A 51,726-nucleotide genomic window follows, 5' to 3' on the forward strand; every position below is an offset into this window, starting at 1 on the left:
TCTCGAAGCATCGGGCCGCCTTCGTTACGCCCCCTCCGTCAGGCCCGCTCGGCCCCCGGCCTGCCGGCCTCCACGGCGAAGCTGGCGAGGCGGGAGACGGCGCCGTCCGGCGTGTCCACCTGGTCGACAGCCTCCAGCCCGAACAGTGCCTGCTTCGGCGTCAGTTCCAGGCTGGCGTAGCCGCGCTTGTCACCACGGCCATAGCGGATATGCGGGTTGTCCTGGCGGCCGGCCTCCATGGTCGCCGCGCTCGGCCCCTGCGAGCTGACCGAGGTGCAGACCACCTCCGTCGCCAGGGTCGGCGAGGCGGGGTCGGCGAAATCCTTCTTCAGGTCGGCGACCCAGAAGGCATGCACATCGCCGCCCAGCACCAGCGGATTGGCCGGCTTGTGGGTCTCGATGGAGGCGAGCAGCCGGTTCCGGCTGGCGACATAGCCGTCCCATCCGTCCAGGTTGTAGGCTTTCTCCGGCCCGCTCTTGCGGTCCAGTTCGGCCATCAGCGTCTGTTGGGCGATCACTGTCCAGCGGCCGGACGCATCTTTTAACGCGCCGTCCAGCCAGGCTTCCTGGTCCCGGCCCAGCAGGCTGCGCGCCTCGGCGAAGCGTTCCGCGCAGTCGGCGGCGCCGGAGCGGTTCTGCCCACAGGGATGCGGCGCGCGGTATTGCCGGTCGTCCAGCAGCGACAGATCCAGCAGGTCGCCGAAACGATAGCGATCATAGATTCGCAGATTCGGCCCGGTCGGCGCCATCGAGGACGGCACCGGCATATGCTCGTACCAGGCCTGATAAGCGGCCGCGCGGATATCCAGGAACTGGCCGACATCCTTGGTCTTGGGCGAATGATCGTCGGCATAATTGTTGGCGACCTCATGATCGTCCCAGATCGCCAGCCAGGGGGCCGAGGCGTGTGCTGCCTGCAAATCCGGATCGGCCTTGTAGAGCGCGTAGCGGTCGCGATATTCCCAAAGCTGCGTCGGGATGCCGGTGCCGTGCTGGCGGATATAGCGCTTGCCCCAGGACATCTCGTAGATGTAGTCGCCCAGATGCAGCACCAGGTCGAAATCCTGCGCCGCCAGATGGCGCAGCGCGGTGAAATAGCCATGCTCATATTGCTGGCAGGAGGCGAAGGCGAGGCGCAACCGGTCCAGCCTGGTCCCCAGCGCCGGGGCGGTGGCGGTGCGGCCGACCGGGCTTTGCGCGTTGCCCGCCTGGAAGCGGTAGAAATAGCGCCGGCCCGGCTCCAGCCCCTTGGCCTCGACATGGACGGAGTGGGCGAAATGCGGCTCCGCCTGGGCCGTGCCCTCGGCGGCGATGCGCCGGAAGGCTTCGTCATGCGCAATTTGCCAGCGCACCTCGACTGGCTGGTCCGGCAACGCCGGGGTCGCGAACAGATCGCCTCCCTTCGCCGGCGGGGCCAGCCTTGTCCACAGCACCACGCCATCCGGCCGGGGACAGCCCGAGGCGACGCCGAGAGTGAAAGGGTCGTCCGCGAAATCGATGCCCGCCGCGCACAGGATGCCGGGTGCGGCCAGCAGCCCCGCGCTAGCGAGGGAGCCGGCGACGAAGCCACGGCGGGTGATCCTCATTGCGTCGTCCTCAGGCGGGCCCGTCGGCGATCAGCCCGCGCACGAAATCGCCCACCCCGACCTGGCGCTCGCGCTTCAGCCGTTCGGCCCACAAGATTGCCGTGACCTGGCTGACGCAGGTCTCCAAGTCATGGTTGACGATGACATAATCATATTCCGGCCAATGGCTCATTTCGTCGGCGGCCTTCTTCATCCGGCCGATGACGACCTCCTCGCTATCCTGGGCGCGGCTGCGCAGCCGGCGCTCCAGCTCCAGATGAGAAGGCGGCAGGATGAACACGCCGACCACATCGTCCGGCATCTTCTCGTTCAGCTGCTGCGTGCCCTGCCAATCGACGTCGAACAAAATGTCGTTCCCGGCGGCCAGCGCCGCCTCGACCGGGCCGCGCGGCGTGCCGTAATAATTGCCGAACACCCGCGCATGTTCCAGCAACTGGCCGTCTTCCACCATTTCCTCGAAGCGCGGCACGTCGATAAAATGATAGTCGCGGCCATCGACCTCGCCCGAACGCGGCGCGCGGGTGGTGACCGAGACCGACATGGTCAGGCGGCGATCCTCCTGCAGCAGCCGGCGCGAAATGCTGGTCTTACCGGCGCCGGAGGGCGAGGAGAGCACCAGCATCAGGCCGCGCCGGCTGATCTCCGGCGGCTGGGCGGCGGCCTTACTCGACATTCTGAACCTGCTCCTTCAACTGGTCGATCACTGCCTTCAGCTCAAGGCCGATGCGGGTCAACTCGACATCGGAGGATTTCGAGCACAGCGTATTGGCCTCTCGGTTGAATTCCTGGCACAGGAAATCGAAACGCCGGCCGATCAGCGCGCCTTCCTTCATCAGGTCGCCGGCGGCGGCGACATGGGCGGCCAGCCGGTCCAGCTCCTCGCGGATATCGGCGCGGGCGGCCAGCAGCGCCGCCTCCTGCGCCAGCTTCTCCTCCGGCAGGGCGGGCGATGCTTCGAGCAGCTCCGTCACCTGCTGGCGCAGCCGGGCCTTCAGCGCCTCGGGCTGGGCGGCGGCGATCGTGCCCGCCTGGACGGTCAGCGCGGCGATCCGCTCCAGATGGCCGGTCAGGATGGCGGCCAGCCGTCCGCCCTCCTCCAGCCGTGCGGCGGCCAGCTTGGCGACGGCCTCATGCAGGCCCTTGGCGAGAGCCGCCTCGCGCGCGGCGCGGGCCTCCTGCGTATCCGCCTCCTCCTCGCCGGCTTCCACGATGCCGCGCACCGACAGCAGCGCCTCCAGGCGCGGTGGGGCGGAATCGACCTTGCCGGCCAGATCCGCCTGCAATGCCAGAACCTGATCGAGCACGGCGCGGTTGATGCGGATGCCCGTGTCGGTCGCCTTGCGCTCGATGGTCAGGTTCACGCTGACATTGCCGCGCTTCAGCGCCTCGCCCAGCTTCTGGCGCACCAGCGCCTCCAGCCCGTCGAAGCCCTGCGGCAGGCGGGTGCGGATATCCAGCCCCCGACCGTTCACCGATTTCAGCTCCCACGCCCAGGCCAGCCCGTCATGCTGGCCTTCGGTGCGCGCGAAGCCGGTCATGCTGGCAATAGTCACGGGCGTAACCTCTGTATTTTGTGGGTATGATCCAAGCGGCGGCACTATATCCCCCCAATACCGCAGCCACAACCGAGCAGGCCCATGGAGAACCCGAAAACCATCCTGATCACCGGCGGTTCCAGCGGCCTTGGCGCCGCCCTGGCGCGGGGCTACGCCGCCCCCGGCATCCATCTGGCGCTCACCGGCCGGGACGCCGCCCGGCTGGAAGCGGTGGCCGCCGATTGCCGGGCCAAGGGCGCAACGGTGGAAAGCGCCCTGCTGGACGTCACCGACGCCGCCGCGCTGAGTGCCTGGATCGAGGCGCTGGATACGCGCCATCCGGTCGATCTGGCGATCGCCAATGCCGGCATCTCGGCCGGCACCGGCGGCAATGTCGAGCCGGCTGACCAGGCGCGACGCATCTTCGCGGTGAATGTAGACGGGGTGCTGAACACCATAGCGCCGCTCATCCCGCGCCTGCAGGCGCGGGGACGCGGGCAGATCGCGCTGATGAGTTCGCTGGCCGGGTTTCGCGGCTTCCCCGGCGCGCCCGCCTATTGCGGCAGCAAGGCCGCCGTCAGGGTCTATGGCGAGGCCCTGCGCGGCGCGGTGGCGGCAAGCGGCATCTGGGTCAGCGTAATCTGCCCCGGCTATGTCCGCACGCCGATGACCGACCGGAACCGCTTTCCCATGCCGTTCCTGATGGAAGCGGACAGGGCCGCCGCCTTGATCCGCCGCCGGCTGTCCCGCAATGCGGCGCGGATTGCCTTTCCCTGGCCGATGATGGCGGCCGTATGGTTGCTGCAGGCGCTGCCCCCCGCCCTGGTCGACCCACTCATGCGCCGGCTGCCGGCGAAAGGCGTCGACGCGGATTGAAACGCGGGTCTAGGCTGGCGGCCGCTTCCTCGCCATCGGATATTCCGCCTTGGACCTTCTGCCTGCCGACATCACGCCGATCCCGTTCGCGCTGTCCTTTCTGCTGATCCTGGTCGCCGCCTTCGTGCGCGCCTTCAGCGGCTTCGGCTTCGCGCTGCTGGCCGTACCGGGGCTGGTGATGATCATGGAGCCGGTGCAGGCGGTGCCGATCTGCCTGCTGCTGCAACTGGGGGCCGGCATCGGCATGATTCCGTCGACCTGGAAACAGATGGATATGGGGTCGCTGAAGCTGCTGCTGCCCGGCGGAATCCTGCTGACGCCGGTTGGCGCGCTGCTGCTGGCCTTCGTCGATCCCGTGGCATTGAAACTGCTGATCTGCGCCATCGTCATGGCCATCGCCCTGCTGCTGTGGCGCGGCTTCGCGCTGAAGCGGCGACCGGGAGCGCTGGGCAGCCTGCTGGCCGGCGGCTCGGCCGGGTTGCTGGGTGGGCTGGCGGCGATACCGGGGCCGCCGGTGGTGCTGTTCTACCTGTCCGCGCCCGGCGACCATACCGCCAGCCGAGCCTCGCTGAACGGTTTCTTCCTAGCGGTGAATGCGCTGGCGGTGGCGACATTGCTGCTGAACGGGGCGTTCGGCGTGCACGCCATCTTCTGGTCCGCGCTGCTGGCCCCGGCGATGCTGCTGGGCAGCCTGCTCGGTCATCACGGCTTCAATCGGGCCGATCCGGCGCTGTTCCGCCGCGTGGCCATCGGATTGCTGTTCGTCACCGGCGCGCTCGGCTTCGCGACCGCCTTGTAGAGCCGCGCCATGCTGTCCCTGCTGCCCGCCACGCTGGACCCGCTGACATTTGCCGGCGTCTTTCTGGTCGTCACCTGCGCCGCCATCGTGCGCGCCTTCACCGGCTTCGGCTTCGCGCTGCTGGCAATCCCGATCCTGGTGTTCTTCCTGCCGCCGGCGCAGGTGGTGCCGTTCATCTTCATTCTGGAAATCGCGATATCGCTGACCCTGCTGCCGAAGCTGTGGCGCGAGGTCGATCTGCGCGGCCTGCGCTGGCTGCTGCCCGGCGCGGTTATCGCCACGCCCTTCGGGGGCATCCTGCTGCTGGCCCTGTCGGCGGAGTCGCTGCGCCTCGCCATCGGGCTGGTGGTGCTGGCCGCCGCCCTGCTGATGTGGCGCGGCCTGTCGTTCAAAAGCACCCCTGGGCCGGGCGCGGCGCTGGCGACGGGGGCTTTCTCCGGCCTGCTGAACGGGGCCGCTGGCATACCGGGGCCGCCGGTGGTGCTGTTCTATCTCTCCACCCCGGCCGGCGCGGCGGTCAGCCGTGCCTCGCTGATCGCCTATTTCTTCGTCACCGATGCGATGGGGCTTGCGGTCGCCGGCTATAACGGGCTGGTCGACGGAGAGACGCTGCGCTGGACGCTGTGGCTGACGCCGGCGATGCTGCTCGGCTCCGTCATCGGCCAAGCCGCCTTCAGCCGGGCCGACCCGGCGCTGTTCCGCCGCATTGTGCTGCTGGTGCTGCTGCTCACCGGCCTTGCCGGCGCCATCAAGGCGGCCGTGGACCTGATGGCCTAGTTTCGCTGCTCCTGCTGCACCTGACGCCAGCGGCGGACATTGGCGTTGTGCTCGTCCAGCGTCTTGGCGAAGGCGTGACCGCCGGTGCCGTCGGCGACGAAGTAATATTCATCGGTGCTGATCGGGTTCAGCACCGCTTCCAGCGACTGCCGGCCGGGATTGCAGATCGGCCCCTCGGGCAGGCCGTCGCGGGTATAGGTGTTGTAGGGGTGGTCCTGCTGTAGATCGGCGCGCAGCAGCGGCCGGTCGATCACGCCCAGCCGGTCCGACATGCCGTAGATCACGGTCGGGTCGGATTGCAGGCGCATGCCCTTGCGCAGCCGGTTGATGAAGACGGCGGCGACGCGGGGACGCTCCGCCGGTATGGCGGTCTCGCGCTCGACCACGGAGGCGAGAATCACCGCCTCCTCCTTGGTCTTGACCGGCAGGTTGGCGGCGCGCTTTTCCCACAGCCGGTCGACCATCTCGCGCATGCTGCCCTGCATCCGGGCGATCACCTGCTGGCGATTGTCGCCGTAGGAGAAATGGTAGGTCTCCGGCATCAGCGTACCGTCGGGCGGGATATCGCCCACCGTGCCGACCAGCCCTTCGACGATGTCAAGCTGCGCGACGACCTGACGGCTGGTCAACCCTTCGGCAACAGTCAGGCGGCGCACCACGGTCTCGCCGCTTTGCAGCAGCTCCATCACTTCGCGCGGGCTTACCCCTGGCGTAAAGGCATATTCGCCGGCTTTCAGCGAGCCTTGCTCGGCATGCAGCCGGACCGCCAGCATGAAAATCTGCGGATAATGCACCACATCGGCCTCGGCCAGCCGATTGGCGATGCCCTCCACACCAGCGCCGCGCGGAATCACCAGCGTCTTCGGCGCCTTCAGCGGGCCGGGCCGGGTGAATTGCGCATAGCCCCAGGCGAACACGCCGCCCGCGGCGATACCGAGCATGATCAGGAAGACGAGCAGGCGGGAAAGGAAGCGTCCCATCGGACGCCTCCTCAGGAAGCCGCGGTGAAAATCAGCGAGGCATTGGTGCCGCCGAATCCGAAGGAGTTGGAGAGGGCGACGCGCACCTTCTTCTCCTTCGCCTTGATCGGCACGAGATCGACGCCCGCGCAGGTGGGCGACGGATTCTCCAGGTTCAATGTCGGCGGCACGATGCCGTCGCGCATCGCCATGATGCAGAAGATGGCCTCGACGCTGCCAGCCGCCCCCAAGAGATGGCCGATGGCCGATTTGGTGGAGGACATGGCGATCTTTCCGGCATGGTCGCCGAAGAGACGCTTCACCGCGCCAAGCTCGATCTCGTCGCCGAGCGGGGTGGAAGTGCCGTGCGCGTTCACATAATCGATCTGGTCGACCGAAATCTTGGCGTTGCGCAGCGCGTTGCGCATGGCGCGGAAACCGCCATTGCCATCCTCCGCCGGGGCGGTGATGTGATAGGCGTCGCCCGACATGCCATAGCCGATCAACTCGGCATAGATGGTCGCGCCGCGCTGCTTGGCGTGCTCATACTCCTCCAGCACAACGATGCCCGCGCCCTCGCCCATGACGAAGCCGTCGCGGCCTTCGTCCCACGGGCGGGAGCCGCGCTCCGGCGTGTCGTTGTAGCCGGTGGACAGCGCCCGGGCCGCGGAGAAGCCGGCAATGCCGATACGGCTGACCGCCGCCTCGGCGCCGCCCGCGACCATCACGTCGGCATCGCCGAACATGATCAGCCGGGCGGCATCGCCAATGGCGTGCGCGCCGGTCGAGCAGGCTGTCACCGGGGCATGGTTGGGGCCCTTGAAGCCGTATTTGATCGAGACATGACCGGAAGCCAGGTTGATCAGCGCCGCCGGAATGAAGAACGGCGTGATACGGCGCGGCCCCTGTTCCTTCAGCGTGATCGAGCCGTGATAGATCGTCTCCAGTCCGCCAATGCCCGAGCCGATCATGACGCCGATCCGCTCGCGCTCCTCATCGCTCTGGGGCGATACGCCGGAATTCTCCACCGCCTGCGTCGCCGCCGCTATGGCGTATAGGATGAAGCGATCCATTTTGCGCTGGTCCTTGGTCGACACCCACTCGTCGGCGGTGAAGCCGCCTTCGGAGGACGGACCCTGCGGGACCACGCCAGCGATTTTCGCCGGCAGATCGGAAACATCAAAATGCTCGATGCCGACAATGCCGGACTGGCCAGCGATCAGACGCTGCCATGTCCGTTCGACACCACTTCCGAGCGGGGTTACGAGCCCCATCCCGGTTACGACGACACGTCTCATCCGTTTACCGCTGATCGTTTGCGAGGGGATTGTCCGCCAGGCGGGAAGCACCGGCGGACATCAGCAACTTACGCGGCGCTCTTCTGGATGAAGTCGATCGCGTCCTTGACGGTCTGGATCTTTTCAGCGGCGTCATCGGGGATTTCGCAGCCGAACTCTTCCTCGAACGCCATCACCAGTTCGACCGTATCCAGGCTGTCGGCACCCAGGTCGTCGATGAAGCTGGCTTCCTCGGTAACCTTCGCCTCGTCGACACCAAGATGCTCGACGACGATCTTCTTCACGCGGTCGGCGACATCGCTCATTTCAGCAATCCCTTGATTTGTTTGCTTAAGTTCCGTTGAACGAAAGGAAATTCCCAGGCAGGCAACCGTCCTCCGAACGACAGGGTGGCGTTCTCTAACACAGTTTATTTTTCCAGGCCAGCATTCGACAATCGTAAATGATGTCCGGGAGACCGTCTTAGAGCATGGCCATCCCGCCATTCACATGCAAGGTGTGGCCTGTCACATAGGCCGCTTCCTCGCTGGCGAGATAGAGCACGGCGGCGGCCACATCCTCCGGCGCGCCCAGCCGGCCGGCCGGAATGCGGCTGGAGATGGCGGCGCGCTGCTCCTCGTTCAAGGCATCGGTCATCGGCGTGGCGATGAAGCCGGGGGCCACGGCGTTCACCGTGACGTTGCGGCTGGCCACCTCGGCCGCCAGCGCCTTGGTGAAGCCGATCATGCCGGCCTTCGAGGCGGCGTAGTTCGCCTGCCCCGGATTGCCGGTCGCGCCGACGACGGAGGAAATGCCGACGATGCGGCCCCAGCGCTTCTTCATCATGCCGCGCATGGCCGCGCGCGTGAGGCGGAAGCCGGCGGTCAGGTTCACCTCCAGCACGGTGTCCCAATCCTCGTCCTTCATGCGCATCAGCAGGCCGTCGCGGGTGAGGCCGGCATTGTTGATGAGGATATCGACCCCACCTGCCTTTTCCTCGACCGTCTTTATCAGCGCCTCGGTGGCGGCCGCGTCGGACAGGTTGGCCGGGGCCACCACCGCGCGCTCGCCCAGATCAGCGGCCAGCGCCGTCAGCGGCTCGACGCGCGTGCCGCTCAGCGCCACGGTAGCGCCCCGGGCATGCAGCATGCGGGCGATCGCCCCGCCGATGGCGCCAGAGGCGCCGGTCACCAGCGCGGTCTTTCCGGTCAGATCGAACATCGGCCGTCTCCTTCTTGTAAATCTTACTCAGCCAGGGTGGCGGCGGCCGCCTCGATAGCGGCGACGGTGCCGATGGCGGTCGCTTCCAGCCGCGCGTCGATGCGCTTGGCCAGGCCGGTCAGCACCTTGCCCGCGCCCAGCTCGCCAACCCAGGTCACGCCCTGGTCGGCGGCGTATTTCATGCTTTCGCGCCAGCGCACCATGCCGGTCACCTGCTGCACCAGCAACTGGCGGATCGCCGACGGGTCGCTCTCCGCCTCGGCGGCGACATTGGCGATCACCGGCAGCGACGGCTTCTGCAGGCTGACGCCGGCCAGCGCGCGGCCCATCACGTCGGCCGCCGGAGCCATCAGGGTGCAGTGGAAGGGCGCGCTGACCGGCAGCAGGACGCTGCGCTTCACGCCCTTGGCGGTGGCAATGGCGATGGCGCGCTCGATTGCCGCCTTGTCGCCGCTCAACACCACCTGGCCGGCGCCATTATCGTTGGCCACGTCGCACACCTGATCCTCGGCCGCCGCGTCGGCGATCTCGCGCGCCAGATCGATCTCCACCCCCAGCATCGCCGCCATCGCGCCGGCGCCGACGGGAACCGCCTCTTGCATCGCCTGGCCGCGCAGGCGCAGCAGGCGGGCGGCATCCTCCAGCTCCAGCGCGCGCACGGCGGCCAGGGCGGAATATTCGCCCAGCGAATGGCCGGCGACAAAATCCGCCATCTGCGCCAGCGGCTTGCCAGCCACCGCCTCCAGCGCGCGGGCGGCGGCGACGGAAACCGCCATCAATGCCGGCTGGGCGTTCTGCGTCAGCGTCAGCGTCTCCAGCGGCCCCTCGAAGATCAGCGCGGAGAGCTTCTCGCCCAGCGCCTCGTCGACCATGTCGAAGATTTCGCGGGCGGCGGGATAGGCCTCGGCCAGTTCCTTGCCCATGCCGACGACCTGGGAGCCTTGACCCGGAAATACGAATGCGCGCTTCATGGTCGCTTCTCTTTGCTGGTGGCAAAATGGCGGCAAGTGATAGCCGCCTGCGGCGCGGTGTCAAGCCCCGCCCCCCGTTCGGCGCTAAGGTAAAGCCCCGCCATCTTCGGGAAAACCGCTATTCTGCGCTTGAACCGCCCCGGGGTTCGTGTATAAGCGGCGCTTCGTTTTCCCTTGCCGGCCACGAACCGGCTATGCTCGCGCGTGGGGTGCTCGCCCCGCCTGCGTGCCGATATAGCCAGAAGGGGTTATATAGTATGGCTTTGTACGAGAGCGTGTGGATCGCACGCCAGGACATTTCCACTGCGCAGGTCGAAGCGCTGACGGAACAGTTCTCGGCGATCATCAAGGAAGGCGGCGGCGAAGTTAAGTCCCACGAATATTGGGGGCTGCGCAGCCTGGCCTACAAGATCAATAAGAATCGCAAGGCTCATTACGTCATGTTCAACCTCGACGCGCCGGCGCCCGCCGTCGCGGAGATGGAGCGCAACATGCGCCTGAACGAAGACGTGATGCGCTGTCTGACCGTGCGCGTCGAGGAACTGACCGAAGGCGGCCAGTCGATCATGATGCAGCAGCGCGGCGAGCGTGGCGACCGTCCGGAACGGGGCGATCGCGGTGACCGGGGCGATCGCGGCGGCTATCGCGGCGACCGCGGTGATCGCGGCGGCGACCGGGGCGGTGATCGCGGCGGCTATCGCGGCGACCGCGGTGATCGCGGCGGCGACCGGGGCGGTGATCGCGGCGGCTATCGCGGCGACCGCGGTGATCGCGGCGGCGACCGGGGCGGTGATCGCGGCGGCTATCGCGGCGAGCGCGGCAGCTACAATCGTGACGAGACCCCCGCCAGCGAAGGAGAAGCCGAATGAGCATGCGTCCTGCCGGCCGGCGTCCGTTCACCCGGCGCCGCAAATCCTGCCCGTTCTCCGGCCCGAACGCGCCGAAGATCGATTACAAGGACATCCGCCTGCTCGGCCGTTTCATTTCCGAGCGCGGCAAGATCGTCCCCAGCCGTATCACGGCGGTCTCGACCAAGAAGCAGCGTGAACTGGCCCGTGCCATCAAGCGCGCCCGCTTCCTGTCGCTGCTGCCTTACACGGTGGAGTGACCGTCGCCACTAGAGGTGCCGCGTCGATAGGCGCGGCAGGGATGTGATGGCGCGCTATTGGGGTTTCGCGGGGAGTGCCGGCCTGGCCAGCGCCGCCCTGTACCTCTCGGTGATCCTCGGATCGCCGGGCGCCTTCCTCCTGGCGTATCTGGCGCCGCTGCCGCTGTTTCTCGCCGGCCTGGGCCTTGGCCTTTCCGGTGTCGCGGTCGCGGGAATCGTCGGGTCGCTGATTGTCTTCCTGGCCGGCGGCTCGTTTGTCGCCGGGGGCCTTTATTTCGCGATAGAGGCCTTGCCCATCGTCATTCTGGTGCAGCGTGCTTTGCTGTCGCGCCAGGGTGAGGCAGGCCCCGGTCACGCGGGAACGCTGGAATGGTATCCGCCGGGCCTGCTGGTGACTTGGCTGGTCGGCATGGCGGCCCTGCTGGTTACCGTTGCCTGGCTGGCTTTGTCGGGCAGCGAGGGCGGCTTGGCCGGCACGGTCGAACGGTTCCTGTCCGCCGGCTTGTCGGCGATGCTGGAAACGGGCGACGCCGGGGCGGACATGGCCCAGCGGCAGCAGACGATCGGCACGATCGCCGCGCTGTTTCCGGGGGTCGCGGCGGCGTCCTGGATCGTCATGCTGGCGATCAACGGGGCGCTGGCCCAGGGGCTGCTATCGCGGTTCGACCGGAATATCCGGCCGTCGCCGCGCATGGCGGAGACATTTCTACCCGGCTGGATGCTGCCCGCCTTGCTGGCGGCAGCCCTGGTCGGGCTGGCGATGCCGGGCGGTTTCGGCTATATCGGCCGGAATCTGATGGTGGTGTTGGCGGTGGCCTACCTGTTCGCCGGTCTGGGCGTGATCCATGCCTTCGTGGCGCGGATGAAAGCCCGGCAGGTGATGATGGTGGGGATATACGTAACGATGGTTCTTTTCGGTTGGCCGGTGATCCTGGCGGTGGTGCTGGGGGTGGTCGATCAGATGTTCGGGCTGCGGCGTCGGTTCGCCGGCCCGGCCCAAGGCGAGGAGTAAAGCTGATGGAAGTCATCCTGCTCGAGCGTGTCGAGAAGCTCGGCCAGATGGGCGACGTTGTGAAGGTGCGGCCGGGTTTTGCCCGCAACTTCCTGCTGCCCAACAAGAAGGCGCTGCGCGCCACCAAGTCGAACCTGGACCAGTTCAAGGATCGCCGCGCGCAGCTTGAAGCCGAAAACCTGACCAAGCGCAAGGAGGCCGAACAGGTCGCCGCGAAGCTCGACGGCATGGCCGTCGTGCTGGTGCGCCAGGCCAGCGAGATGGGCAACCTGTTCGGTTCCGTGACCGCCCGCGACATCGCGGACGCCGTCACCGCCGCCGGGGTGACCGTCGATAAGCGCCAGGTCGTCATCGACCGGCCGATCAAGACCCTGGGCCTGTTCGATCTACGCGTCGTGCTGCACCCGGAAGTCGCGGTCACCGTGAAGGCCAATGTGGCCCGCTCGCAGGAAGAGGCCGAGACCCAGGCGAAGACCGGCGAGGCCTACGTCAATAACGAGCCGGTCGACGAGATCGAGGAACTGATCCTCGCCGCCGAGGACGCCGCCGCCGAGCGCCTGGAAATGGGCGACGACGACGACCGCTAAGCGGCCGAACGCTCCCGCTTTTCCATAGGAACGGCGCCTTCCCCGGAAGGCGCCGTTTTCTTATGTCTGGACGGCTTATCCCCAGAATTAACCGACTGTGGATGACTTCCATCCCCAGCTTCCCCCGCCGACAGGGACGCAGCCCGCTTTGCGGGGCCGGCGGCAGCGGGTAAAGTCGCGCCATGACCGACGGACACCCTACGCCGCACGCCCTTGGCGCCACCATCATGCCGATGCCGGACCGCGCCGAGCGGCCCGACCCGCAAACCCCGGCCTATCGCATCCCGCCGCACAATCTGGAGGCGGAGCAGGCGCTGCTGGGCGCCATTCTGGTGAATAACGGCTCCTTCGAGCGGGTCTCGGAATTCCTGATGAAGGAGCATTTCGCCGATCCGGTGAACGGCCGTATCTTCGAGGCCTGCGGCAAGCTGATCGAACGCGGCCAGATGGCCAACCCGATCACGCTGAAGGGCTTCTTCGACCAGGACGGGTCGCTGGCCGATGTCGGCGGCGCGCAATATCTGGTGAAGCTGGCCGCCTCCGTCGTCACCGTGGTGAATGCGGAGGATTACGGCCGCACCATCTACGATCTGCATTTGCGCCGCCAGCTCATCGATTTCGGCGAGCAGGTGGTGAACGACGCCTTCAAGCACGATCTCGACATCACCGCCGAAAACCAGATCGAGGCCGCCGAAGGCAAGCTGTTCGGCCTGGCCGAGACCGGGCGCAGCGAACGCGGCTTCCAAACCTTCTCGCAGGCCATGGCGGTGTCCATCGAGATGGCCGCCAACGCCTATCGCCGCGAGGGCAAGCTGGCCGGCGTCCCGTCCGGCTTCACCGATCTCGACAAGCTGCTGGGCGGGCTGCATTACTCGGATTTGCTGATCCTCGCCGGCCGTCCCGCCATGGGCAAGACGTCGCTGGCCACCAACATCGCCTTCTACGCCGCCACCCGCACGCTGGAGCAGGATGAGCGTTTCGTCGTCGCCTTCTTCTCGCTGGAAATGTCGGCCGAGCAGCTCGCCGCCCGTATCCTGGCCGAGCAGACCGAGATTCCGTCCGAGAAAATCCGCAAGGGCGAGCTGAGCGAGCAGGATTTCCAGAAGCTGGTGCAGGCGACCCACAGGCTGGAGCGCACGCCGCTGTTCATCGACGACACGCCGGCCCTGCCGGTCTCATCCCTGCGCACCCGCGCGCGCCGGCTGAAGCGCCAGCACGGGCTGCATATGATCGTGGTCGACTATCTGCAACTGCTGCAACCGCCGGTCGGCGGGCGCACCGAAAACCGGGTGCAGGAAATCTCCGACATCACCCGGAACCTGAAGGCCATCGCCAAGGAGCTGAACGTGCCGGTGCTGGCCCTCTCGCAGCTCAGCCGCGCCGTCGAGCAGCGCGAGGACAAGCGCCCGCAATTGGCCGATTTGCGCGAATCCGGCTCCATCGAGCAGGATGCCGACGTGGTCATGTTCGTGTTCCGCGAGGAATATTACCTGGCCCGCGCCGAGCCAACCCGCCGCCCGGAGGAAGGCGACGAGAAATTCCACGACCGGTTCGAACAGTGGAAGGCGATGTGCGAGAACGCCTACGGCAAGTCCGAGGTCATCATCGGCAAGCAGCGCCACGGCCCCACCGGCAAGGTCACCCTGCGCTTCGACGGCGCCACCACGAAATTCTCCAACTACATCTCCGACGACCATCTGCCGGAAGCGTATTAGCGCCAGGCAATCACCTGGCGAACGGGATGGGTTGGCTACCCCTTATCCGCATAGGGATTGCGGCCTTTGCGCAGATAGACGCGCACCGGCACGGCGGGCAGGTCGAAATCCTGGCGCAGGCTGTTGACCAGATAGCGCATATAGCTGCCCGGCAGCTCTTCCGGCACGCTGGCCCAGATGGCGAAGGTGGGCGGGCGGGTCTTGATCTGCGTCATGTAGCGCAGCTTCAGCCGGCGGCCACGCACCAGCGGCGGCGCATGGGTTTCGGTCAGTGCGCCCAGCCAGCGATTCAGCGCCCCGGTCGGCACCCGGCGGTTCCAGGTTTCGTAAACCGTGAACACCGCCTTCATCAGCCGGTCGAGATTGCGGCCCTTCAGCGCCGAGAGCGTCACCACCGGCACGCCCTTCACCTGGTTGAGCGACGTCTCCAACCGGTCGTTCAGGCCGGCCAGTGCCGCGTCCTTGTCCGCCACCGCGTCCCATTTGTTGAAGGCGATGACGAGGGCGCGCCCCTCCTCCTCCACCATGCGGGCGATGGTGAGGTCCTGCTTGTCCATGCCCAGCTCGGCATCCAGCATCAGCACCACGACATGGGCGTAGCGGATGGCGCGCAGCGTATCCTGCACCGACATCTGCTCCAGCTTCTTGTCGATCCGCGCCTTGCGCCGCATGCCGGCGGTATCGACCAGCCGCACCGGCCGCCCGTCATATTCCCATTCGATGGCAATGGCGTCGCGGGTGATGCCGGCCTCTGGGCCGGTCAGCATGCGTTCCTCGCCCAGCAATTGGTTCACCAGCGTGGATTTGCCCGCGTTCGGGCGGCCGACAATGGCCATCTGCAGGGTGCGCGGGGGCTCGTCGGGCAGCAGGTCGCCGTCTGGCACCTCGGCTTCCTCGTCCGGCGGCGGCAAATCCTCCTCCGGCTCCTCATCCTCATAGGTGTCGAACGCATGCTGGGGCGCGCGGGCCTCCAGCGCGTCATAGAGCTCCGAAAGGCCGATGCCGTGCTGGGCGGAGAAGGGAACCGGATCGCCCAGGCCCAGGGAATAGGCTTCCAGCAAGCCAGGCTCCCCCGCCTTGCCCTCGCATTTATTGGCCAGCAGGATGACCGGCGTGCTGCCCTTGCGCAGCAGGCGCGCGAAGGCCTCGTCCATCGGGGTCAGGCCGGCGCGGGCGTCGATCACCATCAGCGCCACGTCGGCTTCCATGATGGCGCGCTCGGTCTGCTGGCGCATCCGGGCTTCCAGGCTGTCGTCGTAGCTATCCTCGAAACCGGCGGTGTCGACGACCAGGAAGTTGAGCGGGCCCAGACGCCCCTGCCCTTCGCGGCGGTCGCGGGTGACGCCCGGCGTATCGTCGACGATGGCGATCTGCTTGCCGATCAGCCGGTTGAACAATGTCGACTTGCCGACATTCGGTCGCCCGACGATGGCGACGGTAAAGGGACGGTCTTGCGTCACGAGGCTTCTGCTCCAGTAGCGGCGCGACGGATCAGCGAAGCGCGATCAGCTCAGCGTCGTTGGTGATGAAATAGACCGTATTGCCGGCCACCACGGGCGCCACCGTCACGCCGTCCGGCAGATCGAACTCGCCCAGCACCTCGCCAGTATAGGGCGAGACCGACAACGCCTTGCCATCGGATCCGGCGAGGATGAGCCGGTCGCCGGCCAGCACCGGGCCGGCCCAGGAGATCGGGTCCTCGCGATCTTCCTCATCCTCGAAACGCGGCAGGCCGGTGATCCAGCGAATCCGGCCCTCGGCGCGGGTCAGCGCCACAAGCTGGGAATTGTTGGTCAGTATGAAGACATAATCGCCGGCGACCCATGGCATCTCGACGCCGCCAATATCGCGCTCCCAGATGCGCGCGCCCAGGCGGCGGTCGACGCCGACCATGCGGCCGCTGTGGCTGAGCGCGAACACCATGTCGCGGTCGATCACCGGCCGGCCGCGAATGTCGGCCAGGCTGGAGACGGCGTCGACGCGCCGCACGGCGGTCAGATTGTCCGACCAGAGCACGCGCCCATTCTCCGCCCGCAAGGCGAAGATTTCACCCGAGGAGAAAGGCGCGATCACCAGATCCCGATCCACCGCCGGGCTGGCGCCGCCCAGCAGGCCCGCCACCTCGGAGATGCCGGCATAGCCCCACAGCCGCTCGCCATTCTGCGCGTTCAGCGCGATGATCTGATTGTCCAGCGTGACAACGAAGACGCGCCCATCCGTCACCGTCGGGGCGGAGCGCACCGGCGCCGGCACGGGGGAGCGCCAGACCTGCTTGCCATCGGCGGCGGAAACCGCAATCACCTCGGCATAGCCGGTGCCGGCGAAGATGCGTCCTTCGGCATAGGCGACGCCTCCGCCGACCACGGCGGCGTCCTCATCCTCGGGCGTGGTCTCGAATTCCCAGATTAGGCGGCCGTCCTGCGCCTCGAAAGCGCTGATCTCGCCTTCCGCATCCATGGTGAAAACGCGGCCGCCCGCGACCACCGGGGCGGCGGTCAGCACCGAGCTGTCGCTGGAGCCGGTGCCGGCATCGGCGCGCCACAGCACGCGCGGCGATTCGCCCAGCGCCAGATGATGCATCACATGGCTGGGCCGGCCGCCGGGCACGCGCCATTCCGTATTCTCCACCGGGCGCGGCAGGCGCACCGCTAGTTCCGCCACCTCCGGGTCGACCTTCAGCTCGTTGTCGAACAGCAGCACGGCCACGCGGTCGCCCGGCAATGGCGGCTTCTCCTTCTCGCCGAACCAGCTACAGCCGGCCAGCAGGGTGGAGAGGATCAGGGCGGTGGCGACACTCTTGACGTTCATCATACTAGGATTGTTCCGGCATCATTCCGGCAGGGCCTGGAGCATCTCCGCCGCCCGCGCCCGCACGCCGGACGGCGCTTCCGTATCGTCGACCAGCTGGCGCAGCAACCGGCGCGCTTCCGCCCGGTTGCCCTGCTTCTCGGCCGCCAGCGCGGTGATCTCGCGCGCCAGGTGACGCCAGGGGCTGCTGCCCGCCGCCAGGCCCGACAGGCTGGTGACGGCGCCGGCGGCGTCGTCCGCCTGGAGCCGGCGATAGGCGCCGAGCACGATGGCAAGATCACGGAAAGGCTGCGCCGCGGCACTATCGGCCGCCAGCGCGTCATAGGCGTCGATGGCGCCCGGCAGGTCGCCGGCCTCCGCCATCAGCCCGGCCTGCTCCAGCCGGGCCAGCGCGGCATAGCCGTATTTCGCCTCGCCGGCCACGGCGGCAAAATCGCGGATCGCCTGATCGGCATTCTCCTGCCCGGCCACGGCCAGGGCTGCGGCGAAGCGCTCGGCCTCGGCGGCCCGCTGGCTGGCACTGTAATGCTGCCAGCCGACATAGCCCACCGTGCCGATCAGAATCGCGGCCACGGCGGCGATGATCAGGATGTTGTATTTCTTCCAGATGCGCTGCAGGTTCTCCTGGCGCATCTCCTCGTCGATTTCGCGAAAAATATCGGCCACGGGCAAGCTTCTCGGTTTGGGGCGTCGTTCGGACGGCGTCTTGAGGCGGCGTAAGGTAGCCTCGCTCCCCCGGCAATGCAATGGAAGCCGGGAAAGCCGGGCGGAAGCCCTTTACCTGCCGGACGAAAACGGCAAAACTGTAACAAATATGCGGACTCGCCGAAGGGTTATGCCTGACGCATGAATCAATTCGTTCGTCTTACCGATTACCGCCAGCACCGGCGCGGCACTTATTTCACCCGGCAGGAGCTGGGCCAGATTCTGAATGTGTACAGCCGACGCGTCGCCACCGGCGAATGGCGCGACTATGCCATCGATCATGATGGCGCGATGGCGATCTTCTCGATCTTCCGGCACACCCATGAAACGCCGCTCTACGCCATCGCCAAATGCAGCCGGGGGCCGCAGCGGCCGATCGACTACATCCTGTTCAACGGCCCGCGCAAATTGAGGCGCGCCGGCACGCTGGCCGAGCTGCTCGATGCCTTCGACCGCAAGCTGAAACTCGTCACCTGACTTTTCCGCCGGTTCGGCCGATACTGCGGTCATGGGCGATATCGTCGCAATCCTGCTTGCCGTGGCGCTGGCGGCCCTGGTGATCGCCGGGCCGCTGCTGTACTGGTTTGGCCGGCGGATGGAAGCGGCGCCGGCGCGCCCGCCGATGCCGGTCAAGCCGGCAGCTTTTGCCCGCCCCCCGGCCGAATCCGCCCCGCAGGACGGCGCTATCGATGCCCGCCAGGTCACCCGCGACATCACGCAGCGCACGCGCAAGCGGCGCCAGGGCGGCCTCACACCCCTGGTCGAGCGCGACCCGGAGGCCGTGGCCAGGCTTCTCTCCGGCATGATCCGCGACCCGCGCGACCGATAGGGTCTCCTGGCGCAATCCTTGCGTGTTTGCGGGCATGACCGGATACTCGCCTCACCCCGCACGCCCCGCCTCCACCCGCAAGACTGGTTCGAGCATGCAGCGCCGCGTTCCTGTTCCCCCCTTGAAGATCGTGCCGGCGCGCGAGGCCACGAAGCCGAAGAAGCCGCGCGCCGATATGAGCCATGAGGAACGCGCGGCGGAGATCGTCGACCATCTGCGCGACGTGATCGAGAATCGCAAGGAAGTCGCCGAGGGCGCCGGCGGCATGTCCTACCGCGACTGGCGCAAGCTGGCGAAGAAGGAGATCGCCGAGGCGCTACGCGACACCGCCATCCGCGCCGCCGTGGGCGAGGTGATGTCGACCCGGCGCATCGGCAATCTGATGCTGCGCGCCGGCTTCATGATCCTGGCCGCCGTCGCCTCCTTCGCCGCCTTCTGGTATGGCGTGATGCTGATCGGCCAGGAATACGGCATGCAATGGGGCATCCTGGCCGCCCTCTCGGCGCTGGCGCTGAGCATCGCCTTCGTCGTCGCCGGCGTGCTGGTTGGCGGCCGGGACGGCGATCCGGAAGATCAGATCGATCCGGATTTAAAGTAACATGGGTTAGCGTCGCCCCCTTTCCCCACCGGCATCCCGCCTGATACATCTTGTCGCCAAGAAACGGGATCGGGAGGATTTTCCATGCAGCTCAGCCTGAAGGGCAAGCACGCCATCATCACCGCCGCCGGCAGCGGCATCGGCAAGCGCACGGCGGAAGTGTTCCACGCCGCCGGCTGCCGGCTGTTCCTGTGCGACATCGACGAAGCAGCACTCGACGCCGTGGTGAAGGCGCTGCCCGGCAGCTTCGGCATGGTGGTGGACGTGTCGGACATGGCGCAGGTCGACCGCTTCATGGATGTTGCGCTGGCCGAGCTGAACGGGCTGGATATCCTGGTCAACAATGCCGGCATCGCCGGCCCGACCGCGCCGATCGACGAGATCGACCCGGCCGACTGGCAGCGCACATTGGATGTCAATCTGAACGGGCTGTTCTATTGCACGCGGCGCGCGGTGCCGGCGCTGAAGAAATCCGGTGGCGGGTGCATCGTGAACCTCTCCTCGGCCGCCGGTCGCTTCGCCTTCCCGATGCGCAGCCCCTATTCCGCGACCAAATGGGGAGTGGTCGGCGTAACCCGCACCTTGTCGGTCGAGCTGGGCGACCACAATATCCGCGTGAACGCCATCCTGCCCGGCTCCGTCGCCGGCCCGCGCATCGAGAAGGTCATCGCCGACAAGGCCGCCGCGCGCGGCATCGACCCGGAGGCGCAGCGCGCCAAGATGCTGGAGCCGATCTCGCTGAAGGAGTTCGTCACCTCAACCGACATCGCCAATATGGCGCTGTATCTCTGCTCCGACGCCGGCCGGCACATCAGCGGCCAATGCCTGAACGTCGACGCCGGCACGGAATATCTGAGCTGAGCGAGGTTTCCATACTCTACCGCGCCCTGATCCCCCGGCCTTGTGCCGGGGGTCCAAGGTTCGGCTTACACCTGCCACTCCGGAAAAGCGGAAGCCTGGATTCCCGGCACAAGGCCGGGAATGACATTGAGAAGGTTTCCCAGGCCGGGGAATTCATAAAAAGAAAAAGACCGGGAAGAGACCTAGCCCTGCTTCTCCGTCCCGCTCTCCACCGCCTCGTAATGCTCCAGAAAGCTGTCGAGGTCGCCTTTCACGCGCTCGACCATCAGGCGCACCATGCGGCGGTCGGGCGTGGTGCATAGCGCCTCGGTCACCGCCGTGCCGAGCTGGTTGACCGAATGGGCCAACAGCTTCACCGCCATCTGATCCTCGAACTTCATCTGCCGTCTCGCTATTCCTAAGGCCGGTCTACCGTATAGATTGGCTTCGGCTTTGGCAAAACCAGGACGCCTTTCGTGAACGGCATATTCCTCTTCATCGTGCTGATCGCCTTCGCGGTCGCCGCCTTCTACCAGCTTGCCGGCGCGAGCGGCGATATCGCCCCCATGGACGCCTTGGGCCAGGCGATGATCAAGGCGGCCGAGGGCTCGGTCACGCTGGCCATCGGGCTGATCGGGGTGATGACGCTGTTCCTGGGGCTGATGAAGGTGGCGGAGGCCGGCGGCCTGCTGGTGATCGTCGCCCGGCTGATGCGCCCGCTGATGGTGCGGCTGTTCCCCGAGGTGCCGGCCGACCATCCGGCGATGGGCGCGATCATCATGAACCTCTCGGCCAATGTGCTGGGGCTGGGCAACGCCGCCACCCCCTTCGGCATCCGCGCCATGCAGGAGCTGGACAAGCTGAACGCCCACAAGGGCACGGCGACCAACGCCATGGTGCTGTTCCTGGCGATCAACACGTCGAGCGTCACCCTGCTGCCGACCGGCGTGATCGCCCTGCGCGCCGCCGCCGGATCGGCCGACCCGGCCGGCATTGTGCCAACCACGCTGTTCGCCACCATCTGTTCCACCACGGTGGCGATCCTGATGGCCAAGCTGCTGCAGCGCTACTGGCCGATGGGCCCAGCCGATACGTCCGCCGCGACGACAGAAACGGCGACACCGACCGACCAGCCGGACGTCGGCGAGCCGCAGGCCCCGCCCTACCCGTTCTGGGTCTCCCTGCTGGTGCTGGGCGGCGTGTTCGCGCTGGTGCCGCTGACCATCCTGCATGGCCGCACCATAGCGCCCTGGATCATCCCCGGGCTGATGGTCGCCTTCCTGTCCTTCGGGGCGCTGCGCGGGGTGAAGATCTACGAGGTGTTCGTGGAGGGCGCCAAGGACGGCTTCCAGGTGGCGGTGCGCATCATCCCCTATCTGGTGGCGATCCTGGTCGCCGTCGCCATGTTCCGCGCGAGCGGCGCGCTGGAGCTGCTGATCTCGCCCTTGAGCGCGATCACCGCCCCCCTGGGCCTGCCGGCCGAGGCGCTGCCGATGGCGCTGCTGCGCCCGCTATCGGGCTCCGGCGCCTATGGCATCATGGCCTCGATCATCAATGATCCGGCGGTCGGACCGGACAACTATACCGGCTATCTGGTCTCCACCATCCAGGGCTCCACCGAGACGACCTTCTATGTGCTGGCGGTGTATTTCGGCGCGGTGCAGATCAGGCGGCTGCGGCATGCCATCCCGGCGGCCCTGGCGGCCGACGCGGCCGGCGTGGCGGCGGCGGTGGCGATCTGCCTGCTGCTGTTCGGCTAATAGAACATCGCGCGGCGGCGCGCCGGCCGGGGCCGGCACAGCACCGCCAGCAAAAGGCCGGGCACGGCGATCACCACAAAGGCCGGCAACAGCAGAATGGTGGTGATGCCGGGCTCCCAGATCGCCGGATGGACATGGCGCTGGATTGCCGCCTGAAGGAGGTTGAGGCTGTCCGCATTCACATCGAACCAGAGCTGGCCGAACGGGCGCGGCATGAAATCGCCGCCGCTATCCAGCGATGCCAGCACATCCCCGCCCAGCACGACCAGCGCCAGCAGGATCAGCACCCAGCCCAATATGCGGCCCACACGTCTCATTCTTGCCTGCCCCCAGCAGGATTGCCCCGCGACGGGAGCGGTAGTGTGACGGCAACATATTGATCCCGCAATCATTAGTTATTTCGCATACGAACCGGTTGCCGGTTTCGCGGGGTCACGGAAACGTCAAACAAGGGCGATCCAGTCGTTGCATCCGCCCCCGGTCTCGGCTAGGTTGCGGCGCTTCCAAACCGGCAGGCTTGCCGGCAGGCCGGAGGGATGGCCGAGTGGTTGAAGGCGCACGCCTGGAAAGTGTGTAAGGGTTAATAGCTCTTCGCGGGTTCGAATCCCGCTCCCTCCGCCAGTTTTTCTCGTAAGTCTTTGTTTTTCGTATTATTTCCTGAACGCTCTCTATTTCACCCATCTTTTTCTCCATCCCCCTCGGTGAGACCATAAATCCCCTACCGCTCGTATCCGCCGTGGCCCTGCGGCCGCTGCGAAGATCTTGAGGCACGGGCATCTGATGGGACGGGCAGGTTTCGCGCTCGCAGGAGCCGGAAGATTTCGTCGTAGCCATTCTTCAGTTTCTCCGCTTCGGTAATTCTCGCCACGGTCCGGCTGGCGGCGAAGGCGCGCCGTGCCTGGGCCCAGACCGCCCAGGTGACAATGCCGATCCTGAGCAATGTCAGGTCGTCATAGGCCGCGAGCGTCCGGCGGACATTATCCAGCGCCTCCTTCTGCTCGGGCAGCAGATACTCGTTTGGAATCCGGGCTGGCCCGTAGCCTTGCGCGATCAGGCTGTCAGGGGTTTCCGTCTCCAGCACCTGCTGGGGCGACGGGGCCGGCTTGGTGGGCAGATGCTCGTCGATCCGCGTCTTGATGAGCCCGTGATAATGGGGAGGCAGCCGGTCGAGGCGCTGGATGTCCTCCGGGGAAAGGCCCCGGACACCGGTCCCATCGATCTTGCCCGCTGCCGTCAAGCGCGGTGGGGGTAGGTCACGCTCGATCCAGAGAGCGGAGAGCACCCTTACGTCCTGGGTGATGACCTCCGAGGCGAAGCGGTTCAGGACGGCAACCTTCCGGGTTTCCTGCTCCAAAGCCTTGGCGGTGTCGGCCAGTTGAAGCCGGAGGGCCTCGGCCTCCTGGCGCACCGCCAGCAGTTCATCCCGCTCTTGCCGCAGAGCGACGATCTCCGTCCTGGCTCGTTCTGCATCCAGCTGACGGGCCTGTTCGGCCTCCTTCGCGGCCTCGCGCTGGCGCTCAGGCACCTGGCGGCGGCCCTCGATCAGCAGGCGGATGGCGATGCCGGCGGTGCCCCGGTCGCGCTGCCAATCGCCCCACAGATGCGTGAGGCGGCATTCCTGGATCAGCTCGTTGCCGATGGCGATCTGGCGCGCCGATGCCGGCTCCGGAATGGGCGGCGCCTGGGTGATTTCCTCATAGATGCGCTCCATCACATCCTGGTAGGAATCGAACCGGTGCTTCGGCCTTGCCGGGACCACCACCGCGTTGCAGGCCTCGGCGAGCCGCTCGGCCCTCTCCCATTTCTGGGCGCGGTGTCGTTCTTCCCGTTCCGCACGCTGGTGCGCCCTCAGCCGGGCAGCCTTCTCCCTTGCATCGCGCCGCTGGCGCTGCCGCCTGCCCTGCCATGCCCGCACCTCCTGCTGACGGTCGGCGATCAGCATCCGGTTGATCTGCACCGCGAGCGGCGGCTCGCCTTCCGTCTCAGTCGTCCGCTGCAGATAGCTGGGCGACACCCGCCTCAGGGGTTCCAAATCCAGACCGCTGTCGCGGAAGGAGCCAGGATGATACCGCCAGCCAAGCCCGTGGCGCGCCATATGCGGGTTGATGATCTCGCACATCAGCGCCTTGGTCCGCTCGATGGCGCCCTTGCGGCCAAGCTCCAGGCATTTGTGCCTGTGGAAGCCCCAGGCGCCGTCCGCATCCCGGCGGGCCGGACGGTCATGCAGGACGAGATGCATATGCACGTTGCGCGCCTGCTCATCCGCATGGGGACCCGTCAGCTCCTTGCCAGGCGGCGTATGCACCACCGCATGGCAGCGCAGGCGATATCCCTCCTGGTGGGATTCGTCCGGCGTCATCGCCTCGATCCGCCGGACGAGCTCGCTGGCAATCGCGTCATAGGCCTCGTCGGCGAGGCCGTAGGGCAGCTCCAGGATCATCCGGATCTGCACCGGCTTGTCGTAGCTGCGCCCGCCATCCTGGCGCATCGGCGTCTTGCGCGCCTCCCGCGCCTCGACCGCATCCCAGAAGCGGCAACGGGCCAGCGTGTCTCCGGCGATGTTGCCGGCCGCGCAGAGACTCTCTTCAGCAGGATCGGGCTCCACCCGGCCGTCGCCGTGAACCACCATCCGCTCGATATAGGCCTGGTGACGGCCGGCCAGATGGCGGCCCGTTCCATCGGGCTTGACCTTCACGGTCGTGACGGTCAGGCAATAGGGCATCTCGGTGAGCCGGCGCCCATTGCGCAGCACCAGCCTGCTGGTCCGGATGGCCTCCTTCACATCGATCCGGCGCAGCCCGCCCGGCGCGGTCGGAACGGGTCCCTGCCCAGGGCTGACCCAGTTTTCCCGTGTCCGCGCCGATCCAGTCCGGCGGGCGCGGGACGCCCGGCCATGGCCCACCAGGGCGCGGACCAGAGCCTCCTCCTCGCCGCCCTCATGCAGACGCCCGAGCTTCCACTCCTCCTCATCCTCCTCGCGCCGTCTTTCCATCCCTCTGCCTCACCCATAGAGCCACGACGGGACCGCGGGCTCGGAATCAGGGCTCATAATGCAATTTTGAAAAATTGGGATATGGGCCCTGAACAACGCACATTAGGAGCCGCTTTAGTTTCGAGCCCTGCCATCGGATGTCAAGTTGAAGAAAAATCAACCGACTGATATTATTGGTTAACACGGGTCGCTGAAGATTTTGAGGCAAATCACCTGAAAGTGCCGGCGCAAAAGAAAGGGGCGGAGGAATCCCCCCGCCCCTGCAAGGAAGAGCCGGATCAACTGTCCGGACAGGGCCTTCGGCTAGGCCAACCTCTTCTCGATCTCGGTCGCCAGGATGAGCGTCCGGCGTCCCACCTTGATCGCGGGAAGATCACCCTCACGGATCAAGCCGTGGATCAGCGACTTGCTCACTCCGAGCGCCCGGGCCGCGCTGGCGACGCTATAGGCCAGAATCTCGGGCAGCTCGACCTGATTGCCATTGTCAGTCAACATCGTCTTCTCCTGTGCCGGCCGCGCCGGCTGCTGGAATGCCCCGCCCGGCACCCTGCCGAAGCGGCGCGAGAGAAGCTCCCTCGCTGGATCCAGTCTGCAGAACGGACGGCAAACTTATGGCAAAGACCCGCTGATTGCCCTGAGGGGGCGGCTCACCCGTCTCCTGGGATGGCGCGAGAGGGAAAATATTCCCCTATTATCTCAATAATTCCAATACTTAAGCGGATCAATCATCTCAGTTCGGGGTTATCCCGCTTGAGCAGCGCGTGCCCAGCCCTCGACCGGGGACTATCCTTTTTGAAGCCATCACGTCCCCCCTGCCTCTTGGCGCTCCGAGATTAAGTCAGGACTCATTTGGCCCAATAGCAGACGGTTGCGGCGATGAGTACGCCGGCGAGGTAGTTTGCTGCGAGCTTGTCGTATCGGGTGGCGACCCGGCGATAGTCCTTGAGTCTCGCCCAGAGTCGTTCGACGGTGTTTCGTTGGCGGTAGGCGTCGACATCGTACGGGATGGGTTGTTTTCGCGATGTGGTGGTCGGTATGACAGCCTCAGCGCTGCGCTCGGCCAGACGTTTGCGGAGGTGATCGGCATCATAGCCGCGATCCGCCAGCAGCTTTCGGAACGGCCCTGCGGCCTCGATCAGGGCATGGGCCATGGTGATGTCGTTGATGTTGCCGGCGCTGAGCAGCAGCACGCGGGGCCGGCCATCCCATCAGGTCATGTCCACCTTCTCCGTTGCGCCGGCCTCAACCTCAAAATGAGGTATATTCAAGGGAACACGTCACACGGAAAGACCCAGCTCCCTGCCCCTCTGCAACTACTCGAGTCGGTTTCACCGAAGACCATGAAGGTCGGTATTACCTGATCAATTTTAGGTAAGATTGCACGATACAAAAATTTTCTTAATTTCGCGCGATAGAAAATATTGTTCTAAGCCCTTCAACTCGCCATTCGCGCGCCACTTCGCCCCGTAACTGTCCTTTGATGGCCATCTCCGCCAAATAAGTTCCAAACCCTGTGCTTTTCGGAGCCTTTGTTATGGGAGGGCCTCCCTTCTCTTCCCAAGAGACGTGGAAGCGACTTTCATCAGACGTACAAAGAATCGAAATATGACCACCTTCGACCGATAACGCGCCATATTTGGCTGCGTTGGTGGCCAATTCGTGCAACACCAGCGCAAGGGTGCTGAGGTGGGCTTCAGAGATAGATATGTCATCTCCCTCAATGGAAAACGGAAACGAAGGACCGCTTTGTCCGTAGGGAAGGAGAATTCTCCTAAGTAGTTCATGGAAAGAGCTGACGCCGTGTGGTTCTATTCTATCTTGTTCCGAATACGGTAAAGTTAGAGCGTGCGCATTGGCGAGAGCTTGCAATCTCCCCTGCACATCACGAGCCAACTCGACTGGAGATTGCGCCACACGAGAACTGAGCATCACCACACTGCTCGCGAGTGTGAAAAGATTCTTGATGCGGTGATTCATCTCTTCAAGAAGCAATCGCTGGCGTTCGAGAGCGCGCTTTTGCTCTGTGATGTCGCGGGCTATTTTTGACGCACCCACGACTATGCCAGCCTCATTTATTATTGGCGAGACGGTCAGTGAAATATCCACCAAAGAGCCGTCTTTTCGCTGACGCACGGTTTCGTAAGGCTCTACCCGCTCGCCTCGACGTATCTTCGCGAGAATCACCGGTTCCTCGTTATGTCGATCGCCCGGAATGAGCATAGTGACCGATTTCCCGATCGCCTCTGTAGCTGAATAACCGAATAGTCTTTCGGCGCCCTGATTCCAATCGGTAATGATGCCATTTAAATCCTTGGCGAGAATGGCATCCAAGGAGGATTCAACTATAGCCGCAAGACGATGTGCCGCATGTTCAGTGAAACGGCGTTCTGTTGCATCCACCACCATGGCACGGTCCTCCAATATACAAACAGAACCAAGTGTGGAATTTCCAAAATCATAAGCCGATAGGGCTGTTACCCCCGGAAACCGGCAAACACCATACCTATTAACCTACAATTATCGAAATCATCAAGATGCTAGAAACATTCAATGATCGCGCTACCTAGCGCTCACGATAAAGATACGCTGGAAGGCCGTCCGGCGCAGTTTCGAGCATCGCCAGAAGCAACGAATGGTGTGGGGAACGCTCGCAGATTGGGTCGGTCGCAGCAGCGTCGCCGGCCAGCACGGAGGCCTGGCAGCGGCAGCCGCCGAAGTCGATATCGCGGCGCTCACAGGACTGACAGGGTTCCGGCATCCAGCCTGTGCCCCGGAAGGCATTGAAGGCCGGCGAGTAGGCCCAGATATCGGCCAGCGAATACTCGCGCACGGTCCAGAATTCCAGGCCAGGGATACTCTCCGCCGCATGGCAGGGCAGCGCCTTGCCATGCGGCGTAATATTGACGATGCGCGCACCCCAGCCGCCCATGCAAGGCTTGGGGAAACGGGCATGCCAGTCCGGTGCCACCGTATCGACGACAATGCGCCCGCGATGTCGCGCCCGCGCCGCCTCCACATCGGCCAATGCCCGGTCGACAGCGGCGCGGTCCGGCAGCAGCGCCGCACGGTTCGCCGCCGCCCAGCCGTAATATTGCGTATGGGCGATCTCCACCCGGCGCGCGCCCAAGGCCACCGCCTCATCCACGATCTCTCCGCAATGCGCGATATTGGCGCGGTGGATCACGGCGTTGATCGTCAGCGGCAAGCCGCTCGCCACCACCCAGCCGGCGAAGCGACGCTTGCGTTCCGATGCGCCGCAATAGCCAGCGATGCGGTCGGCGACATCCGCGTCGGTATCCTGAATCGACAGCTGCACATGGTCCAGCCCGGCCTCGGTCAGCGCCGTCAGACGCGCCTCGGTAAGGCCGATGCCGGAGGTGATGAGGTTGGTGTACAGTCCCGCCCCGGCCGCCGCGCGCACAATCTGCTCCAGATCGCGCCGGGCCGCCGGCTCGCCGCCGGAGAGATGCACCTGCAACACGCCTAGCTCGGCCGCCTCGTGGAGTACCCGCGTCCATTCGACCGTGTCCAGCTCCGCCGCCCCGGCCGCCAGCGCCAGCGGGTTGGAGCAATAAGGGCAGGCCAGCGGACAGCGATAGGTCAGCTCCGCCAGCAGGCCGATGGGGCCCGGCAGGGTCATGGCTACAGCGCCAGCAGCTGCTTGTCGCGCAGGGCGAGCAGCAATTCGGTCACGTCGGCTTCCACCTCGGCCCGGTCGGCGGAGAAATCGGCGGCCAGACCGTCGATCATCGCCGCAAAATCCACCTCCCCGGTGCAGCGCTGCAGGATGGTGGCGGCAATCACGTCCAGCTCATAAATCCGCTCCGGCCCCAGAAGGAGCATGCCGCGCGCCGGATCCTCGCGCAGCCGCACGCCGCGCAGCATCCGGGGCTTGGCGTCGGGTGCGATCATGCCTCCGGCTTCCACGCGCCGGGCGGCACATGGCCGGGTTCGACATAGGCGAAATGCAGCGCGTCGAGCTGCGACCACAGCACGCCGCATTTGAATTCCAGCGCCGCGATCACCGCCTGCTGGTCCGCCACGGTCCGAGCATGGGTCTTCACATAGTCCAGCGCGAAGTCGGAATCGCGCTTGGCCTGCACCGGGCGCTTGTTGAAATAGGCGAGGATCTCCGGCGAGACGAAATCGTAATGCTGCAACATGCCGGCGACGCGCTGGCCGATAATGTCGGGCGAGAACATCTCGGTCAGCGAGGAGGCGACGGCCTCCAGCAGCGGCTTGCTGCGGCAGAAATTCACATAGGCGTCCACGGCGAAGCGGGTGCCCGGCAGGATGCCTTTGGTCGAGCGCACGTAATCGGCATCAAGGCCGAGGCCGGTCGCCAGCTTCAGCCAGCGCAGGATGCCGCCCTCGCCTTCCGCATCGCCATCATGGTCGATGATGCGCTCGCGCCATTCGCGCCGCAGGGCGGCATCGTCCATCTGGCCCAGCACGGCGGCGTCCTTGCGCGGTATCTGCGACTGGTAGTAATAGCGGTTCAGCGCCCAGGCCTGCACCTGCGGCTTGTTCAGCTTGCCGGTATGCAGCAGGTGATGGAACGGGTGCAGATGGTGATACCGCTCCGCCCCCACCCGGCGCAGCCGGACTTCCAACTGGTCAGGGGTCGGCAACTCGCTCACAGCTCTATCTCCATGCCGTCCTCGGCGATGCGCCAGCCGGCGGCTTCCGCCACGCCGCGCTCCGGCGCGCCGTCGATCAGCACCGGGTTCGAATTGTTGATATGGATGAAGACGCGCTGGCCGATCCGCGCCGAGGCCAGACCGACGATGGCGCCCTGCGGCCCGTTCATCGAGAGATGCCCCATGCGGTGCGCCGTTTTCGGGCCGAGACCCAGCCGGATCATCTCGTCATCCTCCCAGCAGGTGCCGTCGAACAGCAGTAGGTCGGCCCCGTCCAGCTCCGCCAGCAGCGCCTCGGTGGCAGCGGCGCAGGACGGAATGTAGTAGGCCCGCCGCCCGCCGCCCTCGATCAGCGCGCCGACCGTGGCCTCGCCCAGCCCGCCGATCTCCACATCCTGGCCTTCCTGCCACAGCGGCACTTTGCCGGGCACAGCGAACAGCCGAAGCATGAGGCCGGCGGCGGTTTCCACGCTCTCCTCCAGCGCCACGGCGCGGCGCAGGACGAAATCCGGGTTCAAGGCGGAAAAGATCGGGCTGGCGGCCAGCGCTTCCTGTGTGGTCTGCGTGCCGATCAACTCTAAAGCTTGACGCTCGCGCAAGGTCAGCAGCCCGCCGACATGGTCGATATCGCCATTCAGCAGGCCGATGGCGGCAATCGGTGTGTGCCGGTCCGCGCCGCGCGGATGCAGCGCCGGATTATCCAGAATTTGCTGTCGTATGTCGGGCGATGCCCCCAGGACCAGCCATTTCTCCCCATCCAGGGAAAAGGCGGCGCTAGCCTGGCTACGTGCACGGGCGCGCGGGTCGCCGGCCCAATAGAGGCGGCAATTCGGACAGCGGCAGTTCCATTGCGGAAACCCGCCGCCGGCCGCCGCCCCCAGGATCAGTACATGCATGAAAGTCGGGCGACCCGCGCCCGCCGGCTCAGAGCGTGGCCGAGAGGTAGCCGTTAATCTCCATGCCGATGCAGATTTCGACGATGCGCGGCTTCTTCCACATGATCAGGCTCCTTGATTGCGGTCAATTCATAAGTAGGCAACAGGTGACGCCATGCAATGTTCCGCTACTCATTGCGTTGCGGTGGCGATCCCGAGTCGACGCGCCAGACGACGTTGCCGACATCGTCGGCGACCAGCAGCCCGCCGGCCCCGTCGCTCTCGACACCGACCGGCCGGCCCAGCGCCTCCCCGTCCTGCGACAGGAAGCCGGTCAGCACGTCCAGCGGCTGGCCGGCCGGCTTGCCGTCCTGGAAGGGCACGAAGATCACCTTGTAGCCGCTGTGCGGCCGGCGGTTCCAGGAGCCGTGCAGCCCGACGAACACGCCGTCGGCGAACTGCTCCGGCAGGCCGTTCTCCTTCGCGAAGCTCATGCCCAGCGGGGCGACGTGATTGCCCAGCGCATAGTCCGGCACGATGGCCTGGGCGACCAGCTCCGGGCGCTGCGGCTCCACCCGCTCGTCGAGATTCTGGCCGAAATAGCTGTAGGGCCAGCCGTAGAAGCCGCCCTCCCGCACCGAGGTGAGATAGTCCGGCACCAGGTCGCTGCCCAGCTCGTCGCGCTCGTTCACCACGGTCCACAGCTCGCCGGTCGCCGGGTTCCAGCCCATGCCGATGGGATTGCGCAGGCCGGCGGCGAAGACCCGCGACTCGCCGCTGGCGACGTCGATCTCCAGGATCGCCGCCCGCCGCTCCTCCTGCTCGATGCCGTTCTCCGCCGCGTTGCTGTTGGAGCCGACCGAGGCGTAGAGGCGCGCGCCGTCCGGACTGGCGAGCAGCCCCTTGGTCCAATGGTGGTTCAGTGGCCCGGCCGGCAGGTCGACCACCTTCTCGCCCTCCCCGTCGATGCGCGTCTGCCCCTCGCTGTAGGGGAAGCGCACCACCGCGTCGGTGTTGGCGACATAGAGCCGGTCGCCGACCAGCGCCATGCCGAAGGGCGAGTTCAGGCCGGTCAGGAACTCGGTGCGCAGCTCCGCCACCCCGTCGCCGTCGGCGTCGCGCAGTAGGGTGATGCGGTCGGCGCTGGGCACTCCGGCGCCTGCCCTGGCCATGACCTTGTTCATGATGAAGGTGCGCACGCCCTTGCGCTCCGGCCGCTCCGGCGCGTTGCTCTCGGCCACCAGCACGTCGCCGTTGGGCAGCACGTGCAGCCAGCGCGGATGGTCGAGGTCGCGCGCGAAGGCGGTGACGGCGAGGCCCGCCGCCGGCTGCGGCTGCTGGTCCTCGGCCCAGCGCTTGGCCGGCGCGATGTTCACGGTGGGAATCAGCGAGGTCGCGGGTGGCGGCAGGGTCGGATTCTGCCCTACCGTTTGCTCCTCGGGCAGTTCCGCCGAATCACCACACCCCGCGAGAAACAGGATGAGAAGCAGCGCCAGCCTAGTGCGTCGATCAATGATCGCCGATAGGGACATTGGCTCAGCCCTTTCTAGATGCAAAATTCTCGTCTATCTCCTTTGGAAACGTCAAAAGCTGATTTTGTTCCGTTGTTTGCTAAGAGCACCGCGCTCGACAGTCGACCTCTTTTGTAGAGCCCACCCACATAGTTGGCGGCCTGCTTTCCATGGCGGAGGCCGCTGGATATGGGACAGGAACACGTAAGCTATCGATTCCCTATATCAGGCTTGCTCTCCATAACAGCGAATTGAAGGGGGCCGAGCTCCAGTCCATGGGCCGTTCGGGCCTTGACACAACCAGGTGCCTTCATCGGCTTCCATTCGGGTTCGAGCGGCAAGAAGGCGTTGTCCGTGCTGAAATTGACAATCACTCGCCGCTCTTGCCCGGCATAAATCCGCCGCCACGTAATGACGGGCGCACGTTCGGCGCGTGACATCGCCTCTGACCCGAATTGCAGCACCGGTTGCTGCTTACGCCAGAGAGTAAAAGCACGGAAAAAGGAAAGAACCGACTCATCATCCCGCCCTTGCTCCTCCGCATTGAGAGCACGATGCTCGTCAGGAAATCGGAGCCAAGGCTTGCCGGTGGTGAATCCTCCATGCGGCCGGTCAGCCCAGGGAAAAGGGGTCCGCGCGCCGTCTCGCCCCTTGAAGGTTGGCCAGAAAGCCTTAGCCCAAGGATCGACGATATCGTCATAGTTCAGATTTGGGTGCGGTAACCCCAGTTCCTCGCCCTGGTATACGATGCAACCTCCCTTCAATGTCATCTGCATGAAGAGAAGCAGCTTTGCTGCCTCGGGGCGAAAACGCTCCACGGCGAAATGCGTCAAATTGCTGACGGCGCGAATGGAATCGTGGTTGGTGAAGACGTTGTAGAGCCAACCGTCGCCAAGCTGATTTTCACGCCTGATCAACTGCGCAGTGATCGTATCCACTTCGGGATGGCAATTGATCAGCGCAAAATCATAGGCCGCATGAAGGCGTCGGCCGTTCTGAGTAAAATCCGGCACTGACGCGATCGTGTCGATATCGGCGATCTCCCCAATGAGAACACAGCCTACCTCGTCCGCAAAATCACGGAAGCGCGAAAGCACCCGGTCGCTTCCCTCGGCATGCCGGTCGAAAATATGCTTCTGGGAGGCGAAAGGATTTGTCGGCCCGCCGCCGATCAGCGCATCCGGATCGCCTTTGCCTATGGGGGGGTTGGAACGCAAATCGCGATCCCAGGTCAGGCATTGCGCCGCATCGATCCGAAATCCGTCAACGCCTATATCGGTCCAAAAGCGCATCTCGTTGAGGAGATGCTCCAAGACCTCGTCATTATGCAGGTTGAGAGCGGGCTGCGTAGGGAGGAACGGGTGGTAAAAATACTGTGCCCGCTGTGGCTCCCATTCCCAGGCTGTGCCGCCGAACGAAGAAAGCCAATTGTTGGGCGCAGTTCCGTCGGGGGATTTCTCAGCCCAGACATACCAGTCGGCCTTGGGGTTATCGCGGCTCTGGCGGCTCTCCAGAAACCAGGGGTGTTCTGTAGATGTATGGCAGGGGATGAAATCGAGAAGTAGTTTCAATCCGCGCTTATGCGCCGCATCAAGCAGCGTCATAAAATCTTCCATCGTGCCGAACAGGGGATCGATTACCCGAAAATCGGCAATGTCATAGCCAAAATCCTTCTGCGGTGATTTATAGAAGGGCGAAATCCAAACACCATCGACGCCAAGAGACGCTATGTAGTCCAGCCCTTCGATCACGCCCTTCAGGTCGCCGATGCCGTTGCCATTCGTATCGCGGAAGCTGCGGATATAGACTTGGTAGATAATCGCGCTGCGCCACCAATCCTGGCAAAGGGCTTCATTCGGAGAATCCAAAGGCATGGATTGCAGTGTCATGCCGCCTCCCTCACGGAGAAGAAGGCGCCGAAGGGCGGAAGATGAATGTCGTCGCCTTTCTGAACCGCCGCGAATCCGTGCCCCTCAAGCATTTTACCGGTTTCGACATCCGGCAGCCGCATCACCTCCTCGGTGGCGCCGAAGTTGAACGCGCATGTTACGCTGCCTTTCTCGGAATCGCGGCGAAAAGCGAGAATGTTCGATGAGGTTTCCAGGAACTCCATGCCGCCGTCACGTAGAGCCGGAATATGCTTGCGCCAGTTCAGGAATTGCCGCAGGCGGTTGAAGGTCGAGCCAGGGAGGCCAACCTGCCGATTAATGGCTAATTCACGATGACTGGAAGGCACTGGCAGCCAGGGATCCGCTTCCGAAAATCCTGCATTGGGGCGATCTTCTTCCCAAGGCATCGGCGTGCGCGATCCATCGCGTCCCTTGTAGGCGGGCCAGAATTCGCGGCCATAAGGGTCAATGATCGACTCGCGGGGCAAATCTGCCTGGGGCAGACCGAGTTCGCTGCCCTGATAGAGGCAGGTCGCGCCGCGCAGGCAAGTGAGTGCCGCCAGGATGATGGTCACGGCCTCCGGCCGATCCTCCGCGCCGAGGCGCGTGATGGCCCGGGAGAAATCGTGATTGTCCAGCGCCCAGCAAGGCCAGCCGCTATCCTCCGAATGCCCTAGATCGCCAGCGACACGGCGCAGCATGGGCGGAGTGATCTCATGCGCGCCCAGTAGCCAGTAACCGTAGGCCAGCTGCAGACGCTTCACGGCTGTGTATTCTCGATGGACGCGCACGGCATTGCTTTCGTGCAACTCGCCGAGGAGCGCCCGGTCACCATAGCTGTCACAGAGAGCTCGCAGACGTTCGAGAAAAGCAATCGTTTCTGGTTGCCCGATGTCATGCATGTGCAACTGTTGTGAATAGGGATTGAAGCGAAATGCCTCGCCGTCCGGGATTTCGGGATTTGGCGGGTTATTGCGGAGCTTCGGGTCATGGGCGTAGAAGGTGCATACGTCCAGCCGGAAACCGTCAACGCCCAGATCCAGCCAGAAACGGCATGTGTCGAGGATTGCCTCCTGAACCGCCGGACAATGGTAGTTCAAATCGGGCATCTGGCGCAGAAAGTTGTGGAGGTAGTATTGGCCGCGCCTCGGCTCCCATTGCCATGAGGATCCGCCGAAGACGGAGAGCCAGTTTGTCGGAGGCGTGCCGTCGGGCCTGGCATCCGCCCATACATACCAGTCGGCTTTAGGGTTGCTGCGCGTCTCGCGGCTCTCGATAAACCAAGCGTGCTGATCCGACGTGTGCGACAGCACCTGATCCATGATCACGCGCAAGCCAAGCCCGTGAGCCTTGTCGAGTAGGGCCCGAAAATCCTCCAGCGTGCCGAACAGCGGATCAACGGACTGGTAGTCGGCCACATCGTACCCGAAATCCAGCATCGGGGAACGCACGAAGGGTGATATCCACACCGCATCCGCACCAAGAGCGGCGATATGCTCCAGTCTTTGGGCAATGCCCCGCAGATCTCCCACGCCATTCCCGGTCGTGTCCTGATAGCTGCGAGGATACACCTGATAGATGACAGCGCCTTTCCACCAATCGGATGTTTTCGTCGCATCAAACATAGAGGCCTTTCCCTGCTTCCGAGCTGTGATTAATCCGTGCGGCTTTGCAGCCCGTCGATAATCTTGTCCAACGTCGCGGGCAGATCTCGGATGCGGATACCGGTCGCGTTATAGATCGCATTGACGATGGAGGCGGCCGCGCCGCAGATGCCCAACTCGCCGATACCCTTGGCCTGGAGCGGGTTGGCCCAGGCGTCCCGCTCGTCGAGCAGGACGACGTCGATCTGCGGCACGTCGGCGTTCACGGGCAGATGGTATTCCGCGAAATCGCGATTGACGATATGGCCGTCGCGCGGGTCGTGGATGAGCTCCTCCGTCAACGCCATGCCGATGCCGAACGTCATGCCGCCCAGGCATTGCGAGCGTGCTGTCTTCGGGTTGAGGATGCGGCCAGCGGCAAAGACGCCGAGCATCCGGCGCAGCCGGGTCTCGCCGGTGATCGCATTAACCGCGACCTCGGCGAAATAGCTGCCATAGGTCGCCTGCCGCACCGTCTCCTCGGCCTTGCCCGGCTCGACATGCCCCTCGCCGACAAGGCGGCTGCCATCCAGTATCTCCGGCAGGGCAATCCGGCGATTGCCGACGATAGCGTGGCCATCCTTCAACGTCAGACCCTGCATATCACAATCCAGTCTCTCGCAGAGCTGCTGACGAATCTCCTCGCAGGCCAGCAGGACGGCTGTGCCGTTCGAGGCGGCACCGAATGATCCGCCCGACCCGGACGCCGGCGGGTACGCCGTATCGCCCAGCAATGTCTCGACGCTGTCCATCGGCAGCCCCAGCATCTCGCCGGCAATCTGGCTCAACACCGTATAGGTGCCGGTGCCGATGTCGGTCATGTCAGTCTCGACCGTCCCGGTGCCGTTGGCGTTCAGCGTCACGCGCGCCTTCGATTCGATCAGCATGTTCACGCGGGCCGCAGACGCCATGCCCATACCGATTAGCCATTCGCCGTCACGTACCGCCCCCGGCTCGCTGCGGCGGCGGTCCCAGTCGAAGCGCTTTGCCCCCTCCTCCAGCGCCTCGGCCAACATATGCGAGGAGAAGGGAATATCCTGCGACGGGTCCTTCTGCGGGATGTTGATCAGCCTCAGCTTTACCGGATCGATGCCCGAGGCGGCGGCAAGTTCGTCCAGCGCGATTTCGAGCGCGGTGAGGCCGACCGCCTCCCCTGGCGCGCGCACCGACCCGGCGCATGTGCGGTGCACCCGAGCGATGCGGTGGCCAATGACGCGATGATCGCCCTGATAGAGAAACGGCGTCGCCTGCGTAACCGGTTCGGAAAATTCCTCGCCAGGCAGGTTCGAGACGAGAGCCTCATGCCCGATGCCGATCAGGCGTCCCTGCTCATCGGCGGCCAGCCGGATGTGCTGATCGGTTTCGGAACGGCGCATCACCGATTCGAACACTTGCTGCCGCGACATCGCCACCGCCACGGGCACGCCCAGCGCCTTGGCGGCGAGAGCGGCCGCCACCGCTTCGGGCCCGATGCCGAGCTTGGAGCCGAAGCCGCCGCCGACATAGGGGGCGAGAATGCGCACCTGCTTCTCCTCGATGCCGAGCGCGTCGGCCAGCTCCGCCCGGTTGAATCGCAGCATCTGGTAGCTGCCATACAAGGTAAGCCGGTCGCCGTTCCATTCGGCGATGGAGGCGTGCGGCTCCATTGCAGCGCTGACATGGCCGGGGGTCGTATAGTGCGCATCGACGGTATGGCGCGCGGTCTGCATCGCCGCGTCGAGGTCGCCGGTGGAATCCTGCTCATCCTCCGGCGTCTCGATGTCGGCCTTCGGGTCATCCGGCGCCACGATGGCCGTCCCATCCGCCTCGAAGCGCAGCTTCAGCGCCTGCGCGCCATGGCGCGCCTGTTCGAAGGTCTCGGCCACGACCAGGGCAATGGGCTGGCCGAAATAGGCGATGTCCTTCGGGCCCTGGATGGGCGCTTCGCCGGCCATGCCTTGCGCCGGATTCCGCAGCAGCCGGTCATCGGCAATGATTGCGCGGATGCCCGGCAGGGCCTGAACCGCATCGACATCCATGTCGCGCAGCGTGCCGTTCGAAACCGTGGCGCGTACCAGGACGCCGTGACAGGCGTTCGCCGGCAGTCGGTCCATGGCGTAGGGCGCGGCGCCGGAAACTTTCAACGCGCCTTCCGGACGGTCCAGCGGCTTGCCGATTACGGCTTGCACCATCTCGGCGAGCCGGTCGCGCTCGACCCGCTCGTCCATCTTGATATGGCTGGTCATTGGTCAGCGTCCGTCAGTTCGTTGAGCACGGCTATGAGCGTGCGGCGCAGCAGGGAAATCTTGAAGGCATTGTCCTTTTGCGGCCGGGCATCGGCCAGCAAGGCGTCCGCCGCTTGCGCGAAGAGGCCGGCGGAAGGCTGCCGGTCGTGCAGCATCGATTCCACCGTCTCGTTGCGCCAGGGCTGCGGCGCGACGCCGCCGAAGGCGAGAGAGGCATGCGCGATCCGCCCTTCCTTCAGGGCGACCACGCCGGCCACCGACACCAGGGCAAAGGCGTAGGAAGCCCGGTCGCGCACCTTGCGGTAGGTTTGCCGGCCGCCCTGCGGCGGTGGCAGGATGACGGCGGTGATGAGATCGCCCGGCGCGAGCACCGTTTCGATATGCGGCGTATCCCCCGGCAGCACATAGAACTGTGACAGCGGCAGCCGGCGGATTGCCCCCTCCGGCGCTTCGACTTCCACCTCGGCGTCTAGCGCGCGCAGCGCGACGGCCATGTCGCTGGGATGGGTGGCGATGCAGTGCACGCTGGCGCCGAAGATCGCATGGAGCCGCGTGGCCCCGCCGATGGCCTGGCAGCCGCTGCCCGGCGCGCGCTTGTTGCACGGCATCGCCGTATCGTAAAAATAATAGCAGCGCGTGCGCTGCAGCAGGTTGCCGCCGGTGGTGGCCTTGTTGCGCAGCTGCGCGCTGGCCCCGGCCAGCAGCGCTTCCGCCAGGACGGGATAGGAGTCGCAGACTTTTCGGTCGGCGGCGAGATCGCTGTTGCGCACCATAGCCCCGATCCGCAGGCCGCCCTCGGGCGTTTCGGAAATGGCGGCGAGATCGAGCCGGCTGATATCGACCAACCGATCGGGCGTGATGATTTCCAACTTCATCAGATCGAGCAGGTTGGTGCCGCCCGCGATGAAGCTCGCACCGTCACGGCCAAGCCCCGTCGCCTCCGAGGGCGTGGCCGCACGGGAATAGGCGAAAGGCGTCATGACTGTTCCTTTCCGGCCGCAACCTCAAGAATGGCGTCGATGATGTTGGGGTAGGCCGAGCAGCGGCACAGATTGCCGCTCATCCGTTCGGAAATTTCCTCGACCGTCAACCCCGGCAACGATGCCACATTCTTGGTCGCATGACTTGCCCAGCCGGCGGCAATCTCGTCCAGCATCGCGGTCGCCGAACAGATTTGCCCCGGCGTGCAGTAGCCGCACTGGAAACCGTCATGCGCGATGAAGGCCTGCTGCAAGGCGGACAGATCGTCGGGGCCGCCGATGCCCTCGATCGTCACGATCTCGTCGCCGTCATGCATGCAGGCAAGGGTGAGGCATGAATTGATGCGCCGCCCGTTGACCAGAACCGTGCACGCACCGCACTGGCCATGATCGCAGCCTTTTTTCGTGCCCATCAGATGCAGATAATTACGGAGGGCATCGAGCAGCGTGGTTCTCGGATCTGCGTCAAGGCGCTGCGCTTGCCCATTGACCATGAGGTCAGTGTTCATCGGAATTCCTTGCTGGGTTGCTCAGTAGCCGATTTGGCGTCTAAACATGCAACCCTGGCGAGGCGGCAAAGGTTCCGCATTCCCACTCCAAGAACGGGTCAAGTATGGGGATTGTCTCAACTCACTTGCTGGCGGTCGTATCCTGGTTGGTTTTATCCTTTTGATGCGGCCTTAACCGAAATAGCCGGAAAACAAGACCATGCCTGCAAAGCCAACCGCGAAGGCGGCGGTCGAAAACCGGCGGGGCGGCTGGGGCTTATCACCCTCCGGCAGCGTATCTTCCACTGTCGCCAGCAATAGCACGCCAACGACAAAGGCTAGCGCGGCGTTCTGCAGTGCCGGCTCTGCATCGCGCAGGAGCAAATAGCCCACCGCAGCACTGCCTAGCAACGGCGCCAGAAATGACACGGCGATCATTATCCGTGCCCGCCGCCGCACACCTTCGGCGCGGAATACGGCGATGCTGGCGAACCCAGCGGGCACATTCGCCACGACTTGGCTGAAAGCAAGCAGCAGCCCGAAATCGGTCGAAACCGCTACGCCAATGCCTGTCATCAGGCCATCGGTCATCAAATCCGCCGCCGAGGCGATATAGACCATCCATGCGCTCGTGCTACCGCCACCGGCAAGCCAGCGGCCGATCCGCGCCGCGCGGGCCAACAGGATCGACAGCAGCCCGCCGCCAAGAAAGCAGGTTGCAACCTGCCAGGGGGGCGTGTCTTGCAAAATGCGCGGCATGAGCTCAACGCTGATTAAGGCGATCGCCACTCCGGCCGCTGCATGCATCGCCACCCCCACGATCCATTGCGGGGCGAAGGAGAATTCGGCAATTGATGTCCCAATCAGACTGCCCACACCCGGTAAAACCGCGATGCCGAGTACTAAGAGAAATTCTGTCACCTGCATGCCGCCGGAACATTGCGGTAGAGCCGAAGTTCCCCCCTCACTATGCCCATTAGCTCTATCCCTCGAAAATTCGGCCTGCAGGCCCGGTTGGCGCTTGGCATGGCAATGTTCGGCTCCGCCACGCCAATCAGTAAAATCGTCACTGAAGCAATGCCGGTCTTCGTCGGATCAGGTTTGCGGGTCGCCATCGGGGCGCTGGCGCTTGCCCCCTTCGCCTTGCGCAGCCGCAATCAGATTCAGCAATTCAGCCGGCGAGATTGGCTCTTGGTCGTGCTGATCGCTTTGTTCGGCATGTTCGGCTTTTCCGCCTTGATGCTATACGGCATGAAGATGATCCCCGGCGTGGTCGGCGCCATTGTGATGAGCACCACGCCCGCCGTCACCGCCGCCGCCTCCATGTTGTTCCTAGGCGACCGGCCGACCATTCGGAAAGTGGGCGCCATTACCCTCGCCGTGGCTGGCGTCCTAATACTGCAACTCGGCCAGGATCGTGGCGGCTCGGACTCCGATGGGGATCCGTTGCTGGGGGCGGCCTTGGTGTTCGGCGCGGTCTGCTGCGAGACGGCTTATACGCTGCTCGGCAAGAAAGTCTCGGAACACATCGACCCGGTCCTGGTCGCATTTCTGGCCGCCGCGCTGTCAGTCCCCTTCTTTCTGCCTTTCGCCCTATGGCAATGGCAGGACTTCTCGATTCCAGATGTTCCCGATTCTGCCTGGGTCGCGGTTGCATGGTATGGCGCCGGTACTTTGGCTATCGGCACCTGGCTCTGGTATACCGCCATTGCCCGCACCGAAGGCGCGGTGGCGGCCGCCTTCATGGGAGTGATGCCGGCCTCGGCTCTGATCTTCTCCTATATCTTGCTGGGGGAAACCTTCCAATGGCTGCATCTCGCCGGCTTCACGGTGGTGTTCACCGGCGTGCTATTGATGTCCTGGGAGCATGCCCACATGGCACAGCAACCCTCCTGACCACAGCTTTTCCGTACCTTACGGCACATTGACCGAAGCCAACTGTTGGGCCTCTAAGCCTATAGATGAAGCTGTTGTATTTTACGGCGTCGGCGATCCGCTTTAATGCCGTAGGTACTTCAGGGCTGTATCGCGTGAAGATTGCGCAATGAATTGAGATCAAGTCCATCCCGCCGGTGTTTGGCTGATGACGAGCCGCCGGCCTCTTGCCTGTAGCCCTGTCGACGGCGATGCTGGGGCAAACGGTATTCGAGAATGCGGGCGAGTGTTTCGCGGCCGCGACTTATGCGACTTTTGATGGTGCCAACCTCACAACCGCAAATCTGCGCCGCTTCTTCATAGGGGACGCCCCAGGCCCCCACCAGCACGATCGCTTCCCGTTGGGTCGTCGGGAGTGCCTCCAGAGCCCGGCGCAGTTCCTTCGTCCGTATATTCCATTCTTGCGTCGCGCCCGAAGAAACAGTCACCGATGCGCAATCACTTCCGCCCGTAATCTCGCGATTTGCTCGATTGGCGTTGGTATAGAAGCTGTTGCGCATAATGGTGAACAACCAGGATTTCATGCTGGTGCCTGGCTGGAATTTGTCCAGATTGGCAATCGCCTTCATCAGGGTTTCTTGCACGAGATCGTCGGCGCCAGGAGTTTGCCGCATGAGCATGCGGGCAAAAGCGCGTAGGGCGGGAATTAAAGGTTCGATCTCGCTGCGAGTAGAACCGGCCACTGCCGAAGAGCGACGCGCATTATCATGCATTGATCTCTCCTTTTATGAATCATTTAACCCTTTAACCCCCCAATTCTATGATATTACCACAAAGAAAAGCGTTGAAAATGCTCGTTACGCATCCGATTATATTTAATTTTATGCGCTTTTCGTCAATGTGAAATGGGGATTATTTATTTAAAATTTCCCCCCTCTATAATCAACAAATAATCTTATGAATTCTTATTATTTCTTGACACCTTGCCCGAGTTTGGAATCCTAGTCTCGCGATCTTGTATTGCCTTCTCAAGCTGGCGAACTAACGCCTCCATCTCCGGCGGGATATACTGTTCTATAGGATAAAGCTCTCTAAGAGCATCAGTAAGCCATTTATTCCATTTTTCTTCCTGAGGTGATTTTGACGCCATGACTATCCTCCCTTTCGGTAAAATAGGAGGCTGCACCTGCTCGTCTCCATCGAGTTAAAATTGTATTTCCTTTCACAAAGATAATCATCACCCAAAGACCGGAAGCCCAGTGAAGGAAACTGCACTTAAGCGGATAAGACATAAAATTCTGTTACATTACTCTGCCAATTGTTGCCTGAGCGCTTCGACATCGCCGGCCGAGATCGCTCCAGACGCGTTGTCCCAGCTGTTCCGAATATAGGTGGCGACGGCGGCGATCTGACTGTCGTCCAGCTTCCAACCGAAGGCCGGCATGCTGAGCGGCGTCGGACGCGCATTTGTCGGCACGCTGCGTGCACCCTCCAGAATGACCCGGATGACAGTGGTCGCGTCCGGGTTTCGGACCTTGCCGGAGCCGGCGAGTGGCGCGAAGAAACGCGGCACGCCGGAACCGTCGCTCGTGTGACAGGCGCTGCAATTATCAGCATAGATCGACTGGCCCGCCGTCATGACCGCCTCATCCGGCGCATCCGGCTGGTCACGCGGCTCATCATCCAGACTCTTCAGGTACAGGGCGATAGCTTGCAAATCTTTTTCGCACATATGCTGCGTGGAATAGGCGATCACCTCGGCCATGGAAGAGAAGGCGGCACTGTGCCGGTTACGTCCGGTCTGCAGGAACTCGACGATATCCTCGTGGCTCCAATCGGCCAAGCCGCCATTCTCGCCACCGCGTATATTGGGGGCGGACCAGTGTTCCAGCCGGCCGCCGCGCAGATCTCCGCTCTCCTTGTCGGCCCCCAGCAGATTCTTTTCGCTGTGGCAGCCGGCGCAATGGCCGGGGCCGTGCACCAGATATGCGCCCCGATTCCAGGCCTCGCTCTTCCCCGGGTCCGGCTCGAACGGTCCAGGGTCGAAGAACAGCATGTTCCAGCCCTTTACCGCGAGGCGAATGTTCAGCGGAAAGGGAAGGTCGTTTTCCGGCTTTTCCTTCTTCACCTGCGGCAAGGTCGACAAATAATCATAGATCGCATCCACCTCTTCGCGCGGCATGCGGGTGAAATGCGGGTAAGGAAAGGCGGGATAGAGCTGGGAACCGTCACGCGACCGCCCGTTATGCATCGCCTGCCAGAAATCCTCTCGTGTCCATTGGCCAAGGCCGGTTTCCCTCTCGAAAGTGATGTTCGGCGTATAGATGACGCCGAAAGGCGTCTCCATCGGCCGCGCGCCGGCGAAAGGTTCCTCGCCGCGCGCCGTATGACATGCCTGGCAATTGCCGGTGATGACGCCATAGCGGCCGCGCTCAAGCTGAGCGAAAGAGGTATCCTGCGCCAGCGTCGCCGGGCTAGCGGCGACCGTCGCGGCGGCAAGGATCACGGAGGTGATGCCGAAGCCCCTCATATCCGCACCAACGGCCCCGGATCGCGCAGATAACGGGTCTTGATCGCCTCGGCGGCCCAATAGGTCAATGCAGCTACCGTGCCGGTGGGATTGTAGCCGGCATTCTGCGGAAAAACGCCAGCCCCCATAACGAATAGGTTCGGCACCTCCCAGCTTTGCAGATAGCGGTTTACCACGCTGTTGGCGGGGTTGCTTCCCATGATGGTGCCGCCGGTATTGTGGGTGGTTTGGTAGGGCATGGAATCGTAGGGGCCTTGGCGCGGCTTCACGCGAATTTCCCGGCCGCCCATCCGTTCGCCGATCCGCCGCGCCTGCTCGGTCAGGTGAGCCGTCATCGCCCGGTCATTGGCGGTGAAATCATAGGTCATCCGCATCAGCGGCCGCCCATGGACGTCCTTATAGGTCGGATCGAGATCGAGATGATTGGCGGCATGGGCCATCGAGGCCCCATGGGTGGAAATGCTGGTCGATTTCAGGAAATTCTCCGCTACCGCCTTCTTCCAGGCGGAACCCCATTCCGGCGTGCCTTCAGGCGTGCGGTGGGTCTCGATCGGCCGGGCGTTGGTGGTCCAGCAGGCGATATAGCCGCCGCCGATGAAGCCCAGCCCCGCATGGTCGAAATTATCGCCGTTGAACTCGTCGATCATCATGCCCAGCGCGCCCGCCCCAGCGAACTGGTTGGTGAATTTATCCTCATAGAAGACATCGACAGAGGATACGACCTGGTAGCAGTAATTCTTGCCCAGCAGCCCTTCGCCGGTGCGCGGATCATAAATCTCGCCAATGCCCGACAGCATCATCAGGCGGGTATTGTGGAGCTGATAGGCGCACAGGATGACGATCTGCGCCGGCTGCTCGTAGGTCTCCCCCTCAAGGTCGACATGCACAACGCCGGTGGCGCGCCGACCGGTGCTGTCGCGGGTGATGTGCAGCACCTCGTTATGGGTCTTGAGCGTGAAGTTGGGGTGCTGCATCAGCACCGGCAGGATCGTCGTTTGCGGGCTGGCCTTGGAATAGTTTCCGCAGCCGTATTTCTCGCAAAAACCGCAATAAGAACAGGGGCCGAGTTGCACTCCCAGAGGATTCACATAGGGCCGGGACATGTTCGCCGAGGGGGCGGGATAGGGCCGATGCCCGAGGGCCTGCGCAGCTTCCGCGAAGCGATGCTGCGCGAAGGTCATCTCCATCGGCGGGTTCGGATAATTGCTCGAACGCCAGCCCTCGAACCGGTTACCGGACGCCTGGATGTCGCCATTCAGATTGCCTGCCACGCCACCGATGCCACACAGCTTCTCGAACCGGTCGAAATGGGGCTCCAACTCGTCGTAGGTGACGCCGTAATCCTGCACCGTCAGCCCGTCGGCAAGCGGCCCGTAGCGCTTGACATTATGGCTGGCGGCCTCGAAGTCGCTGGGCAGGAAGCGATATGTCTGACCGTTCCAATGCACGCCGGCCCCGCCTACCCCTTCGCCAGGCAGGAACGACCCCCAGCGGCGCATCGGCAATGCCATCTGGCCGGTATTGTTGCGAAAGGTCAGGGTCTCGCGCGCATTATCCTGGAACATCTCCTTACGCCAATAGAAGCGCAACTCGTCCGGCGCGACTGTGGGTGGGAAATGGGTGGGCGTGTCGCGCCAGCCGCCGCGTTCCAGCGCCAGCACACGCAAGCCGGCCTGCGTCAATTCCTGCGCCAGGATGGCGGCGGTCCAGCCGAATCCGACCAGCACGACATCGGTTTCCGGTAGCTTGCGGGGCATGCTTGCTTCCTTCCGTTTCGTGGCTTTTAAAGACTTAATCGACGCGCCACTGCGGGCCACCCATCAACCCGACCGGCTCCAGCCTGACAGGCGCGCCATTGTGATCGAGCACGTCGCGGTAATCGTATCGGGCTCCAGGAAAGCCGACGAGCTTCCAGCCGACCATGTCCCGATTGCCGCCATACAGCGGATCGCAGAAGAAGCCCTCGATGGTGTTCTCCCAGAGCAGACCGAAAAAGGTCTCGGCGGAAACGCCTTCCAGCGACAGATCGCCGGCTTCCATCTGTCGCAGCAGTTCATCCTGCGCCTCGGTCTCCAGCTCCGCATACAAGCGGCCACCGAAGGTTGCGCGGCAAAACGCGTCCAGCGACGCCAGCGCGCGACGGTACAGTTGCGCAGGCGCATGTTCCGATTGGTACCCCTGGCCGGGGATTCCGTCCCGAAACGGCGCTTGCATGTACCAACGGTCGCCCCGGCCGAAGAAGCCGGCCAGCTGCCGATCGATGAAGGTCGTGACGCCGGCTTCTGGTGCGCCGGGTCCGTACTCGTCACTAGGGATCAGCCTGCCCGTGAGGGCATCAAGGCAGTGCTTTTCCGCCGCAGTTAGAAAATGTTGGCCCACAAGGGACTGTGGCGTGGAGGTTTGCGCAGGCGACCAAGGTAGGCCCGCGATAGTCCGCGCGAAGGCGGGGCTGGCGAGCATGGTGCCCACGAACAATCCGGAAAATAGAAGTCCTCGCCGGGATAGTCCCGCCCCCCTCCGGGGCGGGCGATCGATGTGCGGCGAAGGACGATTAGGAAAGGTCGGCATGGGCCTGCCTTTGCTATCGGTTGGCGGCATCAGCCTTGGGAACTGTGGGCGCAACCGCACGCCGATGCTTATGTTCCGTTAATTCTGGTGTTCATGCTTTCGGCTTTTGTGAGCGGCCGGCGTAAAAATGATCGGCATCCGCCGCCCATCGTTGGCTTCAGACGAGCGATACTCGATCTGGTGCGATCGATCCCCCACTACCCATGTTCCGTCTCAGCGATGATAGGTGCACGGAACAACCAGGCAGAAGAGCGGTTAAGCCGGCAGCCGAAGGAAACATCGTCATGAAAGACACTCCCACTGCCGAGCAGCTTCGCCATCGCATCGATAAAGGCGCCACCGGCGACAAGGTGCCTGCACATGATCCCGCCGCCGCGCCATTGGGCACGGATGACGAAGCCGCCGGCGCGCCGCCCACCAAAGAAGAACTGCAGGCCGCACATCGCGATCGCCCCACGGTTAGCGAACGAGCGGTGATCGCTGCCGATTCACCGAAACGCCCGTCACACATGCCACTGCTGCTCGGAGCGGTTGCGACGCTGTTGGCGTTGCTGGCTTGGCTGTTTTTTCTGGCCGACTAGCCGATTGCTTTGATCGTAACAGCGCCGGCATTCACAGAGAGTGGGAACAGCTGAGATTGGCCGGAAGCTGTCTGTCTGGTTCTTGCCGAGAAGCTCGACAAGCTGCCGTTCGGGATCCGACTCCCATTCTCGCCGATCGAAAATACTTGGCATACCGAAAAGCGGACATTCGAATGTATTGCTTACCCGCTATGCGCATCGGCGAACGATCCCGTGAAGGCCGCCGCCGGGCGCGTGTCGGATACGATTGGCGCCGCCATGTTGGGAAAGCTAAAGAGGCCAACAGTCCCACAAAGGATCGAGCACTGATAACTGAGTTGCGTTTCCGATGTTCTCCGACTCCGGGATCGAGGGGCAGCGATACAGCGAGACTAGTCTAAGGCCCGGACTCGATCAGCCTGGCGGCGGCTGACCGCTTTCGATGCTGCGCGGAGCTCAGCAATTAATTGGCAGGGCGCCTGGCCAGAGCGAGGCCGATGCCGAGCGCAATAATAGCAGCTCCCGAGAACTCTCGCAGGCGGCGGATCAAGGCAGGACGGGCTGTTGCGCCTTGTCGAATGCCGCTCGCCGCAAAGACGACAACGACGTCGGCGAGGGTGTTGAGCACAACCGACACGAAACCGAGTATCATGAATTGCAGGGCTACATGGCCTTCGGTCGGGTCCACGAACTGTGGAATGAAGGCAAGGAAGAACGCCGCTGTCTTCGGGTTCAGTGCCTCGACAAGCACGCCTTCACGAAACGCCTGCCGTGGCCCGATCGGCGGTGCCGCCGATCCCCCATTCAAACTTGTCGCCGCGTCCCGCCGGGCAGACTGGAGCGTGCGAAGGCCGAGCCAGATCAGATAGGCCGCACCGATCAGCTTCAGCACGCTGAATAGCTCTGCGCTGGTGAGCACGATGGCTGAAACGCCCAAGCTGCCTGCGAGGACATGGACCATGCCGCCTAACCCGGTGCCGAAGCTGGACGCTATACCTTCGGCACGGCCGCCGGCGAGCGTGCGCGCGGCGACGTAGAAGATGCCTGGACCGGGCGTAACGGCGAGCACGAAAGCCGCAGCGCAGTACAGGGCGAATTGAGTCAGGTCTGGCATGATCGTGATCCTCTACATCTCGTCGCCGCGCCCGGTTCGGTGCGAACGTCGGTCACCAACAGCTTCATTATGAGGCGTGGCCATCCCATGTCACGCTGCCAGCGCGATGTGGATGTGCTGGAGTTGACCGCCCCAGGTCATTGCTCGTTCTCCTTCAGAGCTCGACGACTTGCCCGGTGTGCACGGCGGACGAGCTAGACCTGCTCCGCCTTCGCGGCGCCGATCGCCAGCATGGCATCGCCGATAGCGTCGGAGCCCCGCTCCTTGAGCGCATGACCGGCGCCAAGAATGTCGGCGGCTTCCTTGTTCTGGCTCAGTTTGAACTTGCCGACGAGCCGGGTTATCTCGATCTCGATGCCGACGATCGCCTTCAACATCGTGTCGATGAAGTCCTTCGGGCTGTCGGACATCTTCCACGGCTGCGCCTGCGTGGCTTCGTGGGTGCGGGTGAGCCGGCCGACCACGCCGCGGAGGTAGCGCTCGTCGTCGTGAATAGTGACGCGCCCGTAGGCGTGCGCGACGAGGTAGTTCCACGTCGGCACCTGCTTGTGAAACTTGTGCTTGCTCGGATACCAGCTCGGCGAGATGTAGGTATCAACGGCGCGGAAGACGGCGAGCACCTCGTCGCCGCTGGCGATGTCCTGCCAGACCGGATTGGCGCGCGCCACATGGGCGCGCAGGACACCGAATGGCCCTTGCTCCCGGTTCAGGTCGAAGGGGATGTGATTGGCGTCGAGGCCGCTCTTGCCCTTGGTGAACAGGATACCAAACGCGTTCTGCTCGATCAGGTCGTGCAGCGCCTCGAGGTTCGGCGGGTCAAAATGCGCGGGGACATACATTGGAGTTCCTCTGTCGCGTCAAGTTGCGTCATTGTTCCGTGACTTCGGCCGGCAGACGCTTGAGCGTTTCAGCAACCTGCCTCCGGGCCGCATCCTGCAGGCGCAGGATCGGGCGCGGCGGCTCGGCGCTGCAAATGTCGAGCATCTCGGCGAGCTCATAGACGACGCGCAGGCTGGAGAACCGCTTGCAGAGATCCCAAACCGGCACGAGCGCGGCATCGAGCCGCCGGGCTTCCATCACATCGCCTTGCCGGGCCGCCCTGGCCGCCTTGAGGCAAATCCTGGGCAACAGGCCGCCGAGCACGCTGTACCAGGTGTCGGCCCCTGCAATCAGCGCTTCGACCGAGTTCCAGTCGGCGCTGTAGCCGAGCGCGAAACTTTCGGGCACCAGGCGCCGCAACGCCGCGAGATGAGCGATCGTCTCGTCTCGGGCGGCCGCCGGACTTTTCACCGCGACGATTCCCGGCACCCGGCTGAGGCGTGCGACGAGCTCCGGCGTAAAGCGGAAATGCCTCGTGCCCGGATTGTCATAGATGCAGATCGGCAGACCGCTGTCGCGCGCGACCGTTGTGAAATGCGCGAACACCTCGTCATCAGTGAGCGGCGTATATGAGACTGCCGCCAGCAGGCCGGCCGTTGCACCGACGGCCTTTGCGTCCTCAGCATATTTCACCGCATCGTCCGTCCGCAGCGCGCCGATTCCGACGATGACGGGAATCTCGCTGCCAGCCTCGTCTACCGCCGCTTTGACGGCGCGCCGCCGTCCTCACGGGTCAGATACGCGTAGGTTCCGGTGCTGCCGAGCAGGCCGATCGAATCGATCTGCGCCTTGCAGAGACGCGCCACCAGCCGACGCAGGGCAGCCGTATCGACCCGCCCGCTGCTGTCGCTGGGAGTAATCGGAAAAGCGGACAATCCGTTGAGCGACTTCATCTCGTCACCCTCATTCCTCGTGGCCGAAATTCGGTTTGGATTTGTCTTAGAATAGTGCATAACTGGATTGATTAAAACGTCCAGTTTTCGTGAATTAATATGGTCCAGTTGAGAAAGAAGGCCAAGCACCGCGCCGGCAAGGATCGCCAACAGGGCATGGGAGCACGGCAGATCTACGAGGCGCTCAGGGACCAGATTGCAGGCGGGGTTTACGGCTCGGATGGCCTGCTCGCCTCCTCACGTGTGCTTGCCGCCGAGCTCGGCGTGTCGCGGACGACGGTGACGGCAGCCTATGAGCAACTCGCCGCAGAGGGCTTCATCCATGTACGTCACGGGGCGCGGCCGCGGGTTGCCGCGTCAGTCTTCTTCCCAGATTGCAGCATCGGATCGCCACGACCGTCCAGCGCGATCCGATTGTCGGCCTATGGCGAGCGACTGACGGCGATCCCACCGCGGCCGGTGAAGCGGCCGGGTAACCTCGTCGCCGATTTCCGCTATGGGGATCTGGCGCCATCGGACTTTCCGCTCCTCGCCTGGAAGCGGGCCGTCGTCGCGGCGATATCTCAGAAGCCGGATCGGCTCACCTATGACGATCCGCTCGGCGCACGCAGGCTCCGCATCGCGCTGCAAGGCTATCTCTGGCGGGCACGGACCCTACGCTGCGATCTCGACCAGATCATCATCGTCAACGGCTCGCAGCAAGGGCTCGATCTCTGCGCCCGGCTCCTGCTCGATGCCGGGGATCGGTTCGTCATGGAGAATCCCTGCTATGCGATGGCCCGGCACATCTTCTCGGCGACCGGCGCAGCGCCGATCTCCCTTCCTGTCGACAAGGATGGCCTGAACACGGAACTGCTTGCGGGAATCGAAGCGCGGCTCGCCTATGTCACGCCCTCCCATCAATTCCCGCTGGGCGGCGTCATGCCGATTGGACGCCGCCAGCAGTTGCTGGCCTGGGCGCGGCAATCCAACGCCTACGTGATCGAGGACGACTACGACAGCGAATATCGCTACGATATCGATCCCGTGCCGCCGCTGCACGGGCTAGCGGATAGCGGGAATGTCATCTACCTCGGCACGATCTCGAAGACGCTCTCACCGACGCTGCGGATCGGCTATATGGTCGTCCCGCCTGAACTCCAGACCGTGTTCGCGCCAGCCAAGCAGCTGACAGACCGCCATACGCCCGTTATCGAGCAGGAGGCACTCGCCGCTTTGCTCGAGAGCGGCGTCTATGAAAGCCATGTGCGCCGAGCCCGCCGTCGCAACGGGGAACGGCGGCAGATGCTGCTCAACGCGCTCGCGCAGAGGTTCGGCGACAGGGTTGTGATTGAGGGCGCGAATGCGGGACTGCATATCGTCGCCTGGTTCCCCGACTTGCCGCAAACGTCGGAAGAAGCGCTGATCGAAGGGGCGCGCAGATTGGGCATCGGCGTCCACACGGTATCACCGCTATATGACCCGGCCTTTCCGGATGCCCTCCCGCAGAAAGTCGGCCTCGTCATCGGCTATGCCGCGTTGCAGGACTGGGGTATCCAACGAGGGGTCCGCTTGTTGGGAGACGCTGTCGACAATCTTTGCATGGCCTCGCGATTGCTTTGAAGGCCTGCAAGGGAGGCGCACCCAGCTGACTAGGTAGCGGCCTCACGCCGCGATGCATAGTCTTGGAATTTGCTCCGGAGCGGAGGGTGTCGCACTCAGAGCTCAAGCGGCGACCCAAAATTCTGTTCTGACTTCTAACCTTTCTCCTGCCATCAGGGCCGGTTGTGAGAAAGCGGACATCGTCCGGTTACACCCCATACCAGACAGTCAGAAGCCACCCTATCCCAGTCACTTGCGTCCGGCCGACCTTGCTAAACTGGGAAATGCCTTTCTGGACGATGCTATGGGCCGGCAGCGGAAGATCGGCTCTTGGCATCCAAGCTCGGCAAGCTGCCATCCCGGCCGCGGCGCCGTTCCGAGACGATCAGCTTATGAATGGCGAAGCGCTCCGGACGGGGGATTTGCACGAGTATGCCCCTACGATAGATCACCGCCGCCGGGATCGGCTCGGCGCTTCCTGCGCACCGGCCAGTATCTGGCCGTGGTGGCGCCCTTCGAT

The 51,726-nt window shown here is 64.2% G+C and carries 54 protein-coding genes, 1 tRNA gene and 1 pseudogene; 17 read left to right on the forward strand and 39 right to left on the reverse strand.

Annotation, left to right across the window (positions count from 1 at the left end):
* Positions 1 to 38: 38 nt before the first annotated feature.
* From AUP43_RS04975 to AUP43_RS04985, 3 genes are read right to left on the reverse strand one after another with little or no spacing between them, the layout of a single operon-like run.
* Entirely contained in the window at positions 39 to 1,586 is a 1,548-nt protein-coding gene (locus AUP43_RS04975) for an alkaline phosphatase D family protein (RefSeq protein ID WP_067553391.1), read from the reverse strand.
* A 10-nt stretch (positions 1,587 to 1,596) separates the two neighbouring features.
* Entirely contained in the window at positions 1,597 to 2,259 is a 663-nt protein-coding gene (gene gmk / locus AUP43_RS04980; protein ID WP_067553393.1) for a guanylate kinase, read from the reverse strand.
* Entirely contained in the window at positions 2,249 to 3,124 is an 876-nt protein-coding gene (locus tag AUP43_RS04985) for a YicC/YloC family endoribonuclease (protein ID WP_198154829.1), read from the reverse strand. The genes gmk and AUP43_RS04985 overlap by 11 nt, the downstream gene beginning before the upstream one ends.
* Before the next feature lie 99 nt (positions 3,125 to 3,223).
* On the opposite strand from AUP43_RS04985, the gene AUP43_RS04990 reads away from it, so the two are divergent.
* The 3 genes from AUP43_RS04990 to AUP43_RS05000 are packed head-to-tail and all read left to right on the forward strand — an operon-like array spanning position 3,224 to position 5,573.
* Complete coding sequence (locus tag AUP43_RS04990; protein ID WP_067553397.1) at positions 3,224 to 3,997, forward strand: SDR family NAD(P)-dependent oxidoreductase; 774 nt, start codon at positions 3,224 to 3,226, stop codon at positions 3,995 to 3,997.
* A gap of 49 nt (positions 3,998 to 4,046) precedes the next feature.
* Complete coding sequence (locus AUP43_RS04995) at positions 4,047 to 4,796, forward strand: sulfite exporter TauE/SafE family protein (protein ID WP_067553401.1); 750 nt, start codon at positions 4,047 to 4,049, stop codon at positions 4,794 to 4,796.
* Positions 4,797 to 4,805: 9 nt separating this feature from the next.
* A complete protein-coding gene (locus AUP43_RS05000) occupies positions 4,806 to 5,573 on the forward strand; it encodes a sulfite exporter TauE/SafE family protein (RefSeq protein ID WP_067553404.1) in 768 nt (255 codons plus the stop codon).
* Here AUP43_RS05000 and mltG read toward each other — a convergent pair.
* From mltG to fabD, 5 genes are all read right to left on the reverse strand, one after another.
* Positions 5,570 to 6,553 carry an endolytic transglycosylase MltG gene (mltG, locus tag AUP43_RS05005; protein ID WP_067553411.1) on the reverse strand — a complete coding sequence of 328 codons (984 nt, stop codon included), beginning with the start codon at positions 6,551 to 6,553 and terminating at the stop codon, positions 5,570 to 5,572. The genes AUP43_RS05000 and mltG overlap by 4 nt on opposite strands.
* Positions 6,554 to 6,564: 11 nt before the next feature.
* A complete protein-coding gene (fabF, locus tag AUP43_RS05010) occupies positions 6,565 to 7,830 on the reverse strand; it encodes a beta-ketoacyl-ACP synthase II (protein WP_067553414.1) in 1,266 nt (421 codons plus the stop codon).
* Positions 7,831 to 7,898: 68 nt separating this feature from the next.
* A complete protein-coding gene (locus AUP43_RS05015) occupies positions 7,899 to 8,135 on the reverse strand; it encodes an acyl carrier protein (RefSeq protein ID WP_067553416.1) in 237 nt (78 codons plus the stop codon).
* Between the two features lie 157 nt (positions 8,136 to 8,292).
* On the reverse strand, positions 8,293 to 9,030 hold the full coding sequence (fabG, locus tag AUP43_RS05020; protein ID WP_067553417.1) for a 3-oxoacyl-[acyl-carrier-protein] reductase: 738 nt from the start codon (positions 9,028 to 9,030) through the stop codon (positions 8,293 to 8,295).
* Positions 9,031 to 9,053: 23 nt separating this feature from the next.
* Positions 9,054 to 10,001 (reverse strand): ACP S-malonyltransferase, encoded by a 948-nt coding sequence (fabD, locus tag AUP43_RS05025; RefSeq protein WP_067553418.1) that lies wholly within the window; start codon positions 9,999 to 10,001, stop codon positions 9,054 to 9,056.
* 257 nt (positions 10,002 to 10,258) lie between these two features.
* Between fabD and rpsF the strand changes: the two are divergent.
* From rpsF to AUP43_RS05050, 5 genes and pseudogenes are all read left to right on the forward strand, one after another.
* Positions 10,259 to 10,675, forward strand: a pseudogene (rpsF, locus tag AUP43_RS19365) (30S ribosomal protein S6); the annotation flags it as partial.
* A 197-nt stretch (positions 10,676 to 10,872) separates the two neighbouring features.
* A complete protein-coding gene (rpsR, locus tag AUP43_RS05035; RefSeq protein ID WP_456093691.1) occupies positions 10,873 to 11,109 on the forward strand; it encodes a 30S ribosomal protein S18 in 237 nt (78 codons plus the stop codon).
* Between the two features lie 46 nt (positions 11,110 to 11,155).
* Entirely contained in the window at positions 11,156 to 12,121 is a 966-nt protein-coding gene (locus tag AUP43_RS05040; RefSeq protein ID WP_067553424.1) for a DUF2232 domain-containing protein, read from the forward strand.
* Between the two features lie 5 nt (positions 12,122 to 12,126).
* Positions 12,127 to 12,708 (forward strand): 50S ribosomal protein L9, encoded by a 582-nt coding sequence (rplI, locus tag AUP43_RS05045; RefSeq protein WP_067553426.1) that lies wholly within the window; start codon positions 12,127 to 12,129, stop codon positions 12,706 to 12,708.
* A 182-nt stretch (positions 12,709 to 12,890) separates the two neighbouring features.
* On the forward strand, positions 12,891 to 14,423 hold the full coding sequence (locus AUP43_RS05050) for a replicative DNA helicase (RefSeq protein ID WP_157089242.1): 1,533 nt from the start codon (positions 12,891 to 12,893) through the stop codon (positions 14,421 to 14,423).
* A 35-nt stretch (positions 14,424 to 14,458) separates the two neighbouring features.
* Here AUP43_RS05050 and der read toward each other — a convergent pair whose 3' ends face one another.
* From der to AUP43_RS05065, 3 genes are read right to left on the reverse strand one after another with little or no spacing between them, the layout of a single operon-like run.
* The gene (gene der / locus AUP43_RS05055; RefSeq protein WP_067553428.1) at positions 14,459 to 15,883 is read right to left on the reverse strand and encodes a ribosome biogenesis GTPase Der; all 1,425 of its coding nucleotides are present in this window, start codon (positions 15,881 to 15,883) and stop codon (positions 14,459 to 14,461) included.
* Between the two features lie 31 nt (positions 15,884 to 15,914).
* Positions 15,915 to 17,234, reverse strand: coding sequence for a PQQ-like beta-propeller repeat protein (locus tag AUP43_RS05060; RefSeq protein ID WP_067553429.1), 1,320 nt, complete (start codon positions 17,232 to 17,234; stop codon positions 15,915 to 15,917).
* A gap of 18 nt (positions 17,235 to 17,252) precedes the next feature.
* Entirely contained in the window at positions 17,253 to 17,897 is a 645-nt protein-coding gene (locus tag AUP43_RS05065; RefSeq protein WP_067553430.1) for a tetratricopeptide repeat protein, read from the reverse strand.
* 180 nt (positions 17,898 to 18,077) lie between these two features.
* On the opposite strand from AUP43_RS05065, the gene AUP43_RS05070 reads away from it, so the two are divergent.
* The 4 genes from AUP43_RS05070 to AUP43_RS05085 all read left to right on the forward strand — a co-directional run bounded on the left by AUP43_RS05070 (position 18,078) and on the right by AUP43_RS05085 (position 20,224).
* A complete protein-coding gene (locus AUP43_RS05070; protein ID WP_067553431.1) occupies positions 18,078 to 18,413 on the forward strand; it encodes a DUF2794 domain-containing protein in 336 nt (111 codons plus the stop codon).
* A 31-nt stretch (positions 18,414 to 18,444) separates the two neighbouring features.
* Positions 18,445 to 18,765, forward strand: coding sequence for a hypothetical protein (locus AUP43_RS05075; protein ID WP_067553432.1), 321 nt, complete (start codon positions 18,445 to 18,447; stop codon positions 18,763 to 18,765).
* Positions 18,766 to 18,859: 94 nt separating this feature from the next.
* A complete protein-coding gene (locus tag AUP43_RS05080; RefSeq protein ID WP_157089243.1) occupies positions 18,860 to 19,363 on the forward strand; it encodes a hypothetical protein in 504 nt (167 codons plus the stop codon).
* Between the two features lie 84 nt (positions 19,364 to 19,447).
* Entirely contained in the window at positions 19,448 to 20,224 is a 777-nt protein-coding gene (locus tag AUP43_RS05085) for an SDR family oxidoreductase (RefSeq protein ID WP_067553435.1), read from the forward strand.
* 182 nt (positions 20,225 to 20,406) lie between these two features.
* Here the strand turns inward: AUP43_RS05085 and AUP43_RS05090 are convergent, their stop codons facing one another.
* Positions 20,407 to 20,604: a hypothetical protein gene (locus AUP43_RS05090; RefSeq protein ID WP_067553436.1), complete on the reverse strand. Its 198-nt coding sequence runs from the start codon at positions 20,602 to 20,604 to the stop codon at positions 20,407 to 20,409.
* Positions 20,605 to 20,679: 75 nt separating this feature from the next.
* Here AUP43_RS05090 and AUP43_RS05095 point away from each other — a divergent pair, with 75 nt between their 5' ends.
* The gene (locus AUP43_RS05095) at positions 20,680 to 21,963 is read left to right on the forward strand and encodes a nucleoside recognition domain-containing protein (RefSeq protein ID WP_067553437.1); all 1,284 of its coding nucleotides are present in this window, start codon (positions 20,680 to 20,682) and stop codon (positions 21,961 to 21,963) included.
* On the opposite strand, the gene AUP43_RS05100 is transcribed toward AUP43_RS05095, so the two are convergent.
* Entirely contained in the window at positions 21,960 to 22,280 is a 321-nt protein-coding gene (locus tag AUP43_RS05100) for a hypothetical protein (RefSeq protein WP_067553441.1), read from the reverse strand. The genes AUP43_RS05095 and AUP43_RS05100 overlap by 4 nt on opposite strands.
* 213 nt (positions 22,281 to 22,493) lie before the next feature.
* On the opposite strand from AUP43_RS05100, the gene AUP43_RS05105 reads away from it, so the two are divergent.
* Positions 22,494 to 22,584, forward strand: a tRNA-Ser gene (locus AUP43_RS05105).
* Between the two features lie 97 nt (positions 22,585 to 22,681).
* On the opposite strand, the gene AUP43_RS05110 is transcribed toward AUP43_RS05105, so the two are convergent.
* The 16 genes from AUP43_RS05110 to AUP43_RS05180 form a co-directional block, all read right to left on the reverse strand.
* A complete protein-coding gene (locus tag AUP43_RS05110) occupies positions 22,682 to 24,955 on the reverse strand; it encodes a hypothetical protein (RefSeq protein WP_067553442.1) in 2,274 nt (757 codons plus the stop codon).
* A 303-nt stretch (positions 24,956 to 25,258) separates the two neighbouring features.
* Positions 25,259 to 25,450, reverse strand: a complete 192-nt coding sequence (locus tag AUP43_RS05115) for a helix-turn-helix domain-containing protein (RefSeq protein WP_067553443.1) — start codon at positions 25,448 to 25,450, stop codon at positions 25,259 to 25,261.
* A 350-nt stretch (positions 25,451 to 25,800) separates the two neighbouring features.
* On the reverse strand, positions 25,801 to 26,145 hold the full coding sequence (locus AUP43_RS05120; protein ID WP_084462574.1) for an IS5 family transposase: 345 nt from the start codon (positions 26,143 to 26,145) through the stop codon (positions 25,801 to 25,803).
* A 208-nt stretch (positions 26,146 to 26,353) separates the two neighbouring features.
* The gene (locus tag AUP43_RS18570) at positions 26,354 to 27,361 is read right to left on the reverse strand and encodes a PAS domain S-box protein (RefSeq protein WP_084462575.1); all 1,008 of its coding nucleotides are present in this window, start codon (positions 27,359 to 27,361) and stop codon (positions 26,354 to 26,356) included.
* Between the two features lie 157 nt (positions 27,362 to 27,518).
* On the reverse strand, positions 27,519 to 28,595 hold the full coding sequence (pqqE, locus tag AUP43_RS05130) for a pyrroloquinoline quinone biosynthesis protein PqqE (RefSeq protein WP_067553445.1): 1,077 nt from the start codon (positions 28,593 to 28,595) through the stop codon (positions 27,519 to 27,521).
* Between the two features lie 2 nt (positions 28,596 to 28,597).
* Positions 28,598 to 28,867 carry a pyrroloquinoline quinone biosynthesis peptide chaperone PqqD gene (gene pqqD / locus AUP43_RS05135; protein WP_067553447.1) on the reverse strand — a complete coding sequence of 90 codons (270 nt, stop codon included), beginning with the start codon at positions 28,865 to 28,867 and terminating at the stop codon, positions 28,598 to 28,600.
* Entirely contained in the window at positions 28,864 to 29,595 is a 732-nt protein-coding gene (gene pqqC / locus AUP43_RS05140) for a pyrroloquinoline-quinone synthase PqqC (protein WP_067553448.1), read from the reverse strand. The genes pqqD and pqqC overlap by 4 nt, the downstream gene beginning before the upstream one ends.
* Complete coding sequence (gene pqqB, locus AUP43_RS05145) at positions 29,592 to 30,491, reverse strand: pyrroloquinoline quinone biosynthesis protein PqqB (RefSeq protein WP_067553449.1); 900 nt, start codon at positions 30,489 to 30,491, stop codon at positions 29,592 to 29,594. The genes pqqC and pqqB overlap by 4 nt, the downstream gene beginning before the upstream one ends.
* A 28-nt stretch (positions 30,492 to 30,519) precedes the next feature.
* On the reverse strand, positions 30,520 to 30,594 hold the full coding sequence (gene pqqA / locus AUP43_RS19675; RefSeq protein ID WP_084462578.1) for a pyrroloquinoline quinone precursor peptide PqqA: 75 nt from the start codon (positions 30,592 to 30,594) through the stop codon (positions 30,520 to 30,522).
* 64 nt (positions 30,595 to 30,658) lie between these two features.
* Positions 30,659 to 32,002 (reverse strand): PQQ-dependent sugar dehydrogenase, encoded by a 1,344-nt coding sequence (locus AUP43_RS05150; protein WP_067553450.1) that lies wholly within the window; start codon positions 32,000 to 32,002, stop codon positions 30,659 to 30,661.
* A gap of 188 nt (positions 32,003 to 32,190) precedes the next feature.
* On the reverse strand, positions 32,191 to 33,870 hold the full coding sequence (locus tag AUP43_RS05155; protein WP_067553455.1) for an alpha-amylase family glycosyl hydrolase: 1,680 nt from the start codon (positions 33,868 to 33,870) through the stop codon (positions 32,191 to 32,193).
* Positions 33,867 to 35,495 carry an alpha-glucosidase family protein gene (locus tag AUP43_RS05160; RefSeq protein ID WP_067553456.1) on the reverse strand — a complete coding sequence of 543 codons (1,629 nt, stop codon included), beginning with the start codon at positions 35,493 to 35,495 and terminating at the stop codon, positions 33,867 to 33,869. Before AUP43_RS05160 ends, AUP43_RS05155 begins: the two co-directional genes overlap by 4 nt.
* A 29-nt stretch (positions 35,496 to 35,524) precedes the next feature.
* Complete coding sequence (locus tag AUP43_RS05165; protein ID WP_067553457.1) at positions 35,525 to 37,738, reverse strand: xanthine dehydrogenase family protein molybdopterin-binding subunit; 2,214 nt, start codon at positions 37,736 to 37,738, stop codon at positions 35,525 to 35,527.
* The gene (locus AUP43_RS05170) at positions 37,735 to 38,718 is read right to left on the reverse strand and encodes an FAD binding domain-containing protein (RefSeq protein ID WP_067553458.1); all 984 of its coding nucleotides are present in this window, start codon (positions 38,716 to 38,718) and stop codon (positions 37,735 to 37,737) included. The genes AUP43_RS05165 and AUP43_RS05170 overlap by 4 nt, the downstream gene beginning before the upstream one ends.
* Positions 38,715 to 39,227, reverse strand: coding sequence for a 2Fe-2S iron-sulfur cluster-binding protein (locus AUP43_RS05175; RefSeq protein WP_067553459.1), 513 nt, complete (start codon positions 39,225 to 39,227; stop codon positions 38,715 to 38,717). The genes AUP43_RS05170 and AUP43_RS05175 overlap by 4 nt, the downstream gene beginning before the upstream one ends.
* Before the next feature lie 171 nt (positions 39,228 to 39,398).
* Positions 39,399 to 40,133, reverse strand: coding sequence for a ZIP family metal transporter (locus AUP43_RS05180; protein WP_067553473.1), 735 nt, complete (start codon positions 40,131 to 40,133; stop codon positions 39,399 to 39,401).
* 99 nt (positions 40,134 to 40,232) lie between these two features.
* Here AUP43_RS05180 and AUP43_RS05185 point away from each other — a divergent pair, with 99 nt between their 5' ends.
* The gene (locus AUP43_RS05185) at positions 40,233 to 41,102 is read left to right on the forward strand and encodes a DMT family transporter (RefSeq protein ID WP_198154828.1); all 870 of its coding nucleotides are present in this window, start codon (positions 40,233 to 40,235) and stop codon (positions 41,100 to 41,102) included.
* Positions 41,103 to 41,221: 119 nt separating this feature from the next.
* Here the strand turns inward: AUP43_RS05185 and AUP43_RS18580 are convergent, their stop codons facing one another.
* The 5 genes from AUP43_RS18580 to AUP43_RS05200 all read right to left on the reverse strand — a co-directional run bounded on the left by AUP43_RS18580 (position 41,222) and on the right by AUP43_RS05200 (position 46,071).
* Positions 41,222 to 41,854, reverse strand: coding sequence for a sigma-70 family RNA polymerase sigma factor (locus AUP43_RS18580; RefSeq protein WP_084462576.1), 633 nt, complete (start codon positions 41,852 to 41,854; stop codon positions 41,222 to 41,224).
* 182 nt (positions 41,855 to 42,036) lie between these two features.
* Complete coding sequence (locus tag AUP43_RS18940) at positions 42,037 to 42,231, reverse strand: hypothetical protein (RefSeq protein WP_157089244.1); 195 nt, start codon at positions 42,229 to 42,231, stop codon at positions 42,037 to 42,039.
* Between the two features lie 156 nt (positions 42,232 to 42,387).
* Complete coding sequence (locus AUP43_RS05190; protein WP_067553477.1) at positions 42,388 to 43,611, reverse strand: c-type cytochrome; 1,224 nt, start codon at positions 43,609 to 43,611, stop codon at positions 42,388 to 42,390.
* Positions 43,608 to 45,368: a GMC family oxidoreductase gene (locus AUP43_RS05195; RefSeq protein ID WP_067553479.1), complete on the reverse strand. Its 1,761-nt coding sequence runs from the start codon at positions 45,366 to 45,368 to the stop codon at positions 43,608 to 43,610. The genes AUP43_RS05190 and AUP43_RS05195 overlap by 4 nt, the downstream gene beginning before the upstream one ends.
* A 34-nt stretch (positions 45,369 to 45,402) precedes the next feature.
* On the reverse strand, positions 45,403 to 46,071 hold the full coding sequence (locus AUP43_RS05200; RefSeq protein WP_198154830.1) for a gluconate 2-dehydrogenase subunit 3 family protein: 669 nt from the start codon (positions 46,069 to 46,071) through the stop codon (positions 45,403 to 45,405).
* A 392-nt stretch (positions 46,072 to 46,463) separates the two neighbouring features.
* Between AUP43_RS05200 and AUP43_RS18945 the strand changes: the two genes are divergently transcribed.
* On the forward strand, positions 46,464 to 46,760 hold the full coding sequence (locus AUP43_RS18945; protein WP_157089246.1) for a hypothetical protein: 297 nt from the start codon (positions 46,464 to 46,466) through the stop codon (positions 46,758 to 46,760).
* A 442-nt stretch (positions 46,761 to 47,202) separates the two neighbouring features.
* On the opposite strand, the gene AUP43_RS05210 is transcribed toward AUP43_RS18945, so the two are convergent.
* The 4 genes from AUP43_RS05210 to AUP43_RS19545 all read right to left on the reverse strand — a co-directional run bounded on the left by AUP43_RS05210 (position 47,203) and on the right by AUP43_RS19545 (position 49,625).
* Complete coding sequence (locus AUP43_RS05210) at positions 47,203 to 47,853, reverse strand: LysE family translocator (protein WP_067553483.1); 651 nt, start codon at positions 47,851 to 47,853, stop codon at positions 47,203 to 47,205.
* A 194-nt stretch (positions 47,854 to 48,047) separates the two neighbouring features.
* The gene (locus AUP43_RS05215; RefSeq protein WP_067553486.1) at positions 48,048 to 48,692 is read right to left on the reverse strand and encodes an FMN-binding negative transcriptional regulator; all 645 of its coding nucleotides are present in this window, start codon (positions 48,690 to 48,692) and stop codon (positions 48,048 to 48,050) included.
* 28 nt (positions 48,693 to 48,720) lie between these two features.
* A complete protein-coding gene (locus tag AUP43_RS05220; protein WP_322096375.1) occupies positions 48,721 to 49,410 on the reverse strand; it encodes a dihydrodipicolinate synthase family protein in 690 nt (229 codons plus the stop codon).
* 17 nt (positions 49,411 to 49,427) lie between these two features.
* The gene (locus AUP43_RS19545) at positions 49,428 to 49,625 is read right to left on the reverse strand and encodes a dihydrodipicolinate synthase family protein (RefSeq protein WP_269746861.1); all 198 of its coding nucleotides are present in this window, start codon (positions 49,623 to 49,625) and stop codon (positions 49,428 to 49,430) included.
* A gap of 99 nt (positions 49,626 to 49,724) precedes the next feature.
* Here AUP43_RS19545 and pdxR point away from each other — a divergent pair, with 99 nt between their 5' ends.
* The gene (gene pdxR / locus AUP43_RS05225; RefSeq protein WP_067553488.1) at positions 49,725 to 51,227 is read left to right on the forward strand and encodes a MocR-like pyridoxine biosynthesis transcription factor PdxR; all 1,503 of its coding nucleotides are present in this window, start codon (positions 49,725 to 49,727) and stop codon (positions 51,225 to 51,227) included.
* A gap of 281 nt (positions 51,228 to 51,508) precedes the next feature.
* Here pdxR and AUP43_RS19370 read toward each other — a convergent pair whose 3' ends face one another.
* On the reverse strand, positions 51,509 to 51,670 hold the full coding sequence (locus AUP43_RS19370) for a GSU2403 family nucleotidyltransferase fold protein (protein ID WP_269746863.1): 162 nt from the start codon (positions 51,668 to 51,670) through the stop codon (positions 51,509 to 51,511).
* Between the last annotated feature and the right edge of the window lie 56 nt (positions 51,671 to 51,726).

The organism is Oceanibaculum pacificum, from assembly GCF_001618175.1.
GTDB lineage: Bacteria > Pseudomonadota > Alphaproteobacteria > Oceanibaculales > Oceanibaculaceae > Oceanibaculum > Oceanibaculum pacificum.

Coding starts and splice junctions, on each gene's coding strand:
- AUP43_RS04975 (WP_067553391.1), bottom strand. CDS start 1,586: ATGAGGATCACCCGCCGTGGCTTCGTCGCCGGCTCCCTCGCTAGCGCG.
- gmk (WP_067553393.1), bottom strand. CDS start 2,259: ATGTCGAGTAAGGCCGCCGCCCAGCCGCCGGAGATCAGCCGGCGCGGC.
- AUP43_RS04985 (WP_198154829.1), bottom strand. CDS start 3,124: ATGACCGGCTTCGCGCGCACCGAAGGCCAGCATGACGGGCTGGCCTGG.
- AUP43_RS04990 (WP_067553397.1), top strand. CDS start 3,224: ATGGAGAACCCGAAAACCATCCTGATCACCGGCGGTTCCAGCGGCCTT.
- AUP43_RS05000 (WP_067553404.1), top strand. CDS start 4,806: ATGCTGTCCCTGCTGCCCGCCACGCTGGACCCGCTGACATTTGCCGGC.
- mltG (WP_067553411.1), bottom strand. CDS start 6,553: ATGGGACGCTTCCTTTCCCGCCTGCTCGTCTTCCTGATCATGCTCGGT.
- fabF (WP_067553414.1), bottom strand. CDS start 7,830: ATGAGACGTGTCGTCGTAACCGGGATGGGGCTCGTAACCCCGCTCGGA.
- AUP43_RS05015 (WP_067553416.1), bottom strand. CDS start 8,135: ATGAGCGATGTCGCCGACCGCGTGAAGAAGATCGTCGTCGAGCATCTT.
- fabG (WP_067553417.1), bottom strand. CDS start 9,030: ATGTTCGATCTGACCGGAAAGACCGCGCTGGTGACCGGCGCCTCTGGC.
- fabD (WP_067553418.1), bottom strand. CDS start 10,001: ATGAAGCGCGCATTCGTATTTCCGGGTCAAGGCTCCCAGGTCGTCGGC.
- rpsR (WP_456093691.1), top strand. CDS start 10,873: ATGCGTCCTGCCGGCCGGCGTCCGTTCACCCGGCGCCGCAAATCCTGC.
- AUP43_RS05040 (WP_067553424.1), top strand. CDS start 11,156: ATGGCGCGCTATTGGGGTTTCGCGGGGAGTGCCGGCCTGGCCAGCGCC.
- rplI (WP_067553426.1), top strand. CDS start 12,127: ATGGAAGTCATCCTGCTCGAGCGTGTCGAGAAGCTCGGCCAGATGGGC.
- AUP43_RS05050 (WP_157089242.1), top strand. CDS start 12,891: ATGACCGACGGACACCCTACGCCGCACGCCCTTGGCGCCACCATCATG.
- AUP43_RS05060 (WP_067553429.1), bottom strand. CDS start 17,234: ATGATGAACGTCAAGAGTGTCGCCACCGCCCTGATCCTCTCCACCCTG.
- AUP43_RS05070 (WP_067553431.1), top strand. CDS start 18,078: ATGAATCAATTCGTTCGTCTTACCGATTACCGCCAGCACCGGCGCGGC.
- AUP43_RS05075 (WP_067553432.1), top strand. CDS start 18,445: ATGGGCGATATCGTCGCAATCCTGCTTGCCGTGGCGCTGGCGGCCCTG.
- AUP43_RS05080 (WP_157089243.1), top strand. CDS start 18,860: ATGCAGCGCCGCGTTCCTGTTCCCCCCTTGAAGATCGTGCCGGCGCGC.
- AUP43_RS05085 (WP_067553435.1), top strand. CDS start 19,448: ATGCAGCTCAGCCTGAAGGGCAAGCACGCCATCATCACCGCCGCCGGC.
- AUP43_RS05090 (WP_067553436.1), bottom strand. CDS start 20,604: ATGAAGTTCGAGGATCAGATGGCGGTGAAGCTGTTGGCCCATTCGGTC.
- AUP43_RS05100 (WP_067553441.1), bottom strand. CDS start 22,280: ATGAGACGTGTGGGCCGCATATTGGGCTGGGTGCTGATCCTGCTGGCG.
- AUP43_RS05110 (WP_067553442.1), bottom strand. CDS start 24,955: ATGGAAAGACGGCGCGAGGAGGATGAGGAGGAGTGGAAGCTCGGGCGT.
- AUP43_RS05115 (WP_067553443.1), bottom strand. CDS start 25,450: ATGTTGACTGACAATGGCAATCAGGTCGAGCTGCCCGAGATTCTGGCC.
- AUP43_RS18570 (WP_084462575.1), bottom strand. CDS start 27,361: ATGGTGGTGGATGCAACAGAACGCCGTTTCACTGAACATGCGGCACAT.
- pqqE (WP_067553445.1), bottom strand. CDS start 28,595: ATGACCCTGCCGGGCCCCATCGGCCTGCTGGCGGAGCTGACCTATCGC.
- pqqD (WP_067553447.1), bottom strand. CDS start 28,867: ATGATCGCACCCGACGCCAAGCCCCGGATGCTGCGCGGCGTGCGGCTG.
- pqqB (WP_067553449.1), bottom strand. CDS start 30,491: ATGCATGTACTGATCCTGGGGGCGGCGGCCGGCGGCGGGTTTCCGCAA.
- AUP43_RS05150 (WP_067553450.1), bottom strand. CDS start 32,002: ATGTCCCTATCGGCGATCATTGATCGACGCACTAGGCTGGCGCTGCTT.
- AUP43_RS05155 (WP_067553455.1), bottom strand. CDS start 33,870: ATGACACTGCAATCCATGCCTTTGGATTCTCCGAATGAAGCCCTTTGC.
- AUP43_RS05160 (WP_067553456.1), bottom strand. CDS start 35,495: ATGTTTGATGCGACGAAAACATCCGATTGGTGGAAAGGCGCTGTCATC.
- AUP43_RS05165 (WP_067553457.1), bottom strand. CDS start 37,738: ATGACCAGCCATATCAAGATGGACGAGCGGGTCGAGCGCGACCGGCTC.
- AUP43_RS05170 (WP_067553458.1), bottom strand. CDS start 38,718: ATGACGCCTTTCGCCTATTCCCGTGCGGCCACGCCCTCGGAGGCGACG.
- AUP43_RS05175 (WP_067553459.1), bottom strand. CDS start 39,227: ATGAACACTGACCTCATGGTCAATGGGCAAGCGCAGCGCCTTGACGCA.
- AUP43_RS05180 (WP_067553473.1), bottom strand. CDS start 40,133: ATGCAGGTGACAGAATTTCTCTTAGTACTCGGCATCGCGGTTTTACCG.
- AUP43_RS05185 (WP_198154828.1), top strand. CDS start 40,233: ATGGCAATGTTCGGCTCCGCCACGCCAATCAGTAAAATCGTCACTGAA.
- AUP43_RS18580 (WP_084462576.1), bottom strand. CDS start 41,854: ATGCATGATAATGCGCGTCGCTCTTCGGCAGTGGCCGGTTCTACTCGC.
- AUP43_RS18940 (WP_157089244.1), bottom strand. CDS start 42,231: ATGGCGTCAAAATCACCTCAGGAAGAAAAATGGAATAAATGGCTTACT.
- AUP43_RS05190 (WP_067553477.1), bottom strand. CDS start 43,611: ATGAGGGGCTTCGGCATCACCTCCGTGATCCTTGCCGCCGCGACGGTC.
- AUP43_RS05195 (WP_067553479.1), bottom strand. CDS start 45,368: ATGCCCCGCAAGCTACCGGAAACCGATGTCGTGCTGGTCGGATTCGGC.
- AUP43_RS05200 (WP_198154830.1), bottom strand. CDS start 46,071: ATGCTCGCCAGCCCCGCCTTCGCGCGGACTATCGCGGGCCTACCTTGG.
- AUP43_RS18945 (WP_157089246.1), top strand. CDS start 46,464: ATGAAAGACACTCCCACTGCCGAGCAGCTTCGCCATCGCATCGATAAA.
- AUP43_RS05210 (WP_067553483.1), bottom strand. CDS start 47,853: ATGCCAGACCTGACTCAATTCGCCCTGTACTGCGCTGCGGCTTTCGTG.
- AUP43_RS05215 (WP_067553486.1), bottom strand. CDS start 48,692: ATGTATGTCCCCGCGCATTTTGACCCGCCGAACCTCGAGGCGCTGCAC.
- AUP43_RS19545 (WP_269746861.1), bottom strand. CDS start 49,625: ATGAAGTCGCTCAACGGATTGTCCGCTTTTCCGATTACTCCCAGCGAC.
- pdxR (WP_067553488.1), top strand. CDS start 49,725: ATGGTCCAGTTGAGAAAGAAGGCCAAGCACCGCGCCGGCAAGGATCGC.